The 57,671-nt window shown below is 43.1% G+C and carries 40 protein-coding genes (2 of these 40 only partly in view); 30 read left to right on the top strand and 10 right to left on the bottom strand.

Translation table 11 applies throughout. The features are described from left to right. The 7 genes from rplK to ACQKC9_RS10940 form a co-directional block, all read left to right on the top strand. Positions 1-292: the 3' portion of a 50S ribosomal protein L11 gene (gene rplK / locus ACQKC9_RS10970; protein ID WP_057761727.1), read on the top strand. 140 nt of this gene lie to the left of the window's left edge; 292 of the gene's 432 nt are visible here — the last part of the coding sequence; the start codon falls outside the window, past its left edge; the stop codon is at positions 290-292. After that, on the top strand, positions 292-993 hold the full coding sequence (gene rplA / locus ACQKC9_RS10965; RefSeq protein ID WP_057761725.1) for a 50S ribosomal protein L1: 702 nt from the start codon (positions 292-294) through the stop codon (positions 991-993). Before rplK ends, rplA begins: the two co-directional genes overlap by 1 nt. 457 nt (positions 994-1,450) lie before the next feature. Further along, positions 1,451-1,978: a 50S ribosomal protein L10 gene (gene rplJ, locus ACQKC9_RS10960; RefSeq protein WP_057761724.1), complete on the top strand. Its 528-nt coding sequence runs from the start codon at positions 1,451-1,453 to the stop codon at positions 1,976-1,978. A gap of 120 nt (positions 1,979-2,098) precedes the next feature. Further along, complete coding sequence (gene rplL, locus ACQKC9_RS10955; protein WP_057761722.1) at positions 2,099-2,470, top strand: 50S ribosomal protein L7/L12; 372 nt, start codon at positions 2,099-2,101, stop codon at positions 2,468-2,470. Between the two features lie 764 nt (positions 2,471-3,234). Beyond that, positions 3,235-7,353 carry a DNA-directed RNA polymerase subunit beta gene (gene rpoB / locus ACQKC9_RS10950; RefSeq protein WP_201572590.1) on the top strand — a complete coding sequence of 1,373 codons (4,119 nt, stop codon included), beginning with the start codon at positions 3,235-3,237 and terminating at the stop codon, positions 7,351-7,353. 151 nt (positions 7,354-7,504) lie between these two features. Continuing rightward, positions 7,505-11,722 carry a DNA-directed RNA polymerase subunit beta' gene (gene rpoC, locus ACQKC9_RS10945; protein ID WP_102090387.1) on the top strand — a complete coding sequence of 1,406 codons (4,218 nt, stop codon included), beginning with the start codon at positions 7,505-7,507 and terminating at the stop codon, positions 11,720-11,722. 166 nt (positions 11,723-11,888) lie between these two features. Next, positions 11,889-12,413: a DUF6586 family protein gene (locus tag ACQKC9_RS10940; RefSeq protein WP_290178582.1), complete on the top strand. Its 525-nt coding sequence runs from the start codon at positions 11,889-11,891 to the stop codon at positions 12,411-12,413. 160 nt (positions 12,414-12,573) lie between these two features. Here the strand turns inward: ACQKC9_RS10940 and ACQKC9_RS10935 are convergent, their stop codons facing one another. Beyond that, positions 12,574-15,210: a penicillin-binding protein 1A gene (locus ACQKC9_RS10935; RefSeq protein ID WP_427621806.1), complete on the bottom strand. Its 2,637-nt coding sequence runs from the start codon at positions 15,208-15,210 to the stop codon at positions 12,574-12,576. A 193-nt stretch (positions 15,211-15,403) separates the two neighbouring features. Here ACQKC9_RS10935 and ACQKC9_RS10930 point away from each other — a divergent pair, with 193 nt between their 5' ends. The 11 genes from ACQKC9_RS10930 (at position 15,404) to ACQKC9_RS10880 (ending at position 32,370) form a co-directional block, all read left to right on the top strand. Continuing rightward, a complete protein-coding gene (locus ACQKC9_RS10930; RefSeq protein WP_427621804.1) occupies positions 15,404-16,459 on the top strand; it encodes a pilus assembly protein PilM in 1,056 nt (351 codons plus the stop codon). Continuing rightward, positions 16,459-17,109, top strand: a complete 651-nt coding sequence (locus ACQKC9_RS10925) for a PilN domain-containing protein (RefSeq protein ID WP_427621803.1) — start codon at positions 16,459-16,461, stop codon at positions 17,107-17,109. The genes ACQKC9_RS10930 and ACQKC9_RS10925 overlap by 1 nt, the downstream gene beginning before the upstream one ends. Further along, the gene (locus ACQKC9_RS10920) at positions 17,106-17,825 is read left to right on the top strand and encodes a type 4a pilus biogenesis protein PilO (protein ID WP_179799317.1); all 720 of its coding nucleotides are present in this window, start codon (positions 17,106-17,108) and stop codon (positions 17,823-17,825) included. Before ACQKC9_RS10925 ends, ACQKC9_RS10920 begins: the two co-directional genes overlap by 4 nt. After that, positions 17,825-18,358 carry a pilus assembly protein PilP gene (locus ACQKC9_RS10915; protein WP_160023655.1) on the top strand — a complete coding sequence of 178 codons (534 nt, stop codon included), beginning with the start codon at positions 17,825-17,827 and terminating at the stop codon, positions 18,356-18,358. The genes ACQKC9_RS10920 and ACQKC9_RS10915 overlap by 1 nt, the downstream gene beginning before the upstream one ends. 27 nt (positions 18,359-18,385) lie before the next feature. Further along, the gene (gene pilQ / locus ACQKC9_RS10910) at positions 18,386-20,737 is read left to right on the top strand and encodes a type IV pilus secretin PilQ (protein WP_427621802.1); all 2,352 of its coding nucleotides are present in this window, start codon (positions 18,386-18,388) and stop codon (positions 20,735-20,737) included. A gap of 205 nt (positions 20,738-20,942) precedes the next feature. After that, positions 20,943-21,503, top strand: coding sequence for a shikimate kinase AroK (aroK, locus tag ACQKC9_RS10905; RefSeq protein ID WP_102093188.1), 561 nt, complete (start codon positions 20,943-20,945; stop codon positions 21,501-21,503). A 75-nt stretch (positions 21,504-21,578) separates the two neighbouring features. Next, positions 21,579-22,685: a 3-dehydroquinate synthase gene (gene aroB, locus ACQKC9_RS10900; protein ID WP_427621800.1), complete on the top strand. Its 1,107-nt coding sequence runs from the start codon at positions 21,579-21,581 to the stop codon at positions 22,683-22,685. A 130-nt stretch (positions 22,686-22,815) separates the two neighbouring features. Then, positions 22,816-23,904 carry a hypothetical protein gene (locus ACQKC9_RS10895; RefSeq protein ID WP_427621799.1) on the top strand — a complete coding sequence of 363 codons (1,089 nt, stop codon included), beginning with the start codon at positions 22,816-22,818 and terminating at the stop codon, positions 23,902-23,904. Positions 23,905-24,768: 864 nt separating this feature from the next. Next, the gene (gene gltB / locus ACQKC9_RS10890) at positions 24,769-29,232 is read left to right on the top strand and encodes a glutamate synthase large subunit (RefSeq protein WP_427621798.1); all 4,464 of its coding nucleotides are present in this window, start codon (positions 24,769-24,771) and stop codon (positions 29,230-29,232) included. Positions 29,233-29,450: 218 nt separating this feature from the next. Next, on the top strand, positions 29,451-30,872 hold the full coding sequence (locus ACQKC9_RS10885; protein WP_057761694.1) for a glutamate synthase subunit beta: 1,422 nt from the start codon (positions 29,451-29,453) through the stop codon (positions 30,870-30,872). A gap of 286 nt (positions 30,873-31,158) precedes the next feature. After that, a complete protein-coding gene (locus ACQKC9_RS10880) occupies positions 31,159-32,370 on the top strand; it encodes an FUSC family protein (RefSeq protein ID WP_201568655.1) in 1,212 nt (403 codons plus the stop codon). A gap of 83 nt (positions 32,371-32,453) precedes the next feature. On the opposite strand, the gene ACQKC9_RS10875 is transcribed toward ACQKC9_RS10880, so the two are convergent. After that, positions 32,454-33,587 (bottom strand): ABC transporter substrate-binding protein, encoded by a 1,134-nt coding sequence (locus ACQKC9_RS10875; protein WP_427621796.1) that lies wholly within the window; start codon positions 33,585-33,587, stop codon positions 32,454-32,456. A gap of 375 nt (positions 33,588-33,962) precedes the next feature. Between ACQKC9_RS10875 and ACQKC9_RS10870 the strand changes: the two genes are divergently transcribed. Continuing rightward, positions 33,963-34,790 (top strand): 3-oxoacyl-ACP reductase, encoded by an 828-nt coding sequence (locus ACQKC9_RS10870; RefSeq protein WP_427621795.1) that lies wholly within the window; start codon positions 33,963-33,965, stop codon positions 34,788-34,790. A gap of 196 nt (positions 34,791-34,986) precedes the next feature. Here the strand turns inward: ACQKC9_RS10870 and ACQKC9_RS10865 are convergent, their stop codons facing one another. Beyond that, entirely contained in the window at positions 34,987-35,817 is an 831-nt protein-coding gene (locus tag ACQKC9_RS10865; protein WP_427621794.1) for an HAD family hydrolase, read from the bottom strand. Positions 35,818-36,116: 299 nt separating this feature from the next. Between ACQKC9_RS10865 and ACQKC9_RS10860 the strand changes: the two genes are divergently transcribed. From ACQKC9_RS10860 to ACQKC9_RS10845, 4 genes are all read left to right on the top strand, one after another. Continuing rightward, the gene (locus ACQKC9_RS10860; protein ID WP_427621793.1) at positions 36,117-36,623 is read left to right on the top strand and encodes a hypothetical protein; all 507 of its coding nucleotides are present in this window, start codon (positions 36,117-36,119) and stop codon (positions 36,621-36,623) included. 456 nt (positions 36,624-37,079) lie between these two features. After that, entirely contained in the window at positions 37,080-37,553 is a 474-nt protein-coding gene (locus ACQKC9_RS10855; protein ID WP_347162819.1) for a BLUF domain-containing protein, read from the top strand. A gap of 373 nt (positions 37,554-37,926) precedes the next feature. Beyond that, positions 37,927-38,406, top strand: a complete 480-nt coding sequence (locus tag ACQKC9_RS10850) for a BLUF domain-containing protein (protein ID WP_427621792.1) — start codon at positions 37,927-37,929, stop codon at positions 38,404-38,406. A 107-nt stretch (positions 38,407-38,513) separates the two neighbouring features. Continuing rightward, positions 38,514-38,978 (top strand): BLUF domain-containing protein, encoded by a 465-nt coding sequence (locus ACQKC9_RS10845; RefSeq protein WP_427621790.1) that lies wholly within the window; start codon positions 38,514-38,516, stop codon positions 38,976-38,978. 144 nt (positions 38,979-39,122) lie between these two features. Here ACQKC9_RS10845 and parC read toward each other — a convergent pair whose 3' ends face one another. Next, positions 39,123-41,429, bottom strand: a complete 2,307-nt coding sequence (parC, locus tag ACQKC9_RS10840; protein WP_427621789.1) for a DNA topoisomerase IV subunit A — start codon at positions 41,427-41,429, stop codon at positions 39,123-39,125. Between the two features lie 457 nt (positions 41,430-41,886). On the opposite strand from parC, the gene ACQKC9_RS10835 reads away from it, so the two are divergent. From ACQKC9_RS10835 to ACQKC9_RS10810, 6 genes are all read left to right on the top strand, one after another. Next, positions 41,887-43,680: a vWA domain-containing protein gene (locus ACQKC9_RS10835; protein ID WP_427621788.1), complete on the top strand. Its 1,794-nt coding sequence runs from the start codon at positions 41,887-41,889 to the stop codon at positions 43,678-43,680. Between the two features lie 353 nt (positions 43,681-44,033). Continuing rightward, on the top strand, positions 44,034-45,761 hold the full coding sequence (locus ACQKC9_RS10830; protein WP_298811233.1) for an AMP-binding protein: 1,728 nt from the start codon (positions 44,034-44,036) through the stop codon (positions 45,759-45,761). Between the two features lie 509 nt (positions 45,762-46,270). Beyond that, positions 46,271-48,070, top strand: a complete 1,800-nt coding sequence (locus ACQKC9_RS10825) for an AMP-binding protein (protein WP_427621787.1) — start codon at positions 46,271-46,273, stop codon at positions 48,068-48,070. Between the two features lie 181 nt (positions 48,071-48,251). Further along, positions 48,252-48,968 carry a ribonuclease PH gene (gene rph, locus ACQKC9_RS10820; RefSeq protein ID WP_057761673.1) on the top strand — a complete coding sequence of 239 codons (717 nt, stop codon included), beginning with the start codon at positions 48,252-48,254 and terminating at the stop codon, positions 48,966-48,968. Between the two features lie 118 nt (positions 48,969-49,086). After that, positions 49,087-49,578, top strand: a complete 492-nt coding sequence (locus ACQKC9_RS10815) for a hypothetical protein (RefSeq protein WP_101206065.1) — start codon at positions 49,087-49,089, stop codon at positions 49,576-49,578. A gap of 264 nt (positions 49,579-49,842) precedes the next feature. Continuing rightward, complete coding sequence (locus ACQKC9_RS10810) at positions 49,843-50,481, top strand: hypothetical protein (protein WP_427621786.1); 639 nt, start codon at positions 49,843-49,845, stop codon at positions 50,479-50,481. Positions 50,482-50,593: 112 nt separating this feature from the next. On the opposite strand, the gene hemJ is transcribed toward ACQKC9_RS10810, so the two are convergent. The 6 genes from hemJ to serB form a co-directional block, all read right to left on the bottom strand. Beyond that, positions 50,594-51,028 carry a protoporphyrinogen oxidase HemJ gene (gene hemJ, locus ACQKC9_RS10805; RefSeq protein WP_057762639.1) on the bottom strand — a complete coding sequence of 145 codons (435 nt, stop codon included), beginning with the start codon at positions 51,026-51,028 and terminating at the stop codon, positions 50,594-50,596. A 40-nt stretch (positions 51,029-51,068) separates the two neighbouring features. After that, a complete protein-coding gene (gene bioB / locus ACQKC9_RS10800) occupies positions 51,069-52,232 on the bottom strand; it encodes a biotin synthase BioB (protein ID WP_427621785.1) in 1,164 nt (387 codons plus the stop codon). Between the two features lie 245 nt (positions 52,233-52,477). Next, positions 52,478-52,984: an SCP2 sterol-binding domain-containing protein gene (locus tag ACQKC9_RS10795; RefSeq protein WP_102090478.1), complete on the bottom strand. Its 507-nt coding sequence runs from the start codon at positions 52,982-52,984 to the stop codon at positions 52,478-52,480. A gap of 206 nt (positions 52,985-53,190) precedes the next feature. Further along, complete coding sequence (gene aciT, locus ACQKC9_RS10790; protein ID WP_427621784.1) at positions 53,191-53,583, bottom strand: AciT family ciprofloxacin tolerance protein; 393 nt, start codon at positions 53,581-53,583, stop codon at positions 53,191-53,193. A gap of 282 nt (positions 53,584-53,865) precedes the next feature. Beyond that, a complete protein-coding gene (locus ACQKC9_RS10785) occupies positions 53,866-54,861 on the bottom strand; it encodes a DUF368 domain-containing protein (RefSeq protein ID WP_427621783.1) in 996 nt (331 codons plus the stop codon). Between the two features lie 350 nt (positions 54,862-55,211). Next, positions 55,212-56,402: a phosphoserine phosphatase SerB gene (gene serB / locus ACQKC9_RS10780; RefSeq protein WP_427621781.1), complete on the bottom strand. Its 1,191-nt coding sequence runs from the start codon at positions 56,400-56,402 to the stop codon at positions 55,212-55,214. Between the two features lie 434 nt (positions 56,403-56,836). Here serB and ACQKC9_RS10775 point away from each other — a divergent pair, with 434 nt between their 5' ends. Continuing rightward, a protein-coding gene (locus ACQKC9_RS10775; protein WP_427621780.1) for a hypothetical protein crosses the window boundary here: on the top strand, positions 56,837-57,671 show its 5' portion. Its footprint extends 623 nt past the window's final position; 835 of the gene's 1,458 nt are visible here — the first part of the coding sequence; the start codon lies at positions 56,837-56,839; the stop codon falls past the right edge of the window.

Raw genomic sequence — 57,671 nt, 5'->3', positions numbered from 1 at the left:
AGGCCAAGAGCCAGGTCTACCGATCCCAACTGAGATCACAGTATACAGCGACAAATCTTTTACCTTCATCATGAAGTCACCACCAGCTGCATACTTACTACGTAAGGCTGCTGGTATTGCTAAAGGTTCAGGTACACCGAACACTGCTAAAGTTGGTAAAGTTGACCGTGCACAACTAGAAGACATCGTTAAGACTAAGAATGCAGATTTAACTGCTGCTGATCTTGACGCTGCTGTCCGTACCATCGCTGGTACTGCACGTTCAATGGGTATTACCGTGGAGGGTGTATAATGTCTAAGCTAACCAAACGTCAAAAAGAAATTCAAAGCCGTATTGATAACGAAAAACAGTACACTATTGAAGAAGCGGTTCAAATCCTAAACGATTTGCCAGCGCTAAAATTCAAAGAGTCTATCGATATCGCAGTAAACTTGGGCGTTGACCCACGTAAATCTGATCAAGTAGTTCGTGGTGCAACTAACCTACCTGCTGGTACTGGTAAAACCAAACGCGTTGCTGTATTTGCTCAAGGCGCTGCTGCTGAAGCCGCTAAAGAAGCTGGTGCAGACATCGTTGGTTTTGAAGACCTAGCAGAGCAAATCAAAGCCGGTAACATGGACTTTGATGTTGTTATCGCAGCTCCAGATGCAATGCGTGTTGTTGGTCAGTTAGGTACTATCCTAGGCCCACGTGGTCTAATGCCTAACCCTAAAGTTGGTACGGTAACGCCAAACGTTGCTGAAGCTGTGACTAATGCGAAAGCTGGTCAGGCTCAGTACCGTGTTGATAAAGCTGGTATCATCCATGCAACTATCGGCCAAGTTGGTTTCACTGCTGATCAAATCGAGCAAAACGCGCAAGCGATTCTTTCTGATCTAAAGCGTGCTAAGCCTGCTACTTCTAAAGGTACTTTCATTAAGAAAATTACCTTGTCTAGCACGATGGGTCCAGGTCTAACGATCGACGCCGTTCCTTATCGTACTGCTAAATAATTAAAGTTTTTATCTTCAAATATTTTGAATGATAAACACAAACAGTTTTTAAAGAATTAGGTCAGCGTAGTATTTGCTACGCTGTCTAAGACCGTAGGTAGAGAGTAGTTTAGAGTCATAGTTAGCGATCTTCGGATAGTTGCTTATGATAATAAGTCACTTTTGTTAATCGACGACAGATGAAAATCTTAGTTGTCCTACGCAGACGGTGGCCCACACAGTTTAAGACACGAGCGAATAGGGCGATAAGATTATTTATAATCTTCAAACTATTACTCAACGTCATTCTGATAACGGTGCCGTAATCAGTCGTTACCAGTAGATGCTTTTTTTATTAATTGAATCCGCTGGTAATGTGTCGTATCAAGTCAGTCTTAGCTTACAGTTTGAGCGCATAAAAACCTTGTTTTTGGCACTTTTATTATAAGTCGATTGATAAGATTAAAGGAGTCAACTTATGGCATTAACGCTAGAACAAAAACAACAAGTTGTGGCTGAAGTGTCTGAAGTTGCTGCTAATGCTTACTCAGCAGTAGCTGCCGAATATCACGGTATTGGTGTTGCACAGCTTACTAAGCTGCGCGAACAAGCTCGTGATAAAGGTGTCGTTTTAAAAGTGGTAAAAAATACACTAGCAAAACGTGCTTTTGAAGGCACTAAGTTTGAGAGCATGTCAGACCGTATGACTGGTCCACTACTTTTGGCTTTCTCTATGGAAGATTTGGGATCTGCTGCTCGAGTCGTTTTCGACTTCAGCAAAGATAACAAAGCTTTAGAGACCAAATTAGTATCAGTCGGTGGTGAAGTTTATGGTCCAGAAGAGCTAGAGCGCGTATCGAAGCTACCAACTCGCGACGAAGCAATCTCTATCTTGATGGCTACTATGAATGCACCAGTGACCAAGCTTGTCCAGACTATGAACGCTGTTCCTGGCAAGTTCGTTCGCACTGTAGCGGCAATCAAAGACGCAAAAGAAGCTGCTTAATTGCTTGTTTTAACGTAACTTTAACATCGCTAATTTTGGTTGCACTTTATTGTCACATTAGGCAAGCAATCAAGGCGATATTAGAATCAATTAATTTTTATCAGATAACGGAGAGTTCTCATGGCACTATCTAAAGATGACGTGTTAAATGCAATCGCTGAAATGTCAGTAATGGATATCGTTGAGTTAATCAGCGACATGGAAGAAAAATTCGGCGTAACAGCTGCTGTTGCTGCTGCACCTGCTGCTGCTGGTCCTGCTGCTGCTGCTGCTGAAGAAAAAGACGAGTTTGACGTAGTTCTTGCTAGCTTTGGCGAGAAGAAAGTTGGCGTAATTAAAGCCGTACGTGAAGCTACTGGTCTTGGCCTAAAAGAAGCGAAAGATTTGGTTGAAAGCGCTCCAGCTCCAATCAAAGAAGGCGCATCTAAAGCTGAAGCTGAAGAGTTGAAAAAGAAACTTGAAGAAGCTGGTGCAACTGTTGAACTAAAATAAGTTTAACACTGTACGAAAAAAAGCTGGTAATGCCTTGCATTGCCAGCTTTTTTTTACTATAATTCGTAGCTTGACCTTTTGTGTCTGCCAACATACGTATGCAACATCACGGTGGATACCCATCAAAAGGACAGACGATATACATGCAAGCACACATGCCAGTTTTTGAAATCAGTTAATATGAGCTAAACGTCTGTAGATGTTTGGCATTTTTTTGTGTCTGCATGCTTTCCTATCAACACTATAGTTTATACTGATTCTAAAAGTTATAGTTACCCCTATTATTAATCCTGAAAAAAGCGGTATTCTTAAAAAAGCTGTTGATCATAAGTTGCCTACTTGGTGTGGCATGACTGTCGATATTCAGTCTCATAGACAGTTTGTATGTGTAGGGAACATGGTTCGGTAATAAGTAGTCTAGATGGCAAGTGGTATGGATGCAATCTTAGTAGACATTATTTCCCAGCAATGTATTTGTAAAGTAAGCCTGATAGGCAATGCGTTATAGATTATATAATATTGAATTTTTTGGTTGCAACAGTCATATAGACTGATTCACTTACCATGAATCTAGCAAGCAACGACGAGATTAAGTGAAGTGTGCTAGGTAAGCACTGAAGAGTAAAGTAGTAATTGACAGAAAAGACATGAACTGAACACGAAGACCCGTTTTATATTATCGTTTACGTCGTCACGTTTGCATCGTATTTATGCATGCTGGCCACGCTTTTAATTTGTTTCCACGTTTACTGTAAGGACTCTCGATGGCATATTCTTATACTGAAAAAAAGCGTATTCGCAAAAGTTTTGCTGAATTGCCCACTGTAATGGACATTCCCTATTTACTGTCTATTCAAGTAGATTCTTACGAGCAATTTTTGCAAGAGCACAAAAAGCCAAAAGCTCGTGAGAATACTGGTTTGCAAGCTGCGTATTCCTCTATTTTCCCAATTGAGAGTCACTCTGGTAACGCAGAGCTACAATTTGTTGAGTACTATTTAGGCACGCCTGAATTTGATGAGCGTGAGTGTATCTTACGTGGTTCAACGTTTGCTGCGCCGATGCGTGTCAAAATTCGTTTGATCATCAAAGACAAAGACAGCAAAGACAAAGATAGCAAAGCTGCTATCAAAGATATCCGTGAGCAAAGCGTTTACATGGGCGAGATGCCTTTGATGACTGCTAACGGTACTTTTATTATCAATGGTACTGAGCGTGTTATCGTATCTCAGCTACATCGTTCACCTGGTGTGTTCTTTGACCATGATAAAGGTAAGTCGCATTCAAGTGGTAAAGTGCTTTATAACGCACGTATTATCCCTTACCGTGGTTCATGGTTAGACTTTGAATTTGATGCAAAAGATTTAGTATTTGCTCGTATTGACCGTCGCCGTAAGCTACTTGCATCAATTATTCTACGCGCACTTGGTCTAACAACTTCTGAAATCCTAGATTTATTCTTTGATAAAGTCGCTGTTTATAAAGCTGAAGAGACGTTTGAAATTGATCTAGTTGCTGATCGTCTACGTGGCGAGATGGCTCAGTTCGATATCGTATCACCTGAAGGTGACGTTATTGTAGAGCAGGGCAAACGCATTAACGCACGCCGTATCCGTCAGCTTGAAGAAGCAGGTATGACGAAGATTGCTGTGCCTGATGAATATCTATACGAGCGTATCTTGGCAGAAGATATCGTCGTTAATGATGAAATCATCGCTAAAGCAAACACGCCAATCGACCACGAGTTATTGGTTAAATTGAACTCATTTGAAGCCAGTGGTGCCATCAAAGAGTTCAGCATTCTATTCACCAACGATATCGACCAAGGTAGTTATATTGCCGATACGCTACGTGCTGATAGTACATCAAGCCGTGAAGAAGCATTGATCGAAATCTACAAAGTAATGCGTCCAGGTGAGCCACCAACGGTCGAAACTGCTGAAAAACTGTTTGAGAGCATGTTCTTTAACGCAGATCGTTATGACTTATCAAACGTCGGTCGTATGAAATTCAACCGTCGTCTTGGTTTAGAGTTTGACAACACTGATGATCCTGATATCCAGCGCGAACGCAGCGTATTGACTAATGATGATATCGTTAACGTTCTAAAAGAACTTATCGAGATTCGTAACGGTCGCGGCGATGTTGATGATATTGACCATCTTGGTAACCGCCGTATTCGTTCAGTAGGCGAAATGGCAGAGAACCAATTCCGTGTTGGTCTAGTACGTGTTGAGCGTGCCGTAAAAGAGCGTTTAAGCTCAGCAGAATCAGACAATTTGTCACCACAAGATTTGATTAACTCTAAGCCAGTAGCGGCTGCGGTTAAAGAATTCTTTGGTTCAAGCCAGTTGTCACAGTTTATGGATCAGAACAACCCGTTGTCTGAAGTTACCCATAAGCGCCGTGTATCAGCGTTAGGACCTGGTGGTCTAACTCGTGAACGTGCAGGCTTCGAAGTACGTGACGTACATGATACGCATTATGGCCGTGTATGTCCTATTGAGACTCCTGAAGGTCCAAACATTGGTCTGATCAACTCACTAGCAACATTTGCTAAAACCAACAGCTTTGGCTTCTTAGAAACGCCTTATCGCCGTGTGGTTGATGGTAAAGTTACTGACGTTATTGAGTATCTATCTGCAATCGAAGAAGTAGGCACTGTTATTGCACAGGCTGATTCTCCAATGACTGAAGATGGCGCGTTATCTGACGAGATGGTCAGTGTACGTAGCTATGGTGAATTCGTTCGTATGCCGCCAGAAAAAGTGACGCATATGGATGTATCACCAAGCCAGGTAGTATCGGTTGCAGCAGGTCTGATTCCGTTCCTAGAGCATGATGATGCTAACCGTGCCTTAATGGGCTCGAACATGCAGCGTCAGGCTGTTCCTACGCTACGTGCTGATAAGCCGTTAGTAGGTACTGGTATGGAGCGTCACGTTGCTCGTGACTCTGGCGTTTGTGTTATCGCTAAGCGTGGCGGTGTGATTGAAGATGTTGATGCATCACGTATCGTTGTTCGTGTAAACGAAGACGAGATGACTGCTGGTGAAGCGGGTATCGATATCTATAACTTGATCAAATACACACGCTCTAACCAAAACACTTGTATCAACCAACGTATCATCGTTAACCAAGGTGACGAGATTGCTTTGGGTGATATCTTGGCTGATGGTCCTTCAACGGATCTTGGTGAGCTAGCATTAGGTCAGAACATCCGCATCGCATTTATGCCGTGGAATGGTTATAACTTCGAAGATTCAATCTTGCTGTCTGAAAAAGTAGTTAAAGAAGATCGTTTCACTACTATTCATATCCAAGAATTGACTTGTGTGGCTCGTGATACCAAGCTAGGTACAGAAGAGATCACGGCTGATATTCCAAACGTTGGTGAAGCAGCATTATCAAGTCTTGATGAAGCAGGTATCGTTTATATCGGTGCTGAAGTTGACGCTGGCGATATTCTAGTTGGTAAAGTGACGCCAAAAGGTGAAACGCAACTAACGCCAGAAGAGAAACTACTACGGGCTATCTTTGGCGAAAAAGCGGCTGACGTGAAAGACACTTCACTACGCGTACCGACTTCAAGTAAAGGTACGGTTATTGATGTACAGGTCTTCACCCGTGATGGCGTTGAAAAAGACGCACGCGCAAGAGCGATTGAAAAATCGCAGCTTGATAGCTATCGCAAAGATTTGAAAGAAGAGCTACGTATCTTTGAAGAAGCAGCACGTGGCCGTATTGGTAATCTATTAGATGGCCAAAAAGTCAGCGGCGGTGCTGGTCTAAAAGCTGGTACGGTTATGGCATTGGCTGACATGAAAGATATGAGCCTTGAGACCTTGCTTGATATCCAACCAGTAGAAGAAGAAATCTCTGAGCGTCTAACGCAAATCGCTGATTACTTGGTTGATAAGCAAAAAGACATCGATGTGAAGTTTGCTGAGAAAAAACGCAAATTGACTGCTGGGGATGACTTGCAACATGGCGTACAAAAAATCGTTAAAGTATATCTAGCGGTTAAGCGTCGTATTCAGCCTGGTGATAAGATGGCTGGTCGTCATGGTAACAAAGGTGTTGTATCGCGCATCATGCCAGTTGAAGACATGCCTTATGATGAAAATGGTAATACCGTTGACATCGTATTGAACCCACTTGGTGTACCATCTCGTATGAACATCGGTCAGGTTCTAGAGACGCATTTGGGTATGGCAGCGAAAGGGTTGGGCGAGAAGATTGACGGTATGCTCAAATCTCAAGCAGCGATCAAAGAGCTACGTGACTTCTTGGACAAAATCTATAACCAAGTAGGCGGTGAGCAAGTTGATCTTGATAGCTTGAGTGATGATGACATCATGGCGCTAGCAGACAACTTACGTGGCGGTGTACCGATGGGCACAGCAGTATTTGACGGCGCAAGAGAAAGCCAAGTTAAAGACTTGCTCGAGCTTGCTGGTATGGATCGCGATGGTCAGCAGACGTTATATGATGGTCGTACAGGTCAGAAGTTTGATCGTAAAGTAACTGTTGGCTACATGTACATGCTCAAGCTTAACCATTTGGTTGATGACAAAATGCATGCGCGTTCAACAGGTTCTTATTCTCTAGTGACTCAGCAGCCATTGGGCGGTAAAGCTCAGTTTGGTGGTCAGCGCTTCGGTGAGATGGAAGTGTGGGCACTAGAAGCATACGGCGCGACTTACACGTTGCAAGAAATGCTAACTGTGAAGTCGGATGACGTTGAAGGCCGTACTCGTATGTACAAAAACATCGTTGATGGTGAGCAGTATATGGATCCAGGCATGCCTGAGTCGTTTAACGTACTGACCAAAGAAATCAAATCACTGGGTATTAATATTGAGTTAAAACAAAGCAACTAGCCCGTTGTTTAACTTAGTTGTCCACTAAAGGCAGTCTGCTTTATTGCTGCTGCTTTTAGTGATTTGTCTCAACCCTATTCATTGCCTTCATTCATCTTATCTGCGTCAATGGTACGCTGTCAGATGATTATAAAGATAACGGAGAAGCAACTTGAAAGATTTACTCGATATCATGCAAAGCCCTACCGGCAACGGTAACCAAGAGTTTGATAGCATTCAAATTACTTTAGCCTCACCTGACGTCATTAAGTCATGGTCGCACGGCGAAGTAAAAAAGCCTGAAACCATCAACTATCGCACGTTCAAGCCTGAGCGTGATGGTCTTTTTTGTGCCAAAATCTTTGGCCCAGTAAAAGACTTCGAATGTTTATGTGGTAAATATAAGCGCCGTAAGTTCCAAGGCGTTATCTGTGAAAAATGTGGTGTCGAAGTTACCACTGCTAAAGTCCGTCGTGATCGCATGGGTCATATCGACCTAGCCAGTCCTGTGGCGCATATTTGGTTCCTAAAATCATTACCAAGCCGCATCGGTCTATTGCTAGACATGACGCTACGTGATATCGAGCGCGTTCTATATTTTGAAAGCTACATCGTTACTGAGCCTGGTCTAACTAGCTTAGAAAAGTATCAGTTGCTTGATGATGAAGATTATTACAAAGCGCTTGAAGAGTTCGGTGATGAATTCACAGCTAAAATGGGTGCTGAAGCCGTTCAAGACCTATTAAAAGATATCGATATCGATCTTGAAATTGATGAGCTTCGTGAAGCGATTCCACAAACTGGTTCTGAGACTAAGCTTAAGAAAATGTCTAAGCGTCTCAAATTATTAGAAGCATTCCGTGATTCTAATAACAAGCCTGAGTGGATGGTAATGAACATCTTGCCAGTACTACCACCAGATTTGCGTCCTCTAGTACCGCTAGAAGGCGGCCGTTTTGCGACGTCAGATCTAAACGATCTATATCGCCGCGTGATCAACCGTAACAACCGTCTTAAGCGTCTGCTTGAGCTAAGCGCACCTGACATCATCGTACGTAACGAAAAACGTATGTTGCAAGAGTCAGTAGATGCGTTGCTGGATAACGGTCGTCGCGGTCGTGCCATCACTGGTAGTAACAAGCGTCCATTGAAATCTTTGGCAGATATGATCAAAGGTAAGCAAGGTCGTTTCCGTCAGAACTTACTTGGTAAGCGTGTCGATTACTCTGGTCGTTCGGTTATCGTTGTAGGTCCAACGCTACGTCTACATCAGTGTGGTCTACCTAAGAAAATGGCATTAGAATTATTCAAGCCATTTACTTATAACAAACTATTATCTCATGGTTTAGCGACTACGATTAAAGCTGCCAAAAAGATGGTAGAGCGTGAAGAGCCACAAGTATGGGATATGCTGGCCATGGTTATCCGTGAGCATCCAGTACTTCTTAACCGTGCGCCAACACTTCACCGTTTGGGTCTACAGGCATTTGAGCCAGTATTGATCGAAGGTAAAGCCATCCAGTTGCATCCGCTTGTTTGTACTGCATTCAACGCCGATTTCGATGGTGACCAAATGGCCGTTCACGTGCCATTGACGCTAGAAGCGCAGCTTGAATCACGTGCCTTGATGATGTCTACCAACAACATCTTGTCACCTGCGAACGGTGATCCGATCATCGTACCATCTCAGGATGTTGTACTAGGTCTATATTACATCAGTCGCTCGTCGATCAATGCCAAAGGCGAGAGCATGATTTTTGCTACCGTTAACGAAGCATTGCGTGCAATTGGTTCAAACGATCTACATGTAAACGCTAAAATCAAAGTACGTGTTACTGAGACGCAAATTGACGAAGAAGGTAACGAGACCAAAGAAATTAGTATCAAAGATACGGTTGCTGGTCGTCTACTTATCTGGAACATCATGCCTAAAGGTATGACGTTTGATGAGTGTAACCAAGAGATGACGAAGAAAAACATCTCTCGTTTGATCAACTCTTGCTACCGTAAAGTTGGCGTAAAAGAAAGTGTTATGTTTGCTGACCAATTGATGTATCTTGGTTTTGCTCAAGCAACACTATCTGGCGTGTCTATCGGTATTGATGACATGGTTATTCCACCACTTAAGAAGCAAATCATCGAAGTGGCAGAAGGCGAAGTTCGCGAAATCGAAGATCAATTCGAGCAAGGCTTTGTAACTGCTGGTGAGCGCTATAACAAAGTAGTTGATATCTGGTCACGTACCAATGATAAAGTCGCTAAAGCGATGATGGACAACTTGGCAACAGATAAAGTTATCAACGCACAAGGTGAAGAAGACGAGCAGAAGTCATTCAACTCTATCTTTATCATGTCAGATTCTGGTGCTCGTGGTAGTGCGGCACAGATTCGTCAGTTGGCAGGTATGCGTGGTTTGATGGCGAAACCAGATGGCTCAATCATTGAGACACCGATTAAAGCTAACTTCCGTGAAGGTTTGACCGTACTACAGTACTTCATCTCAACTCACGGTGCACGTAAAGGTCTAGCGGATACGGCACTGAAAACGGCTAACTCGGGTTACCTAACTCGTCGTCTGGTTGATGTGGCACAAGATTTGGTTATCACTAGCGATGATTGTGGTACTGAAGAAGGCCTACTCATGAAACCACATATCCAAGGTGGTGAAATCATTGAGAAGCTAGGTGAGCTAGTACTGGGTCGTGTCACTGCTCGTGATGTTACTTATAACGATGATGCTGATAAAGTATTGATTCCAGCTGGTACATTGATCGATGAGTACTGGGTTAACGTCCTTGATAACAACGCAATCGATGATATCTGGGTACGTTCAGTAATTACGTGTGATATCGAACATGGCGTATGTTCACAGTGTTATGGTCGTGACCTTGCACGTGGTCATAAAGTGAATATCGGCGAATCAGTTGGTGTTATGGCAGCTCAATCTATCGGTGAGCCAGGTACCCAGTTAACCATGCGTACGTTCCACGTGGGCGGGGCAGCGAGCTCAGCCTCTGTAGACAACAGCATCTCTGTACGTAATGCTGGTCAAGCGCATTTTGAAAACATGAAAACAGTACAGCATACCGATGGTCACTTAGTCATCGTATCGCGCTCAGCTGAAATCGCATTGACCGATGAGCTTGGCCGTGAGCGTGAGCGCTATAAAGTACCGTACGGTTCAAGCGTACTTGTGAAAGACGAAGAGCAGGTTGAAGGCGGTCAAACTATCGCCAAGTGGGATCCGCATACGCATCCAATCATCACAGAATTTGCTGGTACAGCACGCTTCAGTGACATCACTGATGGTATGACTGCAACAGTAAAAGTTGATGATGCGACTGGTATGAGCTCATTTGAGATTCTAGCTACTCGTGACCGTTCAAGCTCAGCAAAAGACTTACGTCCTGCGATTATCTTGAACACTGACGAAGGCAAAGAAGTAGTTTACTTCTTACCAGCTGAAACTATCATCCGCGTAAGCGATGGTGAGAAAGTAGCAGCAGGTTCGATTCTAGGCCGTGTACCACAAGCGTCTTCTGGTACGAAAGATATTACCGGTGGTCTACCACGTGTTGCTGACTTGTTCGAAGCACGTCGTCCAAAAGATCACGCCATCATGGCAGAAATGACTGGTGTGGTAAGCTTTGGTAAAGAGACTAAAGGTAAGAACCGCTTTATTATTACTAATGAAGATGGCGAAGTACATGAAGAGCTAATCCCGAAATGGCGTCAAATCAACGTCTTTGAAAACGAGACGGTAGCACGTGGTGAAGTGATCGCTGATGGTCCACAGAACCCACATGATATCTTGCGTTTGAAAGGTCAGACTGCACTTGCTGATTACATCGTCAACGAAGTACAGGACGTTTATCGCTTGCAGGGTGTAAAAATCAACGACAAGCACATCGAAGTTATCATTCGTCAGATGTTGCGTAAAGTTGAAATCACTGACGGCGGCGACTCAAGTCACTTCAAAGGTGATCAGGTCGAGTATGCAGATATCAAAGCATTGAATGCGAAGCTAGAAGCGGAAGATAAATTCCCAGTACAGTTTGAGCGTCAATTACTAGGTATCACTAAAGCAAGTCTGGCAACTGAAAGCTTTATCTCAGCGGCTTCTTTCCAGGAAACAACCCGCGTATTAACTGCGGCTGCTGTGACTGGTAAAGTAGATGAGCTACGTGGTCTGAAAGAAAACGTGGTTGTGGGTCGCTTGATTCCTGCAGGTACTGGTCTTGCTTATCATAAAGCACGTAAAGAGAAAGCAGATCAGAAGCTACAAGATAAAGATTTGAATGCAGCGTTTGATATGACTGCAAGCACTGATAGCAAAGACTTTGCAAGCTTCGACGAAGCATTTGCTCAAGAGTTAAATCAAGATAATTAATCGTATTAAGTACCTTGATTCATTCTTAATTTGATAAAAAAGCCAGCCTAAGTTGCTGGCTTTTTTGTGTGTATAAAAAACTGAGAAAGGCATGGTGCTATTATCTAAAAAAATAGTACACTGGAAATAGGCTCTAATTCACTACTCATAAAAGGATAATTAGCAAATGGCAGGTAAAACTCGCGTCGCCAAATATCAAGCAGATCGAACCAATCAAAAGTTATATTTCTGTCGTTTATCTTGCCAATCTGCAGGAAGCACCAATGATAAGCAGTTATACCAAGCACACTGTGAGACTGCTATTTTTCATTTGCATGGTGCGCTGCTGGCATTTATTCAGGAGTTGGGTCATTTCTATAGCTTAAATATGACAGCGCCAACTTTGCTCGATATTGAACAAGCATTGAGCGAGCGTACGCAAGTATCTCCTGAGATTCAGCGTTTGCAGCAACTGCAACAGCAAGGTTTTATCGCCAATATAGAACGTGCTTATCAACGTTGTCTTTATGCAGTACCGCCAGATACTATCGTCGATGAGGCGCCAAGTAGCCAATCAGCGTCGCCAGACTTGATTGTCAATGTTGTCACTTTATCTAACCAATGGCTGCCTGATGAGACAACAATACGAGAATGGCGTAATCAGCTTTTAGAGCTGATTGAACAACTACGTGCAGGTATGGTCGAGTTCTAATAGGAAGTAAACCAGAAGATTTATTCTGTGATCTCTATTTATTGAACCATCTGAAAGTATGATTAAGTAGGGTAGATCATAATCTATAACGCATAAAAAAGGCTTATTCAGTCATTACTGAATAAGCCTTTTTCTTATTAACTAAAAATAGTCTTGTTTGTTACTCTGGCATCGGTGGCATACTTTCAACGGGTGTCACCGTTAATGGATTTTCCGGTACGCTATCATCACTACGGTTGCTGCTTGGTTTTGTTGATGGTGGAGGATTAGTATCTTCAGTAGGCTCTGGAGCTGAAGGCTTACGCTGCTGGGTTTGAGTCTTGACTGGCTTGGCTGAGTTATTGGCATCATCGTTAACTAGGACGCCATCATCAGTCATCTCTATGATACTTTGCTGTTGTTTTCTAGATTTTGAGCGATTATTGATAGATACCCATTGGCTTGGAGTGTCTTTGAGCTGGGCTTTCATAAAGTCCATCCATACTGGTAGCGCTGCCACACCACCATATTCACGGCGGCCCATAGTAGATGGTTGATCGAACCCCATCCATACTACTGTCGCATTGGTAGGATGAAATCCTGCAAACCACGCATCTTTGGCCTGATTGGTGGTACCAGTTTTGCCACCGATATCATCACGTCCTAATGCTTTTGCTCTTACCGCTGTACCGCGTTGGACTACATCGCGTAGTATATCTGCCATCTCAAAAGCGACTCTCGGTTGCAGTATACGAGGTGCTTGTTTGGCTCTTACATATTGTACGGCAGGCGCTTTTAGACGGTCTGATTGTGGACCTGCGTTATATACCGTTAAATCAAGCTCTTTATCTGTTGTTTCGCTATCATCATTACCTTCTAATGATGAATTATCGGTAGTTATTTCATTAGTACTATCATCAAGCGCTTCAATTGACTTCTCATACTCTTCAACTAAGCTGCTATTAACCTTTTCAAGTTTTTCGTTAAAGCATAGTGCACACGCTTGACGTGGATTTGCCTGAAACAACAGCTCGTTTTTATAATTGTAAATTTGTTCAATAAAGTAAGGTTGGACACGATGACCACCATTTGCGAAAGTTGAGTAAGCCGTGGCCATTTGTAATGGTGTGGCTTGTCCTGCTCCAAGTGCTAATGATAATGTTGTCGGCAGCTTTTCTTTATCAAGACCAAACTCATCTAATAGGTTGCGCGTACTTGAGATACCAATAGCTTGTAACAAGCGAATAGATACGAGGTTACGGGATAAATATAAACCTCGACGTAAAGTGATATCACCTAAGAAACGTTCATCAGAGTTTTTCGGTTTCCAGTCACCTACTTGGATAGCTCGGTCAGACACGATGGTATCTGGGCGATAACCTTTCTCTAAAGCAGCGGTATAAACAAGCGGTTTGATGGTTGAGCCAGGTTGACGCCAGCCTTGTAGAGCGCGGTTGAACTTACTATGGTTAAAATCAAAGCCACCAACCAATGCATTGACAGCACCAGTCTCTGGATTTAACGAGACCAAACTGCCTTGGATTTTAGGTATTTGACCTAATTGCCAGTTGCCATTTGAAGTAGGTATCACACGAACGATATCATTTTTCTTAACAACCTGACTGGCATTGCTAGGGTAATAACCAATACGGTCAGCAGAAATATATTTTCGTGCCCATTTCATACCAGACCAATTAACGGTTACTTCTTCACCGGATTGTAGGACTGCATCAAAACTACGAGAATTGACTTTAGTCACTTTGGCAGGAGACATATTGCTGTAACGTCGGAAGTTTTCGAGAGGCTCATCATTTGCTTCAGCCCCGCGCCAACCATGGCGATGCTCGTAGGCAATCAATCCTGTTACTACTGCTGCTTCTGCATCTGTTTGCGCTTTACTATCTACTGTGAGACGTACGCGCCACCCACCGTGCATGACTTGATCGCCATAACGTTCGACCAAAGAAGCTCGCGTCATTTCTGCCAAATAAGGCATATTTACATCGAGCTTTTCTTTATATAGGTTGATACCTATAGGAGAGTTGACCGCTTCATCGTACTGAGCTTTGGTAATATAGCCAAGCTCATGCATGCGTCCAACAATCCAGTTACGGCGAGTCAATGCGCGGCTAGGATTTGCAACAGGGTTATACTTAGAAGGGGCTTTTGGTAGACCTGCTAACATCGCCATTTCAGCAATAGTTAGATTGTCTAATGACTTACTATAATATTTTTTGGCCGCAGCGCGGATGCCATAGGCGCCTTCACCCAGATAGATCTTATTGACATATAGTGTCAAAATATCATTTTTGCTCAGTTCGTCTTCGATCTTCCGCGCCAAAAACAACTCTGTTAGTTTGCGGTTTAAAGTACGTTCTGGACTTAAGAAATAGTTTTTAGCGACCTGCATCGTAATGGTAGAGCCACCGGTTTGACCATCGTCATCAGTAACTGCTTCAGTGACAGCGCGACCAAGACCTTTAATACTAATTCCGCTATGCTGAAAGAAAGAAGCATCTTCGGCCGCTAAAAAAGCATGGGTTAAATCTTCAGGAATCTCATCAAAACTAACTGGTAAAGATAAACGATTGCCGTATTGGCCAATTAATTTATCATCACTACTATAAATCTGTAATGGCATTTCTAATTTGGCTGTTTTAATCTCTTGCGTACTAGGTAGGGTTGGTGACAAATACATGGCCATCCCATAAAAACCAATAGGTACAGCAAGTGCTAGAACAACTGCCAATGCTAGGCAAGCGATAAAGAGTCCCACCAAAAAGCGAATGAGACGAGCGGTAGCATTTGTTTTGGCCATAATAAGACTTATTAGTTAGAATTTGTAGCAGACAATATTATTATACATTGAACAAAATAGGCAGGTCATAATAAATGTGTAAGTTGGCCTTAATATATTTTTAAATGCTTGAATCTATCAATTAAGTAAAGTATTGTATTGAATTATTACAAATAACTACCAGATTGTACACTTAATATAAGGTATAGAGCTAGTGAGGCTATTTACTTCCAAAAGTCGACATTTGATTGGCGTGGATATTTGTGCCACCTCAGTAAAGTTGGTTGACATACAGCGTCAGCAAGGCATGTTTCACCTAAAATCTTATGGTATTGAAAGACTACCGGAAGGTATCGTGGTTGATAAGATTCTAGTAGATACAGAAGCTGCCGGTAATATTATAACGGGCTTGGCGCGACGCTGCCAAGTCTCGGGTAGCAATGCTGCGACCGCTGTTTCTGGCTCTGCAGTGATTACTAAAATCATTGATATGGATATGACGCTTAGCGATGTTGAGCGTGAGGCGCAAATACGTTTAGATGCCGACCAGTATGTGCCTTATCCATTAGAAGACGTCAATCTAGACTTTGAAGTATTAGGACCGTCTTTGGTTAGTGAAGATATGGTTCAGGTATTGCTTGCTGCTTCTCGTTCGGAAAACGTTGACCAGCGTGTCGATGCTTTAGCCTTTGGTGGCCTACAAACGAAAGTCATGGATATCGAATCGCATGCAATCGAGCGTGCATTTGGATTGATGGTAGATAGCCTACCAAATGTCCCCGAACTAGTAGCATTAGTAGATATCGGCCATAATCAGACCACATTATATATCGCTAAGAATGGCGAGTTTATTTATAGTCGTGAGCAGTTGTTTGGCGGTGCTCAGCTGACCGAGGCGATACAAAATCGCTATGGTCTATCAGTAGAAGAAGCGACATTGAGTAAACGCGAACGTACCTTACCTGATGATTATTATCCTGAAGTACTGACCCCTTTTATAGAAAATACCATTCAACAGATCACTCGCTCTTTACAGTTTTATTTCTCATCAAGTCAATATAGCAGTATCGATCATGTGGTGCTTGCAGGGGGCAGCAGTTCTATTGCAGGTCTCGCTGGTATGGCACAACAAAAGCTAGGCGTTACTGTCAGTGTTGCTAACCCTTTTACCAATATGACTATTGCACCAAATATCGATAATGAGCAATTGGCGGTCGATGCGCCAAGCTTAATGGCTGCATGCGGTCTTGCGTTAAGGAGCTTTGACTAATGGCTCGTATTAACCTTTTACCTTGGCGACAAGAAGAGCGTGAACGTCGTAACAAAGAGTTTATGACATTGATAGTGGCGGTGACGTTACTGACCCTATTGGCAGCTTTTGCTTCATGGAGTTATTTTAATAATGAACTTGATGAGCAGCTTGATGCCAACGCATTGATCGAACAAGAAAACACTCGCTTAGATACAGCATTGACCGAAATTGACAGTTTAGAGCAGCGCCGTGAAGACATTATTTCACGCATGCAAGTCATTCAAGATTTGCAGGGACGACGTCCTGTGCCTGTACGTTTATGGGATGATTTGGCAAAAGCTATTCCACCAGCACTTTATCTAAATAACCTTAAACGTGAAGGTGATACGTTAACTTTGACAGGCTTAGCGGACAATCCAAACATTGTGTCCAGTCTGATTCGTAACCTTGATAACAGTAAATGGATGGGCAACTCAGCAGTGAGTAACATTCAACAGAATATTAGCGCTTATGAGGCTGCTCCAGCCCTCAATAATACGGTTAATACTGGTGAGCAGGCGCGCCCCGTTTATCCTGAAGACAGTTACGTACAGTTTGTAGTAACGACTAGAGTACAGTCGGAAACTCCGACTACTGATACCGATACTGGTCTAGGAGGTGCGTTATGAAGCTTATCCGCAAAAAGAGCCTCTCTAAAACCAAAAAATCTGCTCTAAAGCCAAAAAAGCAATTCGATTTAAATGAGTTTCGCCGTAGTTTTGAGTCGCTAGATTCAGAAAACTATGGCAGTTGGCCATTACCTGTAAAAGTGACAGTGATTGGTCTTATCATTACCTTCATCGCAGCATTGTCATGGGCATTACCCATCAGTAGTAAAATCGATGAGATTAATGCGGCTGAAAGCCAACAACAAACCTTACTTGATAGCTACCGTGAAAAAGAATCGCGCGCACGTCATTTAAAAGCGTATCAGGCGCAAGTTGTCCAAATGGAAACTGAATTTAATACTTTATTGGATCAGTTGCCGAAAGATACGCGTGTGTCAGAATTGGTAGAAGGCATAAACATGACAGGCGTTGGTAGCAATATTCGTTTCCAAGATATTTCAGTAGAGCCCGAAATTGAAAATGAATTCTTTATTGAGCAGCCAATACGTATTGCAGCTTTGGGTGAATACCATCAGTTTGGTAGCTTTATCAGCGGTCTTGCTGCTCTGCCTCGAATTATTACGATGCATGATTTTGAAGTTAGTAACCCACAGCCTACATTGGATGTTTTGCCAGAGCTTAACTTAGTCTTGCAAACTAAGACCTATCGCTCTAAAGAAGCGGCTCCTGAAGGTGATGCAGCCGCTGCTACTGATGCAAATGCAGGAGGCAACTAATGAGTATTCAAAGAATGCCCATGCTACTGGTTTTAAGTGTCGCTGTTTTATCTATGACAGGGTGTAGTGACCGTATAGGTATGGCAGAGCAAGCAATGACCGATATCCGTAATCAGCCTGCACAGCCTATTGAGCCGCCGCCTAAAGCCGAGCTGGTAGAAGATTTTGTATATAGCGCTAGCTCGCAGCGTAGTCCATTTTTACCACCGAGTTTAGTCAATGTACAAGGCCCGACCACTCCCATAGATGGTGTACGACCAGATATCAACAGAATCAAAGAACCGCTTGAGCAGTATGAACTGTCGCAATTGGTCTTCCGAGGTGTGGTGATTTCGCCCGAAGGTCAGCGATATGCATTGATACAACGTCCCGATGGTTCGGTTGCCAGTGTTAAAGTAGGCGATTATCTTGGATTGAATGACGGCCGTATTGTTGAAATCACGCCGACCCAGGTTAACTTGATTGAAATTGTGCCAGATAGCCGCGCAGGGTTTGTAGAAAAACCCCAGTCGCTGGTATCCCCTATAAGCTAAGTCGGCAGATTTTTTGAGGAATAAATAATGACAGTACGCAATAACAAGGTAATGATGATGAGCAACCGCATGTCTTCTGCTTTTGCCATTTCAGCACTGGCAGTCAGTATGGTGGCTGTGACTAATAGTGCTCATGCTGCACAGCGCATCGATAATGTCTCTGTAGTACAGACAGCACCTGCAGTGACGCAAATGCGTTTGGGGTTTACAGGATTGCCAGTATTGCCTGCAGCCTATCAGCTTGATGATCCTAGTCGCTTAGTCCTAGATTTCGAACAAGTACAGAATGGGCTTGCTAGCCGCTTCAACGAATATAACATCGGTGCGATTAATGACGTTACTACGCTAAGTAGTGACAGTACCACACGCCTCATTGTTGGTTTAAAAGAATCAGGCAATTATACGACGGCGATTGAAGGCAATGATTTATTGCTGACTATCACTGACCCTAACCGTCCCGTCATTACCAGCGACCCGATTCAAGATGTGCTCAATAACAATAATAGTATGACAACGACCGCAGTCGTGACGCCTATTGTTGAGAGCTCTACTGTACCAGTAGCGCCTGTACGTACCACGAGCAAGGTTGTCGTGAAGAACGAAGTACCAGCTGATACGATGGTGGTTAGAGTCAATCCGCTTTTAAATCCTCAATTGGCCGCTTCACAAGTAAGCAAGCAGTATAGCTATGATGGGTTAAGCGCAGTCAATTTTTCAGCAGGCAGTGATGGTGGCGGTAATGTCAGCATGGTACTGGCCAACGAAGCCATTCCAGTAGATGTGCAGCGCCAAGGTAATAAACTTGTCGTACGTTTGACTGGTAGTACGGTTCCGAGAAACTTATTGCGCCGATTGAATATTAATAGTGGTCTTGTTGGAAGTATTGATACTAAAAACCAAGGACAGAATGGCGTCGTTACCATTAACATGAATGACGATTATGAGTATCAAGCCTACCAATCAGGTAACCAGTTGAATATTGGTATTAAAAAGCCTGAGCTGTTACGTGAGCCGACGCTGGAAGAAAGAGTCTATAGTGGCGAACCGCTATCTATGGAATTTCAAGATGTTGAGGTTCGTAGTGTCTTAGACATTTTGGCGCAATTTACTGAGATGAATATCGTGGCAAGTGATTCTGTTGCTGGTAACATCACCTTGCGTTTGATTAATGTTCCTTGGGATCAAGCCCTCGATATCATTCTTAAGAGCAAAAATCTAGGCAAGCGTGAAAACGGTAATGTGATTTTGGTTGCGCCTTCTACTGAGCTCGCTGAGCAAGAAGCACGTGAACTAGAAGCGCAGCAAGCTGTCCAATCTTACGCACCTCTGCGTACTGAGTACATTCGTTTAAGCTATGCAAAAGCACAAGATGTCTTAACGCTTATTTCTCAAGGTAGCGGCGCGACTGGTAATAATAGTGGCCTCGCAAATCGTGAAGATAATAATACGTTGTTATCCAATCGTGGTACGGTAACGGTTGATGAACGTACCAATACGTTGATTATTAAAGACGTTGCTGACAGTATCGAGAACATCCATAAACTGATCAGTAAAATTGATATTCCTGTTCGTCAGGTCATGATTGAAGCACGTATCGTCAGTGCAACTGATAGCTTCAGTAAAGAGATTGGTGTTCGCTGGGGTATCTTGTCAAACGGTGCAGCCAACAACCGTAGTTTACTGGTTGGCGGTAGTGATCAAACCTTATGGGATTTGAAAGATTTTGATGTAGAGACGACGACGGTAAATGGTCAAACCGTTTCTTATCCTTCTTATGATATTACTCGTCCTGATAACCTAAACGTTGATTTAGGCGTTTCTAACCCAGCGGGTAGTATCGCCTTTGGTTTGCTCAGTATGTCTGATGTGATGCTAGATCTTGAGTTGTCAGCACTGCAAGCTGATAACCGTGGTGAAGTTATTTCTACACCAAAGATTTTGACGGCAGATAAGCAGACAGCGAAAGTATCTTCTGGTACTCAGATTCCGTATCAAGAAGCATCAGCCAGTGGTGCGACGACAACCAGCTTTAGAGAGGCTGCATTAAGTCTAGAAGCGACACCAAACATCACGCCTGATGGTAAAATTGGTTTACAATTGGTCATTACCAACGGTACACCGACTATCATTAATAATCAGGTTGCTATCTCTGAGGACTCTATATCAACCAACGTTATTATTGAAGATGGTCAGACAGTGGTATTAGGCGGCGTCTTCAAAAACCGTACCAATAACGGTGTAGATAAAGTGCCTTTCCTAGGAGACTTGCCTTATATTGGTCGTGCATTCCGTCGTGATGTACGTAGTAATAGTAAGGAAGAGCTACTGATTTTCGTAACTCCGAAACTTATTAATGATGGTACGAGTCGTCTAAACTAATCATAAATTGTTTAGCTAGTTACTAAAAAAAGTAAGCCATAGTGCTTACTTTTTTTGTGCGCGAAATTAGTGGTTTTAGCGTTGTAATATCTATGTATGTACCGATGAATGATACACTCTAAATTTTACTCACAATAATCACGGCTCATTACTAGCCAGAATAACGATGACGTTGTATCATACCTAATTTAGCTGAGTAAGTATTATGGGGCAGGAATTACCGTCGGTGTTTTTAGTGGGTCCGATGGGAGCAGGGAAGACGACAATCGGAAAACTGCTTGCCAAGCAGTTAGGTCGCACGTTTGTAGACAGCGATTGGTATATTGAATCGCAGACAGGTGCTGACATTGCTTGGATATTTGCCAAAGAAGGTGAGGCAGGCTTCCGTGAGCGTGAAACGCGTGCCATTGATGAATTGACCCAAAACTCTCAAATCGTATTAGCGACCGGTGGCGGTGCAGTCATGTGTGCTGAAAACCGAGAGTTCCTAAAACAGCGTGGCATCGTCGTTTATCTTAATGCACCTGTCGAGGTGCAGCTAGCCCGTACCTCTAAAGATAAGTCTCGACCATTATTGCAGCAGCCTAATCCTAGAAAAATATTGCAAGATTTGTATAGTGCTCGCGATCCACTCTATCGCCAAGTCGCCCATATTATTATGCCTACTGGTCACACGTACCCACGCCATATGGTCAATCAATTGATGCAGCAGCTAGAATCATTCGTCGATTGCACTACCGACGCATCAGCGCACCAAGAAGATTAGTAATAGACTGGCAACTACGATTGATATGCAGACTCAATTACTTTTACCTCATCGAAAATGCTTTAGGAGTATCATATGGTAATGCCGTTTCATGATGGCTTAATAGTTCAGACGCAAAGTCATGATTATCCTATTGTCATTACTGAACAACCTACGACTGAACATGGCAGTATGGCGAAGCAGATCACGCCTTATATCAGTGGTCGTCAGGTTTTGATCGTCACTAATGACACTGTGGCACCTTTATACTTAAAAGCATTAGAAGATGAGCTAGCAGGGCAGTTTGTGGTAAAGGTGTGCGTACTGCCAGATGGTGAACAATACAAAAATCAGGCAAGTATTGATCAGATTTATGATGCGCTGATGACAGAACACTTCAATCGCGATGTGACACTTATTGCCCTTGGCGGTGGTGTAATCGGAGATATGACTGGTTTTGCTGCTGCCAGTTTTATGCGCGGTGTCAATTTTATCCAAATTCCAACGACGCTACTGTCACAAGTAGATTCTAGTGTTGGTGGTAAAACGGGTATCAATCATCCGCAAGGTAAAAACATGATTGGTGCTTTTTGGCAGCCGCAAATGGTGCTTGCTGATATGAGTACGCTTAAGACACTGCCTGCGCGTGAGTTGTCGGCTGGAGTGGCCGAGATTATTAAATATGCCCTTATCATGGATGAGGCATTTCTAACGTGGCTTGAGGCAAACTTGCCTGCAATGATGGCGCTTGACTTGGCAGTACTTGGTGAAGCTGTAAAGCGCTGCTGTCAGTACAAAGCCGATGTAGTGGCACAAGACGAAAGAGAGTCCGGTGTGCGCGCGCTATTGAACTTTGGTCATACTTTTGGTCATGTAATTGAAACACATGAAGGCTATGGTAATTGGTTGCATGGCGAAGCAGTAGCGGCTGGTATGGTACAAGCAGCTGAGCTATCGCAAAAGATTGGCTGGTTAACTGATGATGAAGTTGTACGTATTAAGCGTGTTTTGGAATTGGCAAACTTACCTATTACGCCACCAGCTATTGGTGTAGACACTGCTCTAGATTTAATGGGACACGATAAAAAAGTGAAACACGGACAAATCCGCCTAATTTTGTTAAAATCAATAGGCGATGCGGTAATGACTAATGAGTTTGACAGCCAGTTATTACATGGAGTTTTGTCAAAACATAGCGCATAACGTCTCAAGAATTTATCGTTTATATATTTATACTAAAATCTCGTACTTATAGCCAACTGGTTAGCTGTACCTCTGTTTGAATAAGCATTTATACCACGCTGTAAAACATGTGTTTACCAAGGACCGCCTCATGGCAACATCAAAAACAAAAACGCGTACTGCTAGCCAATCATACAGTCGTCAAGCACTGATTTGGCTAATAGTGACCCTACTTTTAGGGGTGGCCACAGCGTTAGTATGGATGTTTAGTCAAACGCCAGCCATGGGTGCCAAAATTGAGAATGCACCGATATCAGCGCCAGAGATTTTGAATGAAGAGTTTGAGCAACCATTAAAAGTTGAATCCCTACATGAGTTAGATACGGATGTGCAACCGATTAACTTTGATGCAACGATTCGAGATTTGCGCGATTATCCTGATGAGTTCAAAGACAAGCGTTATCTGCTAGCTAATAAAGGCAAATGGACTGTTCAAGTAATGAATGTCGCTGAAAACGATGTGATTGTCAGTTACCTAGAAGGCCGTCAAGATCGTGATAAATTTGCTTACTTCCGTTATCTTGATGATGAAAAACAAGTCCGTTATATGCTGACTTATGGGATTATGAGCAGCCCGCAAGAAGCGGTAGGCGCCGCAAAGCTAATAGACTTTAAGTTACCTACAAACGTACGTGTACTGCCAGAAGAGATTAACCGGTATGTCAGTATCATTGATAATTATGAGCGTCCTGATCCAGTAAAAGATCTAAGTACAAAACGTACGCGTGCCGTCGATTTGAAACCTACTAAGCGCGAAGTGCCAGCTCGTTTGCAAGAAGAAGCTGATGACGCCGCTGCTCAAGCAGCTAGTGCTAACAGTAATCGAAGTAACCAAGAAAGCGCTAATAGTAGCAGCACCCAAGAGAGTATTCGTCAGTCAGTAGATACCTCTGCCACGTTATCTGTTAGTGAAGAGCGTACGGTTGGTGGTGAGACGCAGACAATATCTGAATCATCGCCAAAAGACGAAAACAACGCAAGTAAGCCCACGCCAGAAAACAAAAAGTCCGCGGCACCGGCGGAGAACTCTACTAGTAAGAAGCCACCAGTCGTGCCAACGCCTAAGCCCCCTAGCAGCACCAACAATAATTCAAATACTAATGGCAAAAGTGCTAACGCTAACCCTCCCAAAAATAATAGCGACAGTATAAAAGCGCTAATAGAGGATAAGAGTAATTAATTTTTGCCTGATTAATTAAACCCACTAGCTATTTGGTTAGTGGGTTTTTTTAGCACTATACAAAAAAGTTTTACCGTCATCATAAACGGTAAGCTACTACTGCTAAGTATTATCAAAGCCTTTTGCTAACTGTCATTTATATGGTTTATATTAAAATTTTAATAGCAGTTTTATTTGTTTCATAACCAATAGTAATAAGTCCTCTTACAATTTATGGCTGATGAATCGATAGAAAAGACTAGATTTTTCGACAATCATTAACTAATATAACTGTGGGCGACGTTCTGTATAGTTATCGTAAAAAATGTCTATTTAACAACTATTTAGTGGTTTTTTCTTAGTTTTTAGAGTTCTTTACTAAATATTATTGTCTCAAGCGCGGTTACTTACTATCCATAATAAGGTTATCGTAAGTGACGCAACCTCTCTTATTGTCACTCTTTTTAGGGTAAACAAAGTGCTTGAATACAGGGCGTCAGATATTCAAGATAAACAAGTGCACCGTTATTAAGTTATTGTATGCTTAGCGCTAAATGCTAGACATGACAACATAACAAATGATGCTTAAATGAATGGCATTAGATATCACTGATTGAGTAACTGGCATTTAAGGGCGTAGATTCTCCCGTTGCCAAGGGCTGCTACTTACTATCTTTTGATACACGGACCACATGTCAAGACATCAGCTAATGACCAAGAGGGTCAAGGGTTTTACTTTCTCTTAGAGTATGATGTCTATCGAGCATTGCACTATTTGCCAATTCGAACACACGAATATCCACTATCAGCCCGTTCTGCTTACGGGTACCAACTTATACTCCGAATTGGAAATATAAGTTGCCCGTCTACTTAAAAGGACAAGCTATGTCAATGATTTCCTCACAAACACACCTGGCCACGCCAGATGATTTTTCTGATAATTGCGGTTTTGGCCTAATTGCCCATATTGAGGGTGAAGCGAGCCATGATTTGGTAAAAACTGCCATTCATAGTTTAAGTTGTATGACACATCGCGGCGGTGTTGCTGCTGACGGTAGAACTGGTGATGGTTGTGGCTTACTATTAGCGACGCCTACCGATTTCTTTAAACAGATTGCTGACGAGCAGCAATTTGCCATTACAGACAACTTTGCTGTCGGTATGGTGTTCGTTAATTTAGATAGCGATAAAGCCAAGCATAGCCAACAAGTATTGAGCGATGAGATTACCGCCCAAGGATTAAAAGTGGCTGGCTGGCGCAATGTACCACTTGACTTAAGTATTGTTGGTGAGATTGGTCGTGAGACATTGCCAGACTTTAAGCAAGTGTTCGTTAATGCGCCAGATGACCTAGCAGCTGATGATTTCAACCGTAAGCTGTTTGTTGCACGCAAAAAAGCAGAGCAGCGTTTGACGGATGATGAGCTATTTTACGTCTGTTCATTGAGTTGTCAGACCATTATTTATAAAGGCTTGGTAATGCCTTCAGACTTACCAGCGTTTTTCTTGGATTTGCAAGATGAGCGTTTGGCGTCACATATCGTAGTCTTCCATCAGCGTTTCTCAACCAATACCTTGCCGCGCTGGCCACTGGCACAGCCATTCCGTTATCTTGCGCACAATGGTGAGTTAAATACCATTACAGGTAACCGCAACTGGTCTAAAGCGCGTACGCCAAAGCTAAAATCAGACAAACTGCCTAACTTGAATGAGCTAACACCACTTGTAAATAGTACGGGTTCAGATTCATCTAGCTTAGATAACATGCTCGAAGTGCTTATGTCTGGTGGTATGAATCTGTTCCATGCAATGTCTATCTTGGTACCGCCAGCGTGGCAGAATGTTGATAGCATGGATATGGATCTGCGTGCGTTTTATGAGTTTTACTCACAGCATATGGAAGCGTGGGACGGTCCAGCAGGGCTAGTCATTCAAGATGGACGCTATGCGGTCTGTATGCTCGATAGAAACGGTTTGCGCCCGTCACGTTGGGTAACCACCAAGAATGGCTATATTACTGTTGCATCAGAAGTGGGCGTTTGGGATTACGAGCCACAAGACGTATTGGCAAAAGGTCGTGTTGGACCTGGTCAAATGTTGGTTATTGATACGTTGACTGGTCAAATTCTAGATACGACAGCTATTGCAACTTTACTAAAAACGGCGCATCCATATCGTAAATGGTTGCGTGAAGAAGCAACGCGTGTTCGTGATGATGAACGTCTAGAAGAAACGTTAGCAACGCAAGCGTGTCGCGGTGATAAGCTAAAAGCGCTACAAAAGATGTATCACATCACCAATGAAGAGCGCACAGAAATCATTCGCCCTAATGCTGAAAATGGTCAAGAACCAGTCGGCTCAATGGGTGACGATACGCCAATGGCTGTACTGTCGCAGCAAATTCGTCATGTCGGTGACTTCTTCCGTCAGCAGTTTGCACAGGTGACTAATCCGCCAATCGATCCATTACGTGAATCTATCGTGATGTCGTTGCAGACTTGTTTAGGCGCTGAGACTAACGTATTTGCGCCATCTGCGAGAGATGCGCATCGTATTATTTTGTCATCGCCAGTATTGTCAGCCAGCAAAATGCAGCAGCTTGAAACCTTGGATGATCCAGCGTTCAAGATGGCTCGTATTGATCTAAACTATGACCGTACTCTAGAGCTATCTGATGCTATCGTGGCTATTTGTGAGCAAGTGGCAGATAACATCCGTTCAGGTAATACGTTGATTGTCTTGTCTGATAAAGATATCGATGCAGACAAAGTACCCGCCAATGCCATTATGGTTACTGGTGCTGTGCATCATTATCTAATCGCGCAAGGTATTCGTACCGATGCTAACTTAATCATTGAGACGGGCCTTGCCCGTGACTCGCATCAAATAGCGGTATTGATCGGCTTCGGTGCAACTTGTGTATATCCATATCTGGCATACGATGTCATTGATGATTTGGTCGCGACTGGTGAGCTACTTGGTGATCCGATTCAAGCCCGTGTTAATTTCCGCAAAGGCTTGGATAAAGGTTTGCTAAAAATCTTATCAAAAATGGGTATCTCTACCATTGTTTCTTATCGTGGCGCGCAGTTGTTTGAAGCAGTAGGCCTATCAGAAGAAGTCGTCAATTTATGTTTTAAAGGTGTACAAAGCCGTATCAAAGGCGCTACCTTTGCAGACCTTGCTGCTGATCAAGCGCAACTGGCTGCCAATGCGTTTAAGCGTCGTGCCCCTCTAGATCAAGGTGGTCTGCTTAAGTTCGTCTTCAACAAAGAGTACCATGCCTTTAACCCTGATGTGATTAACAGCCTGCATACGGCAGTACGTACGGGCGATTATGAGAATTATCAGAATTATGCCAATCTAGTCAATAGCCGTCCGGTCGCGACTTTGCGTGACTTATTGCAACTAAAAACTGACAACAGTATCGATGTCAATGACGTAGAAGATATCTCTGAAATCTTGACGCGTTTTGACTCAGCTGGCATGTCATTAGGCGCGCTATCTCCTGAAGCGCATGAGTCAATTGCGATGGCTATGAATACCATCGGTGGTCGTTCAAACTCTGGTGAAGGCGGTGAAGATCCTGCGCGTTATGGCACATTGCGTAACTCAAAGATCAAGCAAGTGGCCTCTGGTCGTTTTGGTGTGACACCTGCATATCTGCGCTCAGCAGAAGTGATGCAAATTAAAGTGGCTCAAGGCGCAAAACCGGGCGAGGGTGGTCAGCTACCTGGTGGTAAAGTGAATGCGTTGATTGCGCGCTTGCGTTATTCGGTGCCAGGCGTGACCTTGATTTCACCGCCGCCGCATCACGATATTTACTCTATCGAAGATTTGGCGCAGCTGATTTTTGATTTGAAGCAAGTCAATCCAGATGCATTGGTATCCGTTAAATTGGTTTCACGTCCGGGCGTTGGTACGATCGCGACAGGTGTTGCAAAAGCTTATGCCGATTTGATTACTATCTCAGGTTATGATGGTGGTACGGCAGCGTCTCCGCTATCTTCTATCCATCATGCAGGCTCACCATGGGAGCTAGGTCTGGCTGAGACTCACCAGTCTCTACGAGTGAATGGGTTACGTGATAAGGTACGTGTCCAGACTGACGGTGGTCTTAAAACAGGGCTAGATGTAGTAAAAGCCGCTATCTTGGGTGCAGAAAGCTTTGGCTTTGGTACCACGCCGATGATTGCGGTTGGTTGTAAGTATCTACGTATTTGCCATTTAAACAACTGTCCGACAGGTGTTGCTACTCAAAAAGCCAAGCTGCGTGATGAGCATTTCATTGGCGAAGCAGAAATGCTGATTAATTTCTTTAAGTTTGTCGCAACCGAAACGCGTGAATGGTTGGCAGCGCTAGGTGTTCGTAGCATGGAAGAACTAGTTGGTCGTACTGACTTGCTAGATATCTTAGAAGGTAACACTGATAAGCAGCGTCATCTTGATTTAACACCATTGTTATTTAGTCACCCAGCCAGTGTGGGTAAAGCCCAAACGTGTCAGGTTGAGCGTAACGAGCCGTTTGATAAAGGCTTGCTTGCTGAGCAGATGATTAGCGATATGCTTGTGAATATTCGTAAAGGGGCAGGTGGCGACTATAGTTATTTCGTTGGTAACTGTGACCGCTCTATCGGTGCTCGTATTTCTGGTGAGATTGCGCAAGTCTGGGGCAACCTTGGCATGAGCGATATGCCAATTAAGCTTCGTCTAACTGGTACCGCAGGACAAAGTCTAGGCGTGTGGAATGCTGGTGGCTTAAATATCGAGCTTGAAGGCGATGCCAACGACTATGTGGGTAAAGGCATGGCTGGCGGTGAGATTGTCATTTATCCACCTAAAGACTCAAACTTTACGGCACAAGAAACCGCCATCATCGGTAATACTTGCCTATATGGTGCAACCGGCGGTAAGTTGTATGCTGCTGGGACCGCAGGTGAGCGTTTTGGCGTTCGTAACTCTGGCGCGCATGCAGTCATCGAGGGTACAGGAGACCATTGCTGTGAATATATGACTGGCGGTATCGTCACGATTCTTGGCCGTACTGGACTCAACTTCGGTGCTGGTATGACGGGTGGTTTTGCATATGTACTCGACATGGAAGGCGACTTCTTTGATCGTTGCAACCATGAGCTGATCGATCTCAACCGTATCTCAAGCGAGCAAACAGAAGAGCATCGCATTCACTTACAGCAAGTGATTGAAGCTCACGTAGATAAAACAGGCAGTGCATGGGGTCAGACGATATTGGACGACTTTGAGCACTATGTTCGTAAATTCTATTTAGTGAAGCCAAAAGCGGCGAACATTGCAAGCCTTCTTAAAACTACCATGGCCGACCCACAATAGCCGATACATGACTGCCTATCGTATCAATGGAATGTATTGATGGATTGGCAGTCGCTTTAATCAGGTTAGCCAGCGTTCCGTTTTTAGAGACGTTTTAACTCACAGGTTTTCAGCAGGTACGTGACAGCAGCGATACATTTCTTAGATTTTAGACAAACCAAACATCGCTGACTGTCGCCACCCACTGCAAAAGAGCCTTATATAAAAGAGATAGCACCATGGCAAAACGCTTAGAAAATAACTTCCAGTTTTTAGATGTACCAAGATTTGATCCAACCAAAAAAGACATTGCAACGCGTTCAACAGAGTTTGTTGAAATTTATAAGCCTTTCGAAAACGAAGCCGTTGCTCAGCAAGCGCATCGCTGTCTTGAGTGTGGTAACCCGTACTGCGAATGGAAATGTCCAGTACACAACTATATCCCTAACTGGCTAAAACTGGCCACAGAAGGCCAGATATTTCAGGCAGCTGAATTGTGCCACCGTACTAATACCTTACCTGAAGTATGCGGACGAGTTTGCCCGCAAGATCGTCTGTGTGAAGGCGCTTGTACGTTAAATGATGGTTTTGGTGCAGTGACCATTGGTAATGTTGAAAAATATATCAATGATACCGCGTTTGCACTTGGCTGGCGTCCAGATATGTCTGAAGTCGTTTGGACAGACAAAAAAGTCGCGATTATCGGTGCAGGACCAGCGGGTCTTGGCTGTGCAGATATTTTGGTCAGAAATGGTGTCAAGCCTGTTGTCTTTGATAAGCGCCCTGAAATTGGTGGCTTACTGACATTCGGTATCCCTGAGTTCAAAATGGAAAAAGACGTCATGCGCAATCGCCGCGTGATCTTTGAAGACATGGGTATCGAATTCCGTTTAGAGACAGAGATTGGTACAGACGTCACCATTGATGAGCTATTGGCTGACTATGATGCGGTATTTATGGGTATGGGTACATACACCTATATGCGCGGTGGCTTCGCTGGTGAAGAGCTGACAGGCGTCTATGATGCACTAGATTACCTGATTGCCAACGTGAACCGTTGCAATGACTGGGAAAAAGACGCTGAAGAGTACATCGACTTTAAAGGTAAAAAAGTGGTGGTACTCGGCGGCGGTGATACCGCAATGGACTGTAACCGTACCAGTATCCGTCAAGGCGCCGAAAAAGTAGTTTGTGCTTATCGCCGTGATGAAGAAAACATGCCAGGTTCACGCCGCGAAGTGGTCAATGCTCGCGAGGAAGGCGTCGAGTTCTTATTTAATCGTCAGCCAACCGAAATCATTGGCTTAAACGGTAAAGTTAACGGTGTAAAAGTTGTTACTACTCAGTTAGGCGCACCAGACAACCGTGGTCGTCAACGCCCTGAGCCAATTCCTAATTCTGAAGAGATCATCCCATGTGATGCAGTCATCATGGCCTTTGGTTTTAGACCAAGTCCTGCTGATTGGTTCGAGTCTCAGCAAGTGGGGATGGACAGTTCTGGTCGCGTATTAGCAGCCGAAAAGCAAACCTTCAAATTCCAGACTCAAAATCCTAAAATCTTCGCTGGTGGCGATATGGTGCGCGGTTCTGACTTGGTTGTGACCGCGATTTGGGAAGGCCGCGAAGCTGCGGAAGGTATTCTAGACTACCTAGAAGTGTAATACGCTAGCGCAATAGACTATTAATCATTAACACTAACGCAGATCTTGATAAGTAATTCGATGAGTCATTCTATGTACTATTTTCAATAGCGTAGATTTCAATATAGTGTGCTAGGATATTTTTTATAACGCCTTTTACCTATGAATAATAGGTAAAAGGCGTTATTTTTTGCCCGTCATTTTGCTGATAGAATATTAACTTATACTTACCGCTAGTTATTGAGATATTTTAATACTTTATTAGAATGTCTCACCTAAACATTCCACCCAAAAAGAGTAGCCTTGCGTGAAACCCACCCTTTATCAGCGTATTACTGCTCCATTTGTCGAACCCTATGTTCGCTACCAACATGCAGATATCCTACATGCCACCCGACTAGGCACGGCTGTGATATTGGCTCTATTGGTCAATAAAATCACCAACCTTCCGCACGGTGAGTGGACGACTATTACCGTATTTATTATTCTAGGGTTGTTGCAATACCAAGGCGCTATTTATACCAAGGCGAAAGAGCGTGTAATCGGTACTTTGTTAGGTATTGGTACTGCGCTTGGGGTGTTATGGTTTAATCAGAACGCAGGCGCATGGCTATGGGTGGACTATGCCCTCATTGGTCTGCTCAGTGGCATTATTGGCTATCTAGCCGTTAGACAGCTTGGGTATACAGGGCTGCTAACGGGCATCACTATGTTGATGATTGTCTCTGATTTAGGCAATAATAGCATTGGTCAAGATGGCATCTACCGCGCGCTAAATATCCTACTGGGGACAGGCGTTTCGGTAGCAGTGACGCTAATTTTGCCGCTCAAATCAACGTTGATGTGGCGGTTCTTATTGAGTAGTAACCTTGACGCTTGTAGTAGTCTCTATGCAGGCGTAGGTCATCATATTGACGCAACGGATGGAGTAGTGGACGACTCTGTTCAAAAGCTAAACCCAGTAGCCTTTCCTGTTAAGGAAGTACCCGTTGATAGAGCGTTGGTCACAGCGTTACAGCAGATCAATAAACGTCTGCTGGCTGTGCGACCACATATCGCGGCGACAGCCAGTGAGTCAGGTATTGAAAAGGAAACACTAGAGACGATTCAACGTACCCACCGTAATATCATTGGGACGATTGATTTACTACTAAGTGCGGCACCGCGCTTGGCAAATATCGAAATTGATGAAGAAAACCATGTTTTATTGGTACATTATCAGCATGAGCTAACCCAAGCGATGCAACATATGGCGGCGGTATTACGTAGTCCAAGCGATGAAGTATTTCGACCCATTACTCGTATTGCTGTCTCGGAGTATCCAAGCGTACAGCACCTAGCATTTGAGTGGCAGGGCTATTTCTGGTTGACCCAAACCTTGCAGACTCAGTTGCAGCAGCTGAGTGATTTACTGCAAACATCGAAACCGCATTGGTTTGCTGCATCTGGTCTAGGCTATCAGCGCCGTGAGCAGCGCCGGATGAAAGAGCAGGGCGGCGAGACGGATTTACATTTATAACCTACAAAAAAACGCTGACCATTTAGGATCAGCGTTTTTATTTTTCAAAGACTACTTTATTTTAAAGTACTAAATCAAAACTATTAACGACCAGTCTTTAGCTTATCCCAGTACTGTTGATACACTTGCAACGCCTCATCGCCCACATCTTCTTGGAACTCAGCTTTTGCTAATACTTCTTTAGAAGGATAAATCGTTGGATTGTTTTGGACACTCTCATCCATCAGCTCACGTGCTGCTATATTTGGTGACGCATAGCCGATCTCTTCACTAACAATTTTGGCGTTTTCAGGGCGCAATAAATAATCAATAAACTTGTGTGCTGCATCAACTTGCTTGGCGTTTTTTGGAATGACAAAGTTGTCCATCCACAAGATAGCGCCTTCGGTTGGATATTTATAAACCAAGCTAGTTAACCCTTCGTCATTGGCCATGACTGCTTCACCATTCCAAGTCATACCAAGTGCCGTCTCACCCTCGATATACGGCATACGTGTCGCATCAGAGTTAAAAGTTTTGACGTTTGGCATCAACGTGGTGAGCTTATCGTAAGCGGCTTCGATTTCGTCAGGATTGCTACTATTACCTGAGTAGCCAAGGGTCAGCAGTGCCATACCGAATACTTCACGCACGTCATTGGTCAGCATCACCTGACCTTTATACTTAGGATCCCATAGGTCATTCCAACTATTGACAGTTTTTGGATCGACACTGTCACCGTTAATGGCTAGACCAGTGCTGCCCCACATATAAGGGATAGAGTATTTGTTGTCAGGATCAACTTTGGTATTGATAAATGAGGTATCAAGGTTTTTGAAATTGCTCAATTTAGATTTGTCTAGCTCTTGCAACAGCCCTTCTTTCGCCATCTTTTCAACATAATAAGTCGATGGAATCGCTAAGTCATACTGGCTCGAATCATCCAATAGTTTGAGCTTGGCATACATGGCTTCGTTAGAGTCAAATGTGGTGTAATTAACTGAGATGCCAGTTTCTTCTTCAAAACCATCTAAAATCTCTTGCGGCATGTATTCTGACCAGTTATAAAGGTTCAGCGTCTCATTGCTCGCTGCAGCACTGCCATCTGCTGCATTGTCAGAGTTGCTACAGCTGGCAAGCACCAAGCCGACAGCCGCTGCTAATAATGCTTTTGGCACTATACGACCGACACTAGCCAAGGTGTGAGTAGTGGGATGGGACGATGATAAATGGGACAAAATATCTCTCCTAAATAAAGATAATGCAAATCAGAAAAATTCAATAAAAAAGCCAACAAGATAAAAGCCTGATATGGCCAATAGAACTATTATGGTCATTAATTTATACAATTTAAAGGGTTGTTATTAAGACAATGCTTAACAATACTAATAAAAATAGCCAGTTGGGCTAATAAGATGAGTAGAAAAACTAACTTAATGACAGCTAATTCTGAGTAGAATTGCTAGCGAGCTGCTAACATCGAATCGAAAAAACATAGTATATAACCATGCTATGATTGGCGCAGACCGAAGTATGACGAACATCATCTAAGCAGATATCAGCCTTTGGCTTTAAGACACCAACCATACCATAATAATAAAGGATGCAGCACAATGACCGAAAGTACCTCAACTCAACACGCTTTCAATAAAAGCCACTCAGTTATACCAGCATTGCTCACAGATAAAGTTGCCATAGTCACCGGAGCCAGTCGTGGGCTTGGTGCACAGATTGCACAGCAAATGGCAGCAGCAGGCGCTATCGTTTGCGTCAACTATCTCAATAGTAAAGAGGCTGCTGAGGCGGTAGTGGCTGATATCATCGCGACAGGTGGCCAAGCATTTGCTTATCAGGCGGATGTCACCGAGCTTGAGCAAGTACAAGCCATGGCAGCTGAAGTCATCACTCGTCATGGACGTATCGATATATTAGTCAACAATGCTTTGCCCAGTTATCAGTTCAATCCAAGCGCTGCGTACACTAGTATTGAGACCGTAAAGTGGTCACATTTTTCACAACAAATGGACGGTATTGTTAAAGGCGCAGTCAATACAGTACAAGCGGTGCTGCCGCAAATGAAAGCGCAGCAAGTAGGTAAAATTATTAATATCTCGACCAATCTTGTCTACATCCCAGTGGTTACCTATTATGATTACACCACGGCTAAATCAGCATTGATTGGACTTACTCGCAACCTAGCAAGCGAGCTTGGACAGTATGGCATTCGGGTGAATTTACTGGCAGGTGGCTTATTAAAAACTACCGATGCAAGCAGCTTAACCACTAAAGAGGTATTTGATTATATTGCGACTACGACGCCGCTGCGCCAAGCGACTTCGGTAGCGGATTTTGCCAATTCAGTATTGCTCATGGCGTCTGATTTGAGCATGGCTATTACTGGACAATCTATCGCTGTCGATGGTGGCTTGACCATGCCTTAATTGAGGCCTTAACTGATGCATTAACGCTCTATTGGATTTGTAGAAGAAAAAATGATCGTCAAGGTATTGGAGTCATTGCTAAAGATTTTATTTGTATTTTCTATATAAAATTAGCCCATAACAAAAAGCCCTTACTACTCGGTTAGTAAGGGCTTTTTTTGAATGAACGTTAATGGCTTTATGTGCCTGAACAGTCTTATGACTTCATTGCTAACTGATTAAGCACGGTTTGAATACCATACTCTTCGATTGTCCCAGTGACAAAGTCAGCGCGTTCTATTAAAGCTGGCTGCGCATCTCCCATGGCCACAGCAAACCCAACCAAGTCGAACATTTCTAAGTCATTCATACCATCACCGAATGCCATACATTCGCTTGCATCTACCGCATAGTACTCGCACATATCTTTGATACCGCGAGCTTTTGATGCCTCTGCTGGCAATATATCGGCACCAATCTGATGCCAATGTACCAGCTTTAAATCATACTGGGCAAAATCGATGTCTTGCATCTTTTCTTGCTGATTATTAAAAAATACCGAGCATTGATAGACGGTATTTATTTTGTAGTACTCAGGGTCAAGGATCGAGTTGGGTGTGACCGCATTGAACTCGCGCAAACGTTCATTTTCACCTGACCAAGCGATATGAGTGGCAGAGTCAAACTTATGAATCAAATCACTCTGCTGACACAGGCGTACGATTTTATCTGTCTGTTCAGCCGTTAATGGGTAGTGGCTGATTCGGCCGCTTTTATCAAAACTATATTGTCCATTCATACAAATAATGGCGTCCAATATATTTGCATCAAGCAACGCTAGAATGTCTTCAGGCAATATGGCTTTAGAACGACCAGTTGAAATCACTAGTTTAATATCGGTATCTGCAAGCTGCTCAAGCGTCGCTTTATTGTGTTCAGCGATGATGCCATTACGGCTCAAGGTATCATCGATGTCAAAAAAGATGATTTTGGGGGTCGAAATCTTAGTAGTCATACTTTCTTTGGCAATCTTATCTTCGATAAACATGATGATCCTATTATTTTTAGTCGTGTAGATACAATGATTCAGATACTACTACAACATACCCAATCAGATAAATACCTATCGAGTAACCTATGATGCTACAAGTATGCTTATTGAGACAGTATTTGCATGTAGCCTGTAGAACCGCTCATTGCTTGCCCAGAGGATTAACAAAAATGCTAAACGATATGATTAACTTAACTGTGTTTATTTATTATAAAGTTATATTCAATTATCAAAAATAATCTACCAAATAAGATGAACTATCGTTATTAATGCAGCAGCTACCTAAAGGAATAAGTATGAAATTTTTTACCTTAAAATCGGTTACAGTTTTGGCGACCTTGGCTTTATCTGCCAATGCTCTTGCAATGGATGTTAAATTTAATGATGCTGCTTGGGATGGCAAAAAAATACCTGAGGGGCAGCAATGTTTAAACTATAATGGCAAAAGTCCAGCCACGCCTAGCATGACTGTTTCAAACATTCCTACAGGTGCGGAAAGCTTGGTGTTCGTCTACAACGATGTAAGCAACAAACGTATGCAGCATGGTGGACATGGTATCGTGGAGTTCGCACTACCAGAGGGTGCTACGAGTGCAGAAGTGCCACGAGTATTTGGTCATACTTACGAAGTACCAGTAGGTATTGAAATGGTTGCAGAATACCGCAGTCGTAAAGGCGAGGCGGGCGGTGCATATAAGCCACCTTGTTCTGGCGGCAAGAACCATCTGTATACGGTAGATGTACAAGCATGGCAAGGCGACTCGGTACTTGCTGAAACAACAGTTGAAATGGGGCGATATTGATACGTTAGCTATTCAATTAATATGCAACAATTAGTATGCAACAACAAAGCCGTCTATACAAAACTGTTTATACATAGCATAGACGGCTTTTTATTGAGGGTAGGTTATGTTTTACAAGCCTATAAATGCGCTAGCTCAACAGACATTACAGGCCCTGATGAATGCTTGTAGAGTTTAGACTATAAGTAAACATGACTTAGTCATATAAGTGCGTTGCGGCAGGGCTATAGGAGAATATAGATTAGGCTTGTTAACTATTGGAATAATGCCAAGATACTGAACGTGACAACTTTGTAGTATAATTTTACTACTATGAATATTGGTATGCTATATCATTGAAACTTCTATGTTATAAATCTAAAAAAATCATAGCAAATGATAAAAAATGTTATTAATTATACTTTATCTTAAAGTATACCTTGATTTAAATGAATTATTTTATAAATAAGGTTTCTTATGAACATAACGACAAGCCAACCTTCAGAAGATAGAAAAAGGCATGGCGAGCATATTCTTATCCACATGACATATATCGCCAAAAATGTCGATCTAGATTCTGGGATTGAGCTGACTCGCGCACTTGAGTACTGGCGCAGATATTTTGAAGAAAACGATATCGTTTCAGCTTTAGTCATTAGTGAAGGTTATTTCGTTCAAAGTTTCCAAGGAACAAGACCTGCTATCAATACTGCCTTGGAAAAGATACTTGACGAGCATTCCACTATTGTTCCTAATATTGTGAATATAGAGGAAATTGAATCGCGCCAATGGAGTGGGTTTTTAGTTAAACATCTAACCTCAAGCGTTGAAGATGAAGAGCATGCCCTAAAGAACTTTTCAGCAGGCTCTGACTACAATCCTTATCTAATGAAAAGCTCTCAGATTGAAAGCTTTTTGAAAGCGATATTTAAAGATGCTGAATCTAATTAACTTTAAATGAATAGCATTTAGTTTTTAAGCATTTACCTCTTAGAATAGGCAACATCCACTTGTCCTAGCTAAAATATAAAAGCCGTCTATACCTGTGTATAGGCGGCTTTTTGTTGAAAGTAAGTTAGCAGTATCGGTACAGGATGTTTTCTTAGCAACTGGATAAAATATTGGCGGATGTTCATAAGTGACTATTCATACCTGACTCTTGCAGGACTTAACTACTAAAAATGACCTAGTGATATCTGTTTTTATCATGTTATTACAAATTATAGATGACAAGAAACTGGTCAATTCCCAAGAGTTTTATTGATTATACTTTATGATAAAGTGTATATTAATTTATATACCTATTATATAAATGGATTTTCTTATGTATATAACGACCAATCAAACGTCAGAAAATAGGAAAAGACATGGCGAGCATCTGCTGATTAGCCTAACGTATATCGGTAAAAACATCGAAATGAAAACAGGTATAGAGTTGACTCGTGCTCTTGAACAGTGGCGAAGATACTTTGAGGAAAGTGGGTTAGTTGCAGCGCTTGTGATCAATGACGGTTACTTTGTTCAAAACATTCAAGGCTCAAGACCGGCGGTCAACGCTGCTCTAGCAAAGATAATTGATGAGCATTTCAAGATTATTCCTAATGTTGTCAAGGTGGAAGAGATAGAAGCGCTTCGATGGGATGGGTTTGTAACCAAACACCTGACGGAAAGTGTCGAAGATGAGGAGTATGCCTTAAAAAGTTTCTCAGCAGGGTTTGATTTCAATCCTTACCTAATGAAAAGTACTCAGATTGAAAGCTTTTTGTCAGCGATATTTGAAGGTGCCAAGTCCGATAGGTTTTAAGTGAGTAGCCTTTACATATCATAAGAGTCATCTATTTTAATGGGCGTAAAAAAGCCGTCTATAAAGTATCTTTTGATTTAGATAATTTTTTATAAATAAGGTTTCTTATGCGTGTCACTACCAGCCAACCTTTAGAAGATAGAAAAAGACATGGTGAGCATATTACTCTCAGCCTAACGTATATTGGCAGAAATAGTGACAGTAATAGTGGGATAGGGTTGGCTCGTCTTCTTGAGCAATGGCGAAGGAATAATGAAAAAAGTGGTGTAACCTCAGCGCTTGTCGTGAATGACAATTACTTTATTCAAAATATTGAAGGTCCAAGACCTCTTATCAATGAAATACTAGTAAAATTAATCAGTGAATACTCTTACCTAGTACCCCACCTCAGTGAGATTGAGGAAATAGAAGAACGTAGGTGGGATGGGTTTTTATTAAAATATTTAACATCAAGTGCAGAAGAAGAAGCATATACTCTAAAAAGCTTCTCGGCAGGTGCTGACTTTAATCCATATCTAATGAAAAGCACTCAGATTACAAGCTTCCTGAGAACAATCTTTGAAAATACCTAATCCAGTAAGTCTTAAATAAGTTCTATATTCTGATTGGCGTAAAAAAGCCGCCTATACATTGTGTATAGGTGGCTTTTTGATAGGAGCTATTCAATTTTATCAGTTAAATTTTGAACCAAGATTTCCAAAATTTAACTAGTCAAACTACCCAACTTCAACACTCGTCACATTCTGAAAGCCTCGTGGCAACTGACCACCACGATTACCGCGAACACCCGTATAGTTAGCCAAATCATTTGGCTTGAGTGTCACATGGCGTTTGCCAGCAGTAATGACAAGGCTGTCTTGCTGACTAAGTGGTGTGATAGCGAGTACCTCTTCACCGTCTTTCAACTTAATAAGTTTGTTCCCTTTACCGCGAGCCTGTTCAGGCAAATCTTCAAGGGCAAATATCAGTAGATATCCTGCATTGGTCGCGACAGCAACATGATCAGGTGTCACACGTATATTACTATTTTCACCTTCGGCATTGGCGGCGGTCTCTACTGGCGCGTCGATACGCGCAACAGGGAGCAAGCGACTATCAGTTGCTAGGTTAATAACGTTTTTACCAGCTTTTTGGTTGCTATCGAGATTACCAATGGTATTAATAAAACCATAACCTGCCGAGCTGGCAAGGATAATACGTTGCTCGTTATCACCCGTTAGTAGCTGCTCAAAGCTAGCGCCTGCTGGCGGCTTTAACACACTGGTTAGCGGATCACCTTGACCACGCGCAGACGCTAAGTTGTGCGCATCAATACTGTAGCTGCGTCCCGTACTGTCGAGTACGTAAATTCTTTCGTTAGATTTGCCGCGCACGTGCGCTTGATAGCTGTCACCTGAGCGATAACTCATACCAGCGGCATCGACATCATGACCCTTGGCAGCACGAATCCAACCTGCTTTTGATAAAATGGCAGTGACCGGCTCACTCGGTACGAGATCTGACTCTTTCAGTGCTTGCGCCTCTTCACGCTCTGCTAATGGTGATACACGCTCATTGCCATGTTCTTTCATATCGGCGGTAAGCTCATCGATCATCAGATTGGTTAGACTGTCTGGATTGTCTAAGTACTCTTGAATGATGGCACGTTCGGCAGCAAGTTCATCTTGCTCGCGGCGCAGCTCAATCTCTTCTAATTTTGCCAACTGACGCAAACGAATATCCAAGATGGCATTGGCTTGAATGTCAGTCAGGTCATAATCCTGCATCAAGGTCGCTTTTGGATCGTCCTCTTCACGAATGATGCGAATCACTTCATCAATATTTAGATAAGCAATCAGCAAGCCTGCCAAAATATGCAAGCGTTTATCAATTTTATCGAGGCGATATTGCAAACGGCGTGTGACCACCGAGCGGCGACAGATTAACCATTCTTCCAAAACTTCTTTTAGGTTTTTGACCTGCGGCTTACCATTTAAGCCAATCATATTCATGTTGATGCGGTAATTGCTTTCTAGGTCAGTACTGGCAAATAGATGGCTCATGACGCGTTCGACATCGACTCGCGTTGAGCGCAGCTCAAGGACGATGCGACAAGCGTTTTCGTGATCTGATTCATCATGAATATCCGTCACCCAAGGCAGCTTTTTATCGGTCATAAGCTTAGCGATTTGCTCTTGAATTTTGTTGCCTGAAACTTGGTAAGGAAGCGCATCAATGATGACGAGATTCTTTTCTTTAGAGTCAACATGAAAGGTGGCGCGCATCTTATAACTGCCACGTCCAGTCTCGTACATCGCTTGCAAATCTTTTTTGCTAGTGATGATTTCCGCTGGTGTTGGTAGGTCAGGTGCTGGTATCGATTGGGTAAGCTGCTTGATCGACAGCTCTGGGTTTTTGAGCAAACGAATGGCCGCACGTACCACTTCATTGAGATTATGCGGTGGAATATCAGTTGCCATACCAACAGCAATACCTGTCGTACCGTTCAATAAAATATTAGGCAGGCGGGCAGGTAGGGTAGTTGGCTCTTGCATCGTACCATCAAAGTTATCTTGCCAATCGACTGTACCTTGACCCAATTCTGCGAGCAACGTATTGGCATAAGCTGACATTTTGGCTTCGGTATAACGCATCGCCGCAAAAGATTTTGGATCATCTGGGCTACCCCAGTTACCTTGACCAGTGATAAGCGGATAGCGATAGCTAAACGGCTGAGCCATCAGTACCATGGCCTCATAACAAGCACTATCACCATGCGGATGGTACTTACCCAATACATCACCGACCGTACGCGCGGATTTCTTCGCCTTGGCAGAGGACTTTAGCCCAAGCTCGCTCATGGCATAGACGATGCGACGCTGGACAGGTTTTAGACCGTCAGCGATATTTGGCAACGCCCGATCCATGATGACGTACATGGCATAGTTGAGATAGGCCTGCTCAGTGAACTCTGCGACTGAACGAGTATCCATCGGCTCATTGGGAATGATTGGGGCGATCGTATGATCAATAACATCAGACATAAAATAGGATTCACTTATCAGTTTTAATAGGTATAGATAATTGGTTCAAGCATACAAATAGGATAGTGCTATCGTAAAGGATATTGCACCAATTAAAAAGACGTATGTCAGAATATACGACATCTCGTGACGTGCTTAAAACAAGTGCTTATAAGGGTCTTTTATAGTGTGTTGACTCATAGCTTTTATATATTAAGTTAAGTATAGTAAATCTAATATTTGTTTTTTATATGGTTAATAAATGTCTTAAGGTTGAATCCTTTTTATTTAGGATATTTTGTCTATCATCAATCCAAAAACAGTAGGTTCAAAATAGTTCTAATGCAAAATTAACAACTGAAAGTATGACAGTTAATAGACTGAATAAGGCGGCTACTTTGCCTATTTAAATAGCGTTAACCATATATTGACACGGACAAGTCGCTACTGAATTATCTTACAATAAGGAATTTCTATTATGTCAGTTGACCCTTTATCTAAAATATCTGCCTCTACAATGCTAAAGAACGAAAATAAGCACCTAGGGAAAAACACTACTAGAAATGTACTATTGATTACTGCTGTAGCCAGTCTGGGATTGACAGCCTGTAGCCCTTCACAAATGAGCAAAACGCTACCAGCCGAGACAAGCAGCACAGTCAATCAAGATGCAGCAGTGGTGTCAGAGTCTATCATGGCGTCACCCAGTGTTAAGCCCTCAGTCATCAGCCAACAGATGATGATACGTTCTGCGGCGCAGACAGGTATCGTACGCCCATTACCGAGCATCATAGTCACGCCAGAGACAAAAGACAACTATCAAAAAAACGCAGCCAATCCTGTACATCGAACTACGGATATGGCGGTTTCTACTTTGTCTATCGATACCGATACGGGCAGCTACGCCAATGTGCGGCGCTATTTAAACGAGGGTCAACTACCACCCGTTAATGCCGTACGGGTAGAGGAATTGATTAATTATTTTAACTATCAATTTGATGATGGCAAACGCTTAGATAGTGCCCCGTTTATTGTGTCAACTGAGGTAGTAGACTCACCTTGGGATAGAGCAGATCAGGATAATAAAATCGTCAAAGTCGGTATCAAAGCCGTTGATAGTAGCTGGTCGCAAAAAACGGATAAGCAATCTATGCCACCTGCCAATCTCGTATTTTTAGTAGATGTCTCAGGCTCTATGTCGTCACGCGATAAGCTACCATTGGCACAATCTTCGCTTAAGTTGTTGACAGAGCAAATGCGCGCCCAAGACAGTATCAGCATCGTGACCTATTCAGGTAGTACTAGTGTGGCATTGCCTGCGACCAATGGTGACCAAAAAGCAAAAATATTGACTGCAATCGAGGGATTAAATGCCTCAGGCTCGACCAATGGGGAAGATGCTCTGAAATTGGCCTACAGGCAAGCTGAGCAGGGTCTAAAGAAGAACGGTATCAATCGAATCATGATGTTAACGGATGGCGATTTTAACGTTGGTATTAGTGATGTCGATGAGATGCTTGATTTGGTCAAAGCCAATCGCGATCGCGGTATCTCTTTATCTACCGTTGGCTTTGGTCGTGGTAATCTGAATGATCACATGATGGAACAGATGGCGGACAATGGCAATGGTAATTACAGTTATATTGACAGTCTAACTGAAGCCAAAAAAGTCTTTGGTGATGAGTTAGCCGCGACATTTAACACCGTTGCTAAAGACGTAAAAGTCCAAGTTGAGTTTAATCCTGATGTGGTGAGTGAATGGCGCTTGATTGGTTATGAAAATCGCGTACTGGCTGAAGAAGATTTCAATAATGACAAAATTGATGCAGGTGAGCTTGGGGCAGGTAAGGCAGTTATCGCCTTGTTTGAAGTGACACCAAAAGGTCAAAAAGGGTTATATAGCGATCGTCGATATGCTGACAGCAATGCCAGTATTAGTTCGAATAATAAACAAAACTCTAATGAGCTTGGCTATCTAAAAATTCGTTATAAAGCACCGACAGGTGGTAGCTCTAAACTGATTAGCCAACCGATTAATAAAGCAAGCCACGCTTTAAATAAAGCCAGTATCGATACTCAGTTTGCGATGGCAGTAGCAGGGTTCGGTCAACGCTTGACTCAAAGCGATTATGTTAATGATTGGCAGTACAGTGATAGCACTAAGCTTGCAAGAAGTAGTATCGCAGATAGACCAAGTAGCGATACTGATGGTACTCGTCGCAACTTTGTGACGTTGACTGAGCTGGCGAGTGCGCTGAAAAATAGTCGATAGTGAACAGATATCGTGTCGGCATGGTCCTTAGGGAGCAAAAGTCAATGGTCATATTTTCTAATAGCTTGACTGATATTTTATATGTAATATATTGATATTTATAGGGATATTGAGCGTCAAGCCTATTTGAGAACTGGTGTAGCAATCTTTTGTATTGAGTACTATGTATAAAGTGTGTATGTTAATGAACAAAGGGCTATTTACCGCTATATTGTTCGCTCAGCACTATACAAATATGTCGCAGCCTTGCTTTTTATCATAATGATAGGCAAGACTCTGACCTTTTGTATATTTATCACACTGTGATTGGCGTGAGTTGACGGTAATGTATTATTACTAGGAGAGAAAAGATTATGGAAAATCAAGGAAACTTAACCCGTCGTGACGATAAAGTTTGGCTAAAAACGTATGAAGAACTTGGTTTGGAGTATGACATTGAGTTGCCAGCCGACAATACGTCACTTATCGATATTTTCGAAAAAAGCTTCGCTGAAAATGCTGATAAAACTGCCTATATCTGCATGGGTTCATCGTTAAGCTTCCAAGAAGTAGATTTATACAGCCGTCAAATGGCCGCTTATCTACAGTCATTAGGATTGGTCAAAGGCGATAAAGTTGCGGTCATGATGCCCAACATTTTGCAGTTACCAATCTCTGTCATCGCTGTACTACGTGCAGGCTTTACCTTAGTTAACGTCAACCCTCTGTACACTACCAGAGAGCTTGAGCATCAATTGACCGATTCAGACGCCAAAGTGCTAATCATGGTCGAAAACTTTGCCAAAACCTATCAAGACATCGGTCGCAATGTGGTCGATAAAGTCGTGATTACGGGTATGGGCGATTTGATGGGTACGCTCAAAGGCTTTATGGTCAATACGGTCGTCCGCCATGTCAAAAAAATGGTGCCAGACTATAGCATTTCTAATAGCATCAGCTTCAAAACGGCACTAAAGCAAGTCACAGCTAGCAAATATAAGCGCCCAACCAATATCACACTTGATGATATCGCTGTCCTACAGTATACCGGTGGTACGACAGGTGTAGCAAAAGGCGCGATGCTAACGCACAAAAACTTGGTGGCAAACTTAATTCAGTCTAATACCTTCTTGGGCACCGCTTTTGATGATTTCGATCAAAGAGGTGAGCAACCTGTGATTATGACGGCATTGCCGATGTATCATATTTTCTCATTCACCGTATGTGGTATGTTCGGTCTGTATCGCGGTTGTGTAGTATTATTAGTACCAAACCCACGCGATCTTGATAGCTTGTTAAAAGCATATAAAGCCAATCCACCAGCGTTCTTCCCAGCGGTCAACACGCTGTTCAACGCGCTTGCCAACAACGAAGAATTTATCGCGATGGATCATAGCAAGCTGCGTCAATCGATGGGCGGCGGCATGGCAGTATTGAGTCCAACGGCGGAAAAATGGCGTCAAGTAACTGGTAATATTATCATTCAAGGTTACGGCCTGTCTGAAACAGCACCAGTCGCGACCTCTAATCCTAGCAACAGCAAGACATTCACAGGTACCATTGGTGTACCGATGCCAGCAACAGATGTGGCAATTTTGGATGATGCAGGTAATGAAGTAGCACTTGGTGAGCGCGGTGAGATTAGTGTTCGTGGCCCACAGGTCATGAAAGGCTACTGGAACCGTGAAGATGCTACTGCCGAAGTCATGACAGCAGATGGTTTTTTCCGTACTGGTGATATCGGTATCATGGCTGACAATGGATATGTGACCATCGTTGATCGCAAAAAAGACATGATTTTGGTGTCTGGTTTTAACGTTTATCCGAACGAAGTCGAAGAAGTCATGGCTGGCCATCCTAAGATTTTAGAATGTGGCGTCATCGGTATCGAAGATGAGAAAAGTGGTGAGATTCCTAAGATCTATGTCGTCCGTAACGATCCTAGTCTGACTACCGAAGAAGTTCTTGAGTATGGTAAAGAGAACCTAACAGGTTATAAGCGTCCTCGTCGTGTTGAGTTTATTGATGAGCTACCAAAATCGAACGTTGGTAAGATTTTGCGTAAAGATCTACGCGTACTTGAAGAAAAAAACCACGGTTAATTTGCTGATACACGCACCTAGAGAGTTGTTTGATAGCTGCGTGTATTAACCAAAGATACATGTGAAAGTGTCGCACGATTAGATACTGTAGTAACTAAAGTAGTAACCAAAAATGATAAGGCTGCAACCATGCTGTCTTATCATTTTTTTGTCTTTATCGCTTTTGACATTTGCGGATGACAGCTACTATTAATAGAGAATATCTATTAAAACTGCTATAGTGCCCATCGACGTATTTTTGTTTTTATCCAAAAAATCGTACTGGTTCTGCTCAAGGTAACAGGCAAAATCATGGTAGTAAATATCGTTTTCGACTTGGTCGTGCTGAATGGTAGTATTATTTATCATAGACTTAGTAACGCCCTTTAATTTGCAAAGCTTATGAATGACAAACCCGATCATACTTATCTATTTCTTATTCATAAGCTTCTGCTGTCAGCAATAATCATAAAAAATGGTGTTTCCATTAACATATTCAATGTTTTTAACAGTAACATTTAGGGAAAATTATGACGGATAATATTAATAAAAAAACGACAGATAATAGCGCTGCAACTAATGATAAAGCCAATACTACTAACGACATTTATCAAAGCAATGCGTTTCCTACTATGCCGACCATCGACAGTGATAGTCCGTGGCTGAGCGCTTATGAGCGCTACAGCATCGATGCTACTATCGAGATGCCAGAAGACAATACCTCTTTACTGGATGTGTTCGAGCGCAATTTTAGCCGTTATGGCCAAAAACCTGCCTATATCTGCATGGGCTCATCGATTACTTTTAAGCAATTAGATCTATATAGTCGCCAGATTGCCAGTTATTTGCAGTCAATAGGACTGGTCGCAGGCGATAAAGTTGGGGTAATGATGCCCAATGTCTTGCAGTATCCAGTGGTCGCTTTGGGTATCATTCGTGCAGGAATGGTGTTGGTCAATGTAAACCCTCTATACACCAGCCGTGAGCTGTCACATCAGTTGCATGACAGTGGTGCGAAAGCGCTATTTATCGTTGAAAACTTTGCTAAGACCTATCAAGATGCCGAAGACAAAGGTCAGGTAGAGCATGTAGTGGTGTGTACCATTGGTGATATGTTAGGTACGATTAAAGGAGCCGTGGTCAACCTCGTGGCTCGTCATGTCAAAAAGATGATTCCTGCTTATAGCATACCGAATAGCGTGAGCTTCAAACATGCCTTAAATGCTGAGTCAGCCAGTAAGTACCAGCGCCCTGAGTTAAACTTAAGCGATGTGGCTTTGCTGCAATATACCGGTGGTACGACAGGAGTAGCGAAAGGCGCGATGCTGTCTCACGGCAATCTAGTCGCCAACATGCTACAGGTCAGCGCGCTAATGAACAGTGCATTTGATGATGATATAGATGGTAGAGATGTGATTTTGACCGCACTGCCGCTATATCACGTATTCTCATTTATGGTCTGCGGTATGTGTAGTATGTATCAAGGCTATGCCTCGCTACTCATTCCGAATCCGCGCGATCTTGATGGGCTTATCAAAGAGATGGCTAAATACAAGCCAGCGTTTATCCCTGCTGTGAATACCTTGTTTAATGGCTTAGTACACAAAGATAACTTTGCTGATTTAGACTTTTCTAATCTAAAAGCGTCTATCGGCGGTGGTATGTCAGTATTACCTAGCGTGGCCAAAGAGTGGCATAAAATCACTGGTCTGCCTATCGTTGAAGGTTACGGCTTGTCTGAGACATCACCTGTGGTAGCATTTAATCCGATGACTATTGCAGAATTTACTGGAAAAATCGGTATTCCTGCGCCTAGTACCGATATTGTGCTCATTGATGATGACGAAAATATAGTAGCCATGGGCGATCGCGGTGAAATCTGTGTAAAAGGTCCACAGGTTATGATTGGTTATCAGAATCGTCCGAAAGAAACTGCTGAATCCTTTACAGCTAGTGGTTACTTAAAAACTGGCGATATCGGTATCATGGACGAAAAAGGCTTTATCAAAATTGTTGATCGCAAAAAAGACATGATTTTAGTCTCTGGTTTCAACGTCTATCCAAACGAAATTGAAGAGGCGATGAGTGAGCATCCAGCAGTTGTAGAATGCGGTGCTATTGGTGTACCGAACGATGATCGCGGCGAAGAACCAAAACTGTTTGTGGTCAAAAAAGGCGACGTGACTGAAAAAGAGCTACTAGAATATGGCAAAAAACAACTGACTGGCTATAAGCGCCCACGTCATATACAGTTCGTTGACGAACTACCAAAGTCGAACGTTGGCAAAATCCTACGTAAGGAATTGCGTAAGATGGAAGGGTTAGAATAGTTTATATCTGACATTCTATTGATAACGGTGGCGTAATGGCAGGTGTGAATCTTGCTATTGCGCCGTTGTCACGTTAGGATATCTTAAGATTTTAGTCGACTACATACCTATCAATGTGTTTGCTAACGACTGATAGGTATTTTTATGACACTGCTTTTATAACATTGTACTAGGAATTTTTATGCGTATTGACAATCGTGAGCTTGACCAACTTCGCTCGATCAGCTTTGAGCGCCATTATACGAAGCATGCTGAAGGGTCAGTATTGGTAAGTTTTGGCGATACCAAGGTACTATGTACTGCCAGTGTAGAATCTGGTGTGCCGCGCTGGCTCAAAGGTAAAGGCAAAGGTTGGATCACAGCTGAGTATGGTATGTTGCCACGTGCGACCAACACGCGCAATCAGCGTGAAGCGGCTCGCGGCAAGCAGTCAGGTCGTACGCAAGAGATTCAGCGTTTGATCGGTCGTAGCTTACGTGCCATGATTGATCTAAGTAAACTTGGTGAAAACACCATCTATCTTGATTGCGATGTGTTGCAAGCGGATGGCGGTACTCGTACGGCGAGTATCACTGGTGCTGCGATTGCGCTTATCGATGCGCTAGAAAGTATCCAAAAGGCCAAGAAACTCAAAGCAGACCCGCTAATCGGACTGGTTGCGGCGGTTTCTGTTGGTATGAAAGATGGCGAAGCGTATCTTGATCTAAACTACGAAGAAGACTCTAGCTGCGATACCGATTTGAACGTTGTGATGACCCAAAAAGGCGAGTACATTGAGCTACAAGGTACTGCTGAAGAAAAGCCGTTCACTCGCGCTCAAGCAGATGCTATGCTGTCATTAGCTGAAAAAGGCATTGCCGAATTGATTAAAATGCAACAGACGGCGCTTGGTTGGTAGACTAGCGTTTAGATACAACACACTATCTTTGTTTTTAGTGTCAATAACTGCCTGTTAGCTGCTAATAGGCAGTTTTTTAATAGAAAATATTCGTACATTACGTAATAGGTAACAACACATGCTCAAGCTGACTGATGATGGCGCCAAAATCACCTTACAAGGGCAATCAAATGCTGCTGATAATGGCATGTTTTGGTTTGGTTCTGCATTATTGGTAGGGGCCGTCGCAGTCGCCATGGCGATGAGCTTATTGCCTGAGCGTCTAGCCATTGGTGCACTTGCCCTGCTTATCATTGGTAGCTTTATTTTCAATAAAAAGCGCCAACAGCATAAAAAGGCTATGAGCGGTATGATTAGCAGTGGTACATTGTGGGTAAGGGCTGGCGAGTTGGTCCATGACAATCTAGGTAAGCGTGAGCATATTCATTTGACTGACGGTGATAAGATAACGCTGATTGGCGAGCAATTACAGATTGTCGATAGCAGTGACGTTCGCAAATATCATATTACTGGTTTCGAGAGTGCTCAAGAAGCAAAAGCTGCGAAAGCTATCTTAGAAGGGCAAGCGCTAACGAAACGCCATGTAAATATTAAAATGAAGAGTAATTAGTATCTTTCCTCAATTTCATACTTTACCAAAGCATAGCTATTGTCTTCATATTATCTAAACTACTAACTTAAGTGTCATTTTAAATTTCACTCGACGCGCGTCTTCCCAATATTGTCATCTATCAGTATATTTATACCGTCTATCATCTGTCGCAGGCGAATAGTGCTTGCAGATTTGTGCGCAAATGGTTTATAAGTAGGATTATAAAATTTATCCTTCTTATTATTGATACTGTCATTGAGATCTATTGACAAGGAGTTAGTCATGCTGCGTTTGTCTATACCGTCAGTCGCCGCGTCGTGCGGTTTTTTACTATTTACCTGCGGCATGGTAGGACAAGCTCATGCAGATAGTATGAGTATGCTTATCGCCCAAAAATCTATTCAACCAATGACGAATACGTCCTATCGTTATCCTGAGGTACAGCGTTCAGCACCTACAGTCTTACCAGCGTTTTTATCAGGAAACTATGACAATGTCGATAGCGAATATTTGCCGCTATTGAGCAATGCCGAGACGCAGAGTAGTATGGCAGCACGTGAGGTCGTCAGTACCGCCCGCAAAATGGCACTTAACGAGCGCACAATTATTCAAGGTGGCTGCTGGGACTATTTAAATGCTGTATTTAATCGGGCAGGTGTATCGCGTAATACCATACACAAAGGCACTTATGCACAAGGGCCCTATGCTAGTAGCAGTGAGATTGAAGCAGGCGACTGGCTCTATTATATCAATCATGGGTACAATGGCGTCGAGCATAGCGGACTGTTCGTCGGTTGGGTCGATGAGCGTGCCAAGCAGGCATTGATACTGAGCTATGCTGGCGAAAATCGCCGTGAACCGGCTCGTTACCGCGTTTATGACCTAAGCAATGTTTATCAAATTATGCGCCCTAGTGTTTAGTGTCTGATATTTCCAGTTTGACAACCTGTTCTATAAGTGAATAAAAAAGCGTCCGCAACTCATTGAAGTTACGGACGCTTTTATTTTGCATATTTGATTGGTTTTTCTGATATTAAAACGGTTTTACCACAACTAGAATCACGATAATCACTAAGGCAAAGACAGGCACTTCGTTAAACCAGCGCCAGAATTTATGCGTTTTATAGTGTGGATTATCTATCAGCTTTTTACGATAAAAGCCGCAAGCACCATGATAGCCTGACAGCAGCACTACTAATAGTAATTTGACGTGGAGCCAGCCTTGGGTTTTGTAGACATCCCAGCCCAGTCCTAACATCCATAGACCAAAGATCCATGTCGCTATCATCGATGGGGTCATGATACCGCGATACAGCTTGCGCTCCATAATGGCAAAGCGCTCATGACTGATGCTATCGTCGCTCATCGCATGATAGACAAACAAGCGCGGCAAATAAAATATCGCCGCAAACCAGCAGACCATCGAGATAATGTGTGCCGCTTTAATCCAGTTAAAATAATCTGCCATCATAGTTTCTCTTGCTTAAGTTGTATTTTCTAGCTTTATCTTAATCTACCAACACAACTTGTGTTTGATGACCACTCATAGCATCCATTACAGGCAGTACTTTAGGCGCTCTTGGTGCGGCAAACTGTTTGGTGAGGCCAAGCTCACGCATGAGTCTATCGTCGCCTGATTGACTTGCATTACCAGTGGTAAGAAGCTTATCACCATAGAAGAATGAGTTAGCACCTGCCATAAATGCCAACGCTTGCTCAGAATCAGATAGACTTTCGCGGCCAGCAGATAAACGCACGTAGCTAGTCGGGCAGCAAATACGGGCGACCGCAATAGTACGAATCCACTCAAGTACAGACAGCTGACCCTCGGCCAATACTTTGTCCCCAATCGGTGTACCTGCAATAGGCACCAGTAAGTTGACTGGTATTGATTCAGGCGCTTTTGGCATTTTTAGCAGCTCAAGTACCCAGTCGATGCGGTCATCACGGCTTTCGCCCATACCAACGATATTACCACTACAGACGTTAATGCCAGAGTTACGCACGTTTTCTATTGTGTCTAAGCGCTCATCATAGCTACGTGTGCTGACGACTTGTTCATAGTAGCTGCGTGAAGTATCTAGGTTGTGGTTGTAGTAATCTAACCCTGCATCGGCCAACTGTGTTGCTTGATTGGTATCAAGCATACCCAATGTCATACAAGTTTCAAGTCCCAATGCTTTCACTTCTTTGATCAGCTCAACCACATAAGGCATGTCTTTGGCACTTGGATGTTTCCATGCGGCACCCATGCAGAAGCGCGATGAGCCACTGTTTTTGGCACGTTTGGCCGCTGCGATGACTTTGTTAACTTCTATGCGCTTTTCTGCTTGTAGTTTGGTAGTGTCGCGATGATGACCTGACTGTGAGCAGTAGCCGCAATCTTCAGGGCAGTTGCCCGTTTTGATAGAGAGTAGCGTGCTGATTTGTACTTCATTGGCAGTAAAATGCTTTCTATGGATGGTTTGTGCTTGTAATAGCAAGTCCATTAGAGGTAAATCAAACAGTTGCGCGATTTCTTCACGGCTATACGTGGTGGCAACTTTATGATCAGTTTGAGTCGCGTCTGTGGCTAGATTGGCCAAAAAATCACTGTTGGTCGTATCTGGCTGAGTGGCTAGATCAGTTGGCTGGGTGGCGTCAGGTTCGGAGATGCTAAGCAATCCTGCCATAAGGTAAGTCCTTTTATAAGAATGAGAGAGTATTAAATAAAACCAATGTTTTTATCTATTGTCATTTATAAGGTAACAAAAAAGGTTGCCGTATAGTATACCGCAACCTTTTTAGAAAATCAGAACACTGCTAGACAGTATGTATAATTGTCACAGTAGCGCACATAAATAGTAACTATACGTTTGGCTATCTAGTTCTATATCATCCATTCTACCAATGACTACCGCTCAGTGCACCATTCTTTTTATTTACCAAGTTTGTGCTTGGCGATACCAACCCAATGCTCAGCAAATTTCTGTGCTTTATAAGCGTAAGGTTTGGCTTTTTGGATATATGGTTTGCACTCTTCTGGGATAGCTGGAACGATATGCTTAGCAAGTTTGTTGAACCACATCATTAAGCTATAGTCGCCTTCAATGCTCAAGTTACCTTCTTGTACAGCAGTCATAAAGGCAGGCAAGCTACCTTTGGTTAGCAGTCTAACGCCAGTCATAGAGTCTTTGAAAGTGATGGTCAAATCGGCTTCTTTTGCATGACCGCTTTGTTGACTGAACTGTCCATTGTCAAAGCTAAAAGAACGAGCGATATCAGACTCAGTACTAGCAAATTCAATCGTAACTTGACGATCGGCGAATAACGCTTTGACATCTTCGTTATCGCTATCAGCTAACATAGACAAACGATAGCCAACGACAGCTAATAAAGCATCTAATGGATCAGATTTGATATCTAATACAGGAACAGTAAACATAGCAGAACTCCTAAAGAAATGAGGCATAAAAATAAAGCGTACTTTATACCAGTTTTTATGACAAATATATAACTGGATTATAAACTATCACAGGGTGTCAACTCTTTAGGAGTTAAGTAGAGAGCGTTAAGTATCTTGTAACATTCGATGTCACTGACGTAAGCAAGGTATTGATATAGACAAATAGAGGTATAAATAGGACGGTTTTAACGGAAACGTGGCTGGTAGTTATCATCGTAAACAGGAGTATGTTCTATATAGCGTGCGGCTTCTAGCTCACGTTGCTGGCTAACGGTCTGACTCACATCATCATAGCGCAATGCCCGATACAGTACCCAAGCTGCCAACGGTAACCAACTGATGCCCATAGCGATGATATAGCGATGCCATGATGATAGCTCCATCAACATAGGACGACCTGCTAATATATTTTGAATCACCTCAACGCTGAACCAGTAAGCCATCCCGCCAAACAGATATAGCAGTAGCCAACGATATGACGACAAGGCGAGCACCACTACGAAACTGGCTAGTAGTCCATAAGCAAGCCATGCCGCGCCGCTCCATGCCTCTACACCGATAAAAGAAAATATAGTCATTAACATCATTCATCTCGCTATTCATAAGGTGAATTCCAATGAGACTATTATGAGAGGTTATTGAGTAAAGCTGAAGAGGGTGCAGGCGACTTTGCGACAACCGTTGACGTTTGGTTTTTTGGCTTGTTTTGCGATATTTGGTGGCTAGGTTTTAGGCTAAGCGCCGTGAGGAGTGGCGCTTATTTTGAGTGATATGGAAATGGTTTTGCTAGTCTAGGAAGGCGTTTGTTAGCTAGCAGACCGAGCTAAACTAGCAAGCAGGACTGACAGTTTGCTAAATACTTAGCCTCGATTGGTACGATTACCCCACCAAGATAATAGCGAAACTAAGATAGCACCGAGCAACATAAGTCCTACTGTCGTTGACCACTGTGCGCCAGTAGGGTATTGCCATGGCATGACATTATGGACAGCTTCAGTATTTAGTGAGCCCAAAGCATCTACTTTCCATGGCCAGACTTTTATTAGAGAGCCTGCGATAAAGCCTGTCAGCAATGCCAAGGTAGCCTGATAATAATGTGAGAGTAGCCACTTGAGTGCACGCGTGAATAGCAATAGCCCAGTCGCCATACCCGCAATGACTGTGAAAATGGCGCTCAAATTCATCGTATCGACTGCTTCTAATACTGCATCGTAAGCGCCTAGCAATAGCAAAATAAACGACCCTGATATCCCTGGTAGGATCATGGCACAAATAGCAATTGCCCCTGCAAAAAACAGATACGGTAAGCTAGGCGTGGTCGTGAGTAACGGCATACTACTGATAACTACGGCGGCAATAAGCCCAGTCGCAAACAGTGCGACACGTCCTATATTCCATCGCTTAATTTCACTAAGTAAGATAAACACCGTTGCGACGACCAGTCCAAAAAAGAACGACCAAATAAGCAATGGTTGGTTGTCCAATAAATGCTTAATGATACCGGCTAAGGTTGCAAAGCTAGTGGCAATACCCAGTAGCAAACACAATAGAAATGTCGCGTCTACTTGTCGCCAAATCGCCGCGAATCCTTTGATGCCACCTTCTTGTCGAAATATCGTCCAAAGATTGGGGCCAATACTGCCAAGTGCGTTAATCAAGCGCTCGTAAATCCCTGCGATCAGCGCAATGGTGCCGCCAGAGACGCCAGGTACGATATCAGCTGCTCCCATGGCCATACCCCTGACATAAATACCTACCAGCTGTTTTGGGCTATCGGTACGTACAGGTACCGTATCTTGCTCTAATGGTGTTGGCGCTGACGGCTGAGTTGGCCGTAGAGATTGTGGTGCCGTCATGGGTATTCCTTTATCGTTTAAAAATAAGTGTTATCTAAAAGTAAGCATTAGCTAAAAATAAGTAGCATCTAAAAATGAGTAATAACTAAAACAGGCGTTAGCTAAACATCAATATGAATAGAAGATAGTATTAATTATCGTAACGTACTAGAGCATGTCTTCCATTCATTTGATAGTCATCTAACTGGTCTAAAAATGGACAAATCTTGTCAGACATCGTCAAATAGCTGGTTAATATACCAATACTATCTACGCTACTTTTCTTGTTTAAACCACACCCTAAAGCATAAAAGCCAGATTAATGACAAAACATTAACCTAGCTTATTAAATGGCATAAAGCGTTCTGTAGTTACTCAGTAGGCGCCAGTGCAGGATAGCCAAGAGCGTACAAAGTACCTTCAAGCCCTGTTACGTTGATAGCGGCATCAGCACGTGCTTGAACGATTGGTTTGGCATGATAGGCCACACCAAGATCGGCCAGTGCCATCATTGGTAAGTCATTAGCACCGTCACCGACACAGACCACTTGTGACATCTCAATCCCTAAGCGCTCAGCGGTATGCTCAACGATAGCCGCTTTTTTGGCACCATTGACAATAGGCCACTGTATATGACCAGTCACTTCACCTTCTTCGATATCTAGAGCGTTGGCATGTACTTCATCGATACCCAGCTGCTCAGCGATATAACGGGCAAAATAAGTAAAGCCGCCTGAAACTAGCACCGTATGATAACCCAATGCTTTTAGCGCACTAATCGTTGTGCGCGCACCAGTCGACAATGTTAAGCGGCTACAGATATCATCCAGCACATCAGTAGAAGTGCCTTTTAGCAAAGCCACACGCTGAGCAAACGATTCATCAAAATCAATTTCACCGCGCATTGCGGCTTCAGTGATGGCTTCAACTTCTTCGCCAATCCCAGCCGTTTTTGCTAGCTCTACGATGACTTCTTGCTCGATCAAGGTTGAATCCATGTCAAAGCAGGCAAGCTTGTGTGTCCGCAGCATATGACCAACAGACAGAATATGACAATCCACGACGTTTATGTTGCCTGTACTATCTGCACTGCGTGTATTGTTATACTCTTCAGTTAGGTCATGACGCAAGCGAGTGGTCAGCTGATCATCAATAATGTGAGCAGCTGCGGTTTTTTTGCCAGGGTGCATTAGTGTGTCAGTGACTGGCACTAACAGATAACGGTAGACCTGAGTATGGGTAAAGGGTAGGCGCTGTGCGTCTGCTGCTGTAGGCTCTGTATCAGACACCGTGATATTGACGAAGCTAGCGTCAGTATCTTCGGCAACGGTCACTAGATGCCAACTTGGCTGCTCATCGACCCAAGACTGAACGTACTGATGAATATCTAATGCAGATACCTGAGTCGGCAGTACTACAATGAGCGCAAAAACAGGTAGCGACTGTAGCGCATCAAAGTCTTGCAAATTGGTATCTTCGGGTAATAATGCCGCAATAGAATCAACGGCTTGTTGCCATGCTTTGCTGTCTTTTGGTAACGAATAAGATGTATTTTTTGGCATGGCTCAATTGTCCCTTGTATGCTCATATAAGATTAGGAATAATAACAGTTTTACTGGGCAGCGCCTATAGATGACGCGCAAAGTAACAATGATGCTAAAAAACAGATTTTATGGCGTAAGAAGCCATAGAAAATGCGATAAAGTTATTATGATAAATTTATAAAGCGCTCACGCTATAAGACTTATTATGGTGATATAGTAGATGAGATAAGCTGGCTGTTGATTGACGATGCTTTCTTACTAACGATGCCTTTGCAAAAGATAGCGAAGCTAGCAACAATATTGATGGTGTTGATAGTCGTTAATAATCAGTACCGCTTTACAACTATGTGCGCAGCACAGTTGGTGCGCATCACAATCGTTTAAAAATTAGCCAAAAAATGAGCAGTAGCCTCGTTTTTTAATTTCTTCTCTCCAAAAAAGTTTAACATATCATGACGTATTTAGCGCCGCGGCAAGGGTTGTTTGCCATTATTCTTCTGGTTAGTTTTTGTTTGCAGACGCTGTTATTGGTCATTAGTACTGACCAACAGCTGAGCAATAGTCGTGCGTTAAAAGGCGAGCAGATGGTCGCCCAGCTGATTGATGAAGCAAGGTTGTCTTTAGAAAATAAAGACCGTGTGAGTTTAAGCGTTATTGCCAATCGCTATACCAGCGAGCAAGACGTCACACGGATACTGATTAAAGACAACAACGACGATATCTTGGTGCCAGTAGGCAATGCGCCGATGCAGCAAGGTGACACCATTCGTCAAATCGCCACCAATGGCGATGCAGTCATCGGTAGCGTTGCACTGACCCTAAAAGACGTTAGCAAAGGCGAGATTATCGCCATGCAATGGCCGTTTGTCATCGGTACTATGCTGTTACATCTACTGCTGTGGTTGATGTATGGTTACCTCGCTCGTCCAACCAAAGAGCAAATCAATGCATTAAGTCGAGATATCCAAGAGCTGTATCGTGACCAATACAGACCAGTCGATCAACGCGGCTACGACCGTGAACTTGAGCGCCAGTCAACGGGTCAATCAGCTTCTCACATGTCAGATGGTCAAGTAGCGACGGATAATACGGCTAATGTCACAGATGACGAAGTGACTAATGCACGCAAGTTTAATGTGCATAATGAAGTGAACGAGTATCTTAGAACCCAGCAAAACCAAGAGACAGGTAGTGATACTGACAATCTAGCGGGTGCGGGTGAAGGTAGCGAAAGCGAAATAGCAGATACAGGCGGTGTTGCTTTTCAAGCTGCCAGTCATACGTCTA

This window comes from Psychrobacter sp. NPDC078409 (genome assembly GCF_050268505.1).
Taxonomy (GTDB): Bacteria; Pseudomonadota; Gammaproteobacteria; order Pseudomonadales; family Moraxellaceae; genus Psychrobacter.
Note: the sequence above shows the minus strand (reverse complement) of the source record. Positions and strands in the feature narration are given on the sequence as shown.

Bases quoted from the DNA above. Each gene is read 5' to 3' on its own strand.
- ACQKC9_RS10885 (WP_057761694.1), top strand. From the start codon at position 29,451: ATGGCAAAACGCTTAGAAAATAACTTCCAGTTTTTAGATGTACCAAGA.
- ACQKC9_RS10810 (WP_427621786.1), top strand. From the start codon at position 49,843: ATGCTGCGTTTGTCTATACCGTCAGTCGCCGCGTCGTGCGGTTTTTTA.
- serB (WP_427621781.1), bottom strand. From the start codon at position 56,402: ATGCCAAAAAATACATCTTATTCGTTACCAAAAGACAGCAAAGCATGG.
- ACQKC9_RS10860 (WP_427621793.1), top strand. From the start codon at position 36,117: ATGAAATTTTTTACCTTAAAATCGGTTACAGTTTTGGCGACCTTGGCT.
- aciT (WP_427621784.1), bottom strand. From the start codon at position 53,583: ATGACTATATTTTCTTTTATCGGTGTAGAGGCATGGAGCGGCGCGGCA.
- ACQKC9_RS10935 (WP_427621806.1), bottom strand. From the start codon at position 15,210: ATGGCCAAAACAAATGCTACCGCTCGTCTCATTCGCTTTTTGGTGGGA.
- ACQKC9_RS10865 (WP_427621794.1), bottom strand. From the start codon at position 35,817: ATGTTTATCGAAGATAAGATTGCCAAAGAAAGTATGACTACTAAGATT.
- ACQKC9_RS10940 (WP_290178582.1), top strand. From the start codon at position 11,889: ATGGCAGGTAAAACTCGCGTCGCCAAATATCAAGCAGATCGAACCAAT.
- gltB (WP_427621798.1), top strand. From the start codon at position 24,769: ATGTCAATGATTTCCTCACAAACACACCTGGCCACGCCAGATGATTTT.
- ACQKC9_RS10915 (WP_160023655.1), top strand. From the start codon at position 17,825: ATGAGTATTCAAAGAATGCCCATGCTACTGGTTTTAAGTGTCGCTGTT.
- hemJ (WP_057762639.1), bottom strand. From the start codon at position 51,028: ATGGCAGATTATTTTAACTGGATTAAAGCGGCACACATTATCTCGATG.
- ACQKC9_RS10855 (WP_347162819.1), top strand. From the start codon at position 37,080: ATGAACATAACGACAAGCCAACCTTCAGAAGATAGAAAAAGGCATGGC.
- rplA (WP_057761725.1), top strand. From the start codon at position 292: ATGTCTAAGCTAACCAAACGTCAAAAAGAAATTCAAAGCCGTATTGAT.
- rpoB (WP_201572590.1), top strand. From the start codon at position 3,235: ATGGCATATTCTTATACTGAAAAAAAGCGTATTCGCAAAAGTTTTGCT.
- ACQKC9_RS10850 (WP_427621792.1), top strand. From the start codon at position 37,927: ATGTATATAACGACCAATCAAACGTCAGAAAATAGGAAAAGACATGGC.
- ACQKC9_RS10870 (WP_427621795.1), top strand. From the start codon at position 33,963: ATGACCGAAAGTACCTCAACTCAACACGCTTTCAATAAAAGCCACTCA.
- ACQKC9_RS10830 (WP_298811233.1), top strand. From the start codon at position 44,034: ATGGAAAATCAAGGAAACTTAACCCGTCGTGACGATAAAGTTTGGCTA.
- ACQKC9_RS10785 (WP_427621783.1), bottom strand. From the start codon at position 54,861: ATGACGGCACCACAATCTCTACGGCCAACTCAGCCGTCAGCGCCAACA.
- ACQKC9_RS10795 (WP_102090478.1), bottom strand. From the start codon at position 52,984: ATGTTTACTGTTCCTGTATTAGATATCAAATCTGATCCATTAGATGCT.
- bioB (WP_427621785.1), bottom strand. From the start codon at position 52,232: ATGGCAGGATTGCTTAGCATCTCCGAACCTGACGCCACCCAGCCAACT.
- ACQKC9_RS10835 (WP_427621788.1), top strand. From the start codon at position 41,887: ATGTCAGTTGACCCTTTATCTAAAATATCTGCCTCTACAATGCTAAAG.
- ACQKC9_RS10895 (WP_427621799.1), top strand. From the start codon at position 22,816: ATGGCAACATCAAAAACAAAAACGCGTACTGCTAGCCAATCATACAGT.
- ACQKC9_RS10845 (WP_427621790.1), top strand. From the start codon at position 38,514: ATGCGTGTCACTACCAGCCAACCTTTAGAAGATAGAAAAAGACATGGT.
- rph (WP_057761673.1), top strand. From the start codon at position 48,252: ATGCGTATTGACAATCGTGAGCTTGACCAACTTCGCTCGATCAGCTTT.
- parC (WP_427621789.1), bottom strand. From the start codon at position 41,429: ATGTCTGATGTTATTGATCATACGATCGCCCCAATCATTCCCAATGAG.
- pilQ (WP_427621802.1), top strand. From the start codon at position 18,386: ATGACAGTACGCAATAACAAGGTAATGATGATGAGCAACCGCATGTCT.
- rplJ (WP_057761724.1), top strand. From the start codon at position 1,451: ATGGCATTAACGCTAGAACAAAAACAACAAGTTGTGGCTGAAGTGTCT.
- aroB (WP_427621800.1), top strand. From the start codon at position 21,579: ATGGTAATGCCGTTTCATGATGGCTTAATAGTTCAGACGCAAAGTCAT.
- ACQKC9_RS10920 (WP_179799317.1), top strand. From the start codon at position 17,106: ATGAAGCTTATCCGCAAAAAGAGCCTCTCTAAAACCAAAAAATCTGCT.
- aroK (WP_102093188.1), top strand. From the start codon at position 20,943: ATGGGGCAGGAATTACCGTCGGTGTTTTTAGTGGGTCCGATGGGAGCA.
- ACQKC9_RS10925 (WP_427621803.1), top strand. From the start codon at position 16,459: ATGGCTCGTATTAACCTTTTACCTTGGCGACAAGAAGAGCGTGAACGT.
- ACQKC9_RS10825 (WP_427621787.1), top strand. From the start codon at position 46,271: ATGACGGATAATATTAATAAAAAAACGACAGATAATAGCGCTGCAACT.
- rplL (WP_057761722.1), top strand. From the start codon at position 2,099: ATGGCACTATCTAAAGATGACGTGTTAAATGCAATCGCTGAAATGTCA.
- ACQKC9_RS10815 (WP_101206065.1), top strand. From the start codon at position 49,087: ATGCTCAAGCTGACTGATGATGGCGCCAAAATCACCTTACAAGGGCAA.